General features: G+C 58.7%; 58 protein-coding genes, 1 tRNA gene and 7 pseudogenes (1 of these 66 only partly in view). 35 read left to right on the forward strand and 31 right to left on the reverse strand.

The features are described 5' to 3' along the window. A partial coding sequence (locus JCM12178_RS00005) for an adenine phosphoribosyltransferase (RefSeq protein WP_054647956.1) occupies window positions 1-376 on the reverse strand: 376 nt, incomplete at its 3' end. 18 nt (window positions 377-394) lie between these two features. Between JCM12178_RS00005 and rsmA the strand changes: the two genes are divergently transcribed. The 9 genes and pseudogenes from rsmA (at window position 395) to cbiB (ending at window position 9,635) form a co-directional block, all read left to right on the forward strand. Then, window positions 395-1,273 carry a 16S rRNA (adenine(1518)-N(6)/adenine(1519)-N(6))-dimethyltransferase RsmA gene (gene rsmA, locus JCM12178_RS00010; protein ID WP_369404425.1) on the forward strand — a complete coding sequence of 293 codons (879 nt, stop codon included), beginning with the start codon at window positions 395-397 and terminating at the stop codon, window positions 1,271-1,273. A gap of 258 nt (window positions 1,274-1,531) precedes the next feature. Then, window positions 1,532-1,804 carry an HU family DNA-binding protein gene (locus tag JCM12178_RS00020; protein ID WP_054647958.1) on the forward strand — a complete coding sequence of 91 codons (273 nt, stop codon included), beginning with the start codon at window positions 1,532-1,534 and terminating at the stop codon, window positions 1,802-1,804. A gap of 15 nt (window positions 1,805-1,819) precedes the next feature. Next, a complete protein-coding gene (locus JCM12178_RS18525) occupies window positions 1,820-1,993 on the forward strand; it encodes a hypothetical protein (RefSeq protein ID WP_172677041.1) in 174 nt (57 codons plus the stop codon). 164 nt (window positions 1,994-2,157) lie between these two features. Then, entirely contained in the window at window positions 2,158-2,355 is a 198-nt protein-coding gene (gene rpsU / locus JCM12178_RS00030; protein WP_054648147.1) for a 30S ribosomal protein S21, read from the forward strand. Window positions 2,356-2,419: 64 nt separating this feature from the next. Further along, complete coding sequence (locus JCM12178_RS00035; protein ID WP_157054638.1) at window positions 2,420-2,797, forward strand: GatB/YqeY domain-containing protein; 378 nt, start codon at window positions 2,420-2,422, stop codon at window positions 2,795-2,797. Window positions 2,798-2,818: 21 nt separating this feature from the next. Next, a pseudogene (locus tag JCM12178_RS00040) lies at window positions 2,819-5,127 on the forward strand (endonuclease MutS2). 12 nt (window positions 5,128-5,139) lie between these two features. Then, window positions 5,140-6,891, forward strand: a complete 1,752-nt coding sequence (dnaG, locus tag JCM12178_RS00045; RefSeq protein ID WP_054647960.1) for a DNA primase — start codon at window positions 5,140-5,142, stop codon at window positions 6,889-6,891. Beyond that, window positions 6,884-8,640: pseudogene (gene rpoD, locus JCM12178_RS00050) on the forward strand (RNA polymerase sigma factor RpoD). The gene dnaG and the pseudogene rpoD overlap by 8 nt, the downstream one beginning before the upstream one ends. A 59-nt stretch (window positions 8,641-8,699) precedes the next feature. Then, complete coding sequence (cbiB, locus tag JCM12178_RS00055) at window positions 8,700-9,635, forward strand: adenosylcobinamide-phosphate synthase CbiB (protein WP_054647961.1); 936 nt, start codon at window positions 8,700-8,702, stop codon at window positions 9,633-9,635. A gap of 56 nt (window positions 9,636-9,691) precedes the next feature. Here cbiB and JCM12178_RS00060 read toward each other — a convergent pair whose 3' ends face one another. The 3 genes from JCM12178_RS00060 to hisH form a co-directional block, all read right to left on the reverse strand. Further along, window positions 9,692-9,901, reverse strand: a complete 210-nt coding sequence (locus JCM12178_RS00060) for a TOBE domain-containing protein (RefSeq protein WP_054647962.1) — start codon at window positions 9,899-9,901, stop codon at window positions 9,692-9,694. 144 nt (window positions 9,902-10,045) lie between these two features. Beyond that, the gene (gene hisF / locus JCM12178_RS00065; protein WP_054647963.1) at window positions 10,046-10,825 is read right to left on the reverse strand and encodes an imidazole glycerol phosphate synthase subunit HisF; all 780 of its coding nucleotides are present in this window, start codon (window positions 10,823-10,825) and stop codon (window positions 10,046-10,048) included. After that, entirely contained in the window at window positions 10,815-11,456 is a 642-nt protein-coding gene (hisH, locus tag JCM12178_RS00070) for an imidazole glycerol phosphate synthase subunit HisH (RefSeq protein ID WP_054647964.1), read from the reverse strand. Before hisH ends, hisF begins: the two co-directional genes overlap by 11 nt. Before the next feature lie 227 nt (window positions 11,457-11,683). Here hisH and JCM12178_RS18100 point away from each other — a divergent pair, with 227 nt between their 5' ends. Further along, on the forward strand, window positions 11,684-11,857 hold the full coding sequence (locus JCM12178_RS18100; RefSeq protein WP_157054639.1) for a hypothetical protein: 174 nt from the start codon (window positions 11,684-11,686) through the stop codon (window positions 11,855-11,857). Here JCM12178_RS18100 and JCM12178_RS19030 read toward each other — a convergent pair. Genes JCM12178_RS19030 through JCM12178_RS00085 form a run of 4 tightly spaced genes read right to left on the reverse strand, consistent with a single transcriptional unit; the run spans window position 11,847 to window position 13,558 of the window. After that, on the reverse strand, window positions 11,847-12,107 hold the full coding sequence (locus JCM12178_RS19030; protein ID WP_245628488.1) for a hypothetical protein: 261 nt from the start codon (window positions 12,105-12,107) through the stop codon (window positions 11,847-11,849). The genes JCM12178_RS18100 and JCM12178_RS19030 overlap by 11 nt on opposite strands. Further along, entirely contained in the window at window positions 12,104-12,685 is a 582-nt protein-coding gene (locus JCM12178_RS00075; RefSeq protein WP_245628490.1) for a J domain-containing protein, read from the reverse strand. The genes JCM12178_RS19030 and JCM12178_RS00075 overlap by 4 nt, the downstream gene beginning before the upstream one ends. Before the next feature lie 10 nt (window positions 12,686-12,695). Then, window positions 12,696-13,139 (reverse strand): YkgJ family cysteine cluster protein, encoded by a 444-nt coding sequence (locus tag JCM12178_RS00080; RefSeq protein WP_054647965.1) that lies wholly within the window; start codon window positions 13,137-13,139, stop codon window positions 12,696-12,698. Further along, window positions 13,136-13,558, reverse strand: coding sequence for a CoA-binding protein (locus JCM12178_RS00085; protein WP_054647966.1), 423 nt, complete (start codon window positions 13,556-13,558; stop codon window positions 13,136-13,138). Before JCM12178_RS00085 ends, JCM12178_RS00080 begins: the two co-directional genes overlap by 4 nt. Window positions 13,559-13,636: 78 nt before the next feature. Between JCM12178_RS00085 and JCM12178_RS00090 the strand changes: the two are divergent. Then, window positions 13,637-14,856: pseudogene (locus tag JCM12178_RS00090) on the forward strand (M24 family metallopeptidase). 36 nt (window positions 14,857-14,892) lie between these two features. Here the strand turns inward: JCM12178_RS00090 and JCM12178_RS00095 are convergent. The 3 genes from JCM12178_RS00095 to JCM12178_RS00105 form a co-directional block, all read right to left on the reverse strand. After that, complete coding sequence (locus tag JCM12178_RS00095) at window positions 14,893-15,564, reverse strand: hypothetical protein (RefSeq protein ID WP_054647967.1); 672 nt, start codon at window positions 15,562-15,564, stop codon at window positions 14,893-14,895. Window positions 15,565-15,675: 111 nt separating this feature from the next. Further along, window positions 15,676-16,863: an iron-containing alcohol dehydrogenase gene (locus tag JCM12178_RS00100; RefSeq protein WP_054647968.1), complete on the reverse strand. Its 1,188-nt coding sequence runs from the start codon at window positions 16,861-16,863 to the stop codon at window positions 15,676-15,678. Window positions 16,864-16,878: 15 nt separating this feature from the next. Continuing rightward, window positions 16,879-18,552 (reverse strand): protein-disulfide reductase DsbD family protein, encoded by a 1,674-nt coding sequence (locus tag JCM12178_RS00105; protein ID WP_054647969.1) that lies wholly within the window; start codon window positions 18,550-18,552, stop codon window positions 16,879-16,881. A 216-nt stretch (window positions 18,553-18,768) separates the two neighbouring features. Between JCM12178_RS00105 and JCM12178_RS00110 the strand changes: the two genes are divergently transcribed. Then, window positions 18,769-18,844 (forward strand) — tRNA-Lys (locus tag JCM12178_RS00110). 182 nt (window positions 18,845-19,026) lie between these two features. Here JCM12178_RS00110 and JCM12178_RS00115 read toward each other — a convergent pair. The 3 genes from JCM12178_RS00115 to JCM12178_RS00125 form a co-directional block, all read right to left on the reverse strand. Next, on the reverse strand, window positions 19,027-19,716 hold the full coding sequence (locus tag JCM12178_RS00115) for a putative metalloprotease CJM1_0395 family protein (RefSeq protein ID WP_157054640.1): 690 nt from the start codon (window positions 19,714-19,716) through the stop codon (window positions 19,027-19,029). A gap of 211 nt (window positions 19,717-19,927) precedes the next feature. Then, window positions 19,928-20,359 carry an ACT domain-containing protein gene (locus JCM12178_RS00120; protein WP_054647971.1) on the reverse strand — a complete coding sequence of 144 codons (432 nt, stop codon included), beginning with the start codon at window positions 20,357-20,359 and terminating at the stop codon, window positions 19,928-19,930. Window positions 20,360-20,385: 26 nt separating this feature from the next. Further along, a complete protein-coding gene (locus tag JCM12178_RS00125) occupies window positions 20,386-21,690 on the reverse strand; it encodes a phenylacetate--CoA ligase family protein (protein ID WP_054647972.1) in 1,305 nt (434 codons plus the stop codon). A 289-nt stretch (window positions 21,691-21,979) separates the two neighbouring features. On the opposite strand from JCM12178_RS00125, the gene JCM12178_RS00130 reads away from it, so the two are divergent. From JCM12178_RS00130 to JCM12178_RS00150, 5 genes are all read left to right on the forward strand, one after another. Then, entirely contained in the window at window positions 21,980-22,594 is a 615-nt protein-coding gene (locus JCM12178_RS00130) for a nitroreductase family protein (RefSeq protein WP_054648148.1), read from the forward strand. Window positions 22,595-22,597: 3 nt separating this feature from the next. Next, complete coding sequence (gene rsfS, locus JCM12178_RS00135) at window positions 22,598-22,975, forward strand: ribosome silencing factor (RefSeq protein WP_054647973.1); 378 nt, start codon at window positions 22,598-22,600, stop codon at window positions 22,973-22,975. A 1-nt stretch (window position 22,976) separates the two neighbouring features. Beyond that, window positions 22,977-24,509, forward strand: coding sequence for a 2,3-bisphosphoglycerate-independent phosphoglycerate mutase (gene gpmI, locus JCM12178_RS00140; RefSeq protein WP_054647974.1), 1,533 nt, complete (start codon window positions 22,977-22,979; stop codon window positions 24,507-24,509). Further along, complete coding sequence (locus tag JCM12178_RS00145; RefSeq protein WP_054647975.1) at window positions 24,506-24,748, forward strand: hypothetical protein; 243 nt, start codon at window positions 24,506-24,508, stop codon at window positions 24,746-24,748. The genes gpmI and JCM12178_RS00145 overlap by 4 nt, the downstream gene beginning before the upstream one ends. A 279-nt stretch (window positions 24,749-25,027) precedes the next feature. Then, window positions 25,028-26,542: a methyl-accepting chemotaxis protein gene (locus JCM12178_RS00150; RefSeq protein WP_172677042.1), complete on the forward strand. Its 1,515-nt coding sequence runs from the start codon at window positions 25,028-25,030 to the stop codon at window positions 26,540-26,542. On the opposite strand, the gene JCM12178_RS20535 is transcribed toward JCM12178_RS00150, so the two are convergent. The 3 genes from JCM12178_RS20535 to JCM12178_RS00160 all read right to left on the reverse strand — a co-directional run bounded on the left by JCM12178_RS20535 (window position 26,543) and on the right by JCM12178_RS00160 (window position 28,214). Then, the gene (locus JCM12178_RS20535; RefSeq protein WP_369404427.1) at window positions 26,543-26,761 is read right to left on the reverse strand and encodes a hypothetical protein; all 219 of its coding nucleotides are present in this window, start codon (window positions 26,759-26,761) and stop codon (window positions 26,543-26,545) included. Beyond that, complete coding sequence (locus JCM12178_RS00155; RefSeq protein ID WP_369404428.1) at window positions 26,725-27,432, reverse strand: DMT family transporter; 708 nt, start codon at window positions 27,430-27,432, stop codon at window positions 26,725-26,727. The genes JCM12178_RS20535 and JCM12178_RS00155 overlap by 37 nt, the downstream gene beginning before the upstream one ends. 125 nt (window positions 27,433-27,557) lie before the next feature. Continuing rightward, entirely contained in the window at window positions 27,558-28,214 is a 657-nt protein-coding gene (locus JCM12178_RS00160; RefSeq protein WP_054647977.1) for an LOG family protein, read from the reverse strand. 178 nt (window positions 28,215-28,392) lie between these two features. Between JCM12178_RS00160 and JCM12178_RS00165 the strand changes: the two are divergent. The 4 genes and pseudogenes from JCM12178_RS00165 to miaA all read left to right on the forward strand — a co-directional run bounded on the left by JCM12178_RS00165 (window position 28,393) and on the right by miaA (window position 31,990). Next, window positions 28,393-29,999 (forward strand): annotated as a pseudogene (locus tag JCM12178_RS00165) (MBL fold metallo-hydrolase RNA specificity domain-containing protein). A gap of 133 nt (window positions 30,000-30,132) precedes the next feature. Next, window positions 30,133-30,561, forward strand: a pseudogene (locus JCM12178_RS00170) (RsmD family RNA methyltransferase); the annotation flags it as partial. Next, window positions 30,549-31,061, forward strand: a complete 513-nt coding sequence (coaD, locus tag JCM12178_RS00175; RefSeq protein ID WP_054647979.1) for a pantetheine-phosphate adenylyltransferase — start codon at window positions 30,549-30,551, stop codon at window positions 31,059-31,061. The pseudogene JCM12178_RS00170 and the gene coaD, both read left to right, overlap by 13 nt. Window positions 31,062-31,063: 2 nt before the next feature. Continuing rightward, window positions 31,064-31,990, forward strand: a complete 927-nt coding sequence (miaA, locus tag JCM12178_RS00180; RefSeq protein WP_054647980.1) for a tRNA (adenosine(37)-N6)-dimethylallyltransferase MiaA — start codon at window positions 31,064-31,066, stop codon at window positions 31,988-31,990. Here miaA and JCM12178_RS00185 read toward each other — a convergent pair. Next, the gene (locus JCM12178_RS00185) at window positions 31,987-32,469 is read right to left on the reverse strand and encodes a SixA phosphatase family protein (RefSeq protein WP_054647981.1); all 483 of its coding nucleotides are present in this window, start codon (window positions 32,467-32,469) and stop codon (window positions 31,987-31,989) included. The two genes, miaA and JCM12178_RS00185, sit on opposite strands and share 4 nt — an antisense overlap. 237 nt (window positions 32,470-32,706) lie before the next feature. Between JCM12178_RS00185 and JCM12178_RS00190 the strand changes: the two genes are divergently transcribed. Next, on the forward strand, window positions 32,707-33,582 hold the full coding sequence (locus JCM12178_RS00190; RefSeq protein ID WP_157054641.1) for a TP0624 family protein: 876 nt from the start codon (window positions 32,707-32,709) through the stop codon (window positions 33,580-33,582). Window positions 33,583-33,587: 5 nt separating this feature from the next. After that, window positions 33,588-34,406 (forward strand): hypothetical protein, encoded by an 819-nt coding sequence (locus JCM12178_RS00195; RefSeq protein WP_054647983.1) that lies wholly within the window; start codon window positions 33,588-33,590, stop codon window positions 34,404-34,406. A 127-nt stretch (window positions 34,407-34,533) separates the two neighbouring features. Here JCM12178_RS00195 and JCM12178_RS00200 read toward each other — a convergent pair whose 3' ends face one another. Further along, a complete protein-coding gene (locus JCM12178_RS00200; RefSeq protein ID WP_157054642.1) occupies window positions 34,534-34,725 on the reverse strand; it encodes a twin-arginine translocase TatA/TatE family subunit in 192 nt (63 codons plus the stop codon). A 224-nt stretch (window positions 34,726-34,949) separates the two neighbouring features. Here JCM12178_RS00200 and JCM12178_RS00205 point away from each other — a divergent pair, with 224 nt between their 5' ends. From JCM12178_RS00205 to JCM12178_RS00260, 12 genes are all read left to right on the forward strand, one after another. Then, the gene (locus JCM12178_RS00205; RefSeq protein ID WP_245628492.1) at window positions 34,950-35,291 is read left to right on the forward strand and encodes a hypothetical protein; all 342 of its coding nucleotides are present in this window, start codon (window positions 34,950-34,952) and stop codon (window positions 35,289-35,291) included. 20 nt (window positions 35,292-35,311) lie between these two features. Continuing rightward, a complete protein-coding gene (locus JCM12178_RS00210; RefSeq protein ID WP_054647985.1) occupies window positions 35,312-36,088 on the forward strand; it encodes a hypothetical protein in 777 nt (258 codons plus the stop codon). 30 nt (window positions 36,089-36,118) lie between these two features. Further along, window positions 36,119-36,799, forward strand: coding sequence for an HAD family hydrolase (locus JCM12178_RS00215; RefSeq protein ID WP_054647986.1), 681 nt, complete (start codon window positions 36,119-36,121; stop codon window positions 36,797-36,799). Between the two features lie 71 nt (window positions 36,800-36,870). Beyond that, complete coding sequence (locus JCM12178_RS00220) at window positions 36,871-37,164, forward strand: YggT family protein (RefSeq protein ID WP_054647987.1); 294 nt, start codon at window positions 36,871-36,873, stop codon at window positions 37,162-37,164. 27 nt (window positions 37,165-37,191) lie between these two features. Then, window positions 37,192-37,695 carry a DivIVA domain-containing protein gene (locus JCM12178_RS00225; RefSeq protein ID WP_054647988.1) on the forward strand — a complete coding sequence of 168 codons (504 nt, stop codon included), beginning with the start codon at window positions 37,192-37,194 and terminating at the stop codon, window positions 37,693-37,695. Window positions 37,696-37,727: 32 nt separating this feature from the next. Then, window positions 37,728-38,012 (forward strand): DUF167 domain-containing protein, encoded by a 285-nt coding sequence (locus JCM12178_RS00230; protein WP_245628494.1) that lies wholly within the window; start codon window positions 37,728-37,730, stop codon window positions 38,010-38,012. A gap of 33 nt (window positions 38,013-38,045) precedes the next feature. Beyond that, window positions 38,046-38,276 (forward strand): hypothetical protein, encoded by a 231-nt coding sequence (locus JCM12178_RS00235; RefSeq protein ID WP_054647990.1) that lies wholly within the window; start codon window positions 38,046-38,048, stop codon window positions 38,274-38,276. A gap of 1 nt (window position 38,277) precedes the next feature. Next, a complete protein-coding gene (gene ilvB / locus JCM12178_RS00240; protein WP_054647991.1) occupies window positions 38,278-39,969 on the forward strand; it encodes a biosynthetic-type acetolactate synthase large subunit in 1,692 nt (563 codons plus the stop codon). A gap of 12 nt (window positions 39,970-39,981) precedes the next feature. Further along, entirely contained in the window at window positions 39,982-40,470 is a 489-nt protein-coding gene (gene ilvN, locus JCM12178_RS00245) for an acetolactate synthase small subunit (protein ID WP_054648150.1), read from the forward strand. A 145-nt stretch (window positions 40,471-40,615) separates the two neighbouring features. Then, window positions 40,616-41,605, forward strand: coding sequence for a ketol-acid reductoisomerase (ilvC, locus tag JCM12178_RS00250; protein ID WP_054647992.1), 990 nt, complete (start codon window positions 40,616-40,618; stop codon window positions 41,603-41,605). 291 nt (window positions 41,606-41,896) lie between these two features. Continuing rightward, window positions 41,897-42,373 (forward strand): DUF2179 domain-containing protein, encoded by a 477-nt coding sequence (locus JCM12178_RS00255; RefSeq protein WP_083465648.1) that lies wholly within the window; start codon window positions 41,897-41,899, stop codon window positions 42,371-42,373. 250 nt (window positions 42,374-42,623) lie between these two features. After that, window positions 42,624-42,911 carry a sll1863 family stress response protein gene (locus JCM12178_RS00260; RefSeq protein WP_054647994.1) on the forward strand — a complete coding sequence of 96 codons (288 nt, stop codon included), beginning with the start codon at window positions 42,624-42,626 and terminating at the stop codon, window positions 42,909-42,911. A 131-nt stretch (window positions 42,912-43,042) separates the two neighbouring features. Here JCM12178_RS00260 and JCM12178_RS00265 read toward each other — a convergent pair whose 3' ends face one another. From JCM12178_RS00265 to JCM12178_RS20555, 12 genes and pseudogenes are all read right to left on the reverse strand, one after another. Then, window positions 43,043-43,852, reverse strand: a complete 810-nt coding sequence (locus JCM12178_RS00265; RefSeq protein ID WP_054647995.1) for an alpha/beta fold hydrolase — start codon at window positions 43,850-43,852, stop codon at window positions 43,043-43,045. 2 nt (window positions 43,853-43,854) lie between these two features. Further along, entirely contained in the window at window positions 43,855-44,283 is a 429-nt protein-coding gene (tsaA, locus tag JCM12178_RS00270; protein ID WP_054647996.1) for a tRNA (N6-threonylcarbamoyladenosine(37)-N6)-methyltransferase TrmO, read from the reverse strand. A 13-nt stretch (window positions 44,284-44,296) separates the two neighbouring features. After that, the gene (gene thiL / locus JCM12178_RS00275) at window positions 44,297-45,253 is read right to left on the reverse strand and encodes a thiamine-phosphate kinase (protein WP_245628497.1); all 957 of its coding nucleotides are present in this window, start codon (window positions 45,251-45,253) and stop codon (window positions 44,297-44,299) included. An 11-nt stretch (window positions 45,254-45,264) separates the two neighbouring features. Continuing rightward, on the reverse strand, window positions 45,265-47,397 hold the full coding sequence (locus JCM12178_RS00280; RefSeq protein WP_054647997.1) for an ATP-dependent helicase: 2,133 nt from the start codon (window positions 47,395-47,397) through the stop codon (window positions 45,265-45,267). Beyond that, window positions 47,394-48,695, reverse strand: a complete 1,302-nt coding sequence (locus tag JCM12178_RS00285) for an alkaline phosphatase family protein (RefSeq protein ID WP_054647998.1) — start codon at window positions 48,693-48,695, stop codon at window positions 47,394-47,396. Before JCM12178_RS00285 ends, JCM12178_RS00280 begins: the two co-directional genes overlap by 4 nt. A gap of 20 nt (window positions 48,696-48,715) precedes the next feature. Next, the gene (locus JCM12178_RS00290; RefSeq protein WP_054647999.1) at window positions 48,716-49,597 is read right to left on the reverse strand and encodes a DUF2156 domain-containing protein; all 882 of its coding nucleotides are present in this window, start codon (window positions 49,595-49,597) and stop codon (window positions 48,716-48,718) included. Beyond that, window positions 49,581-50,968: pseudogene (locus tag JCM12178_RS00295) on the reverse strand (MATE family efflux transporter). Before JCM12178_RS00295 ends, JCM12178_RS00290 begins: the two are co-directional and overlap by 17 nt. A gap of 177 nt (window positions 50,969-51,145) precedes the next feature. Next, window positions 51,146-51,865, reverse strand: a complete 720-nt coding sequence (locus JCM12178_RS00300) for an energy-coupling factor ABC transporter ATP-binding protein (protein ID WP_054648000.1) — start codon at window positions 51,863-51,865, stop codon at window positions 51,146-51,148. Beyond that, the gene (locus JCM12178_RS00305; RefSeq protein ID WP_369404431.1) at window positions 51,862-52,320 is read right to left on the reverse strand and encodes an energy-coupling factor transporter transmembrane component T family protein; all 459 of its coding nucleotides are present in this window, start codon (window positions 52,318-52,320) and stop codon (window positions 51,862-51,864) included. Before JCM12178_RS00305 ends, JCM12178_RS00300 begins: the two co-directional genes overlap by 4 nt. Before the next feature lie 374 nt (window positions 52,321-52,694). Beyond that, complete coding sequence (locus tag JCM12178_RS00310; protein ID WP_054648001.1) at window positions 52,695-53,252, reverse strand: HD domain-containing protein; 558 nt, start codon at window positions 53,250-53,252, stop codon at window positions 52,695-52,697. A 24-nt stretch (window positions 53,253-53,276) separates the two neighbouring features. Beyond that, window positions 53,277-54,229 (reverse strand): annotated as a pseudogene (locus JCM12178_RS21165) (ABC transporter ATP-binding protein). After that, window positions 54,226-54,294, reverse strand: the 3' end of a protein-coding gene (locus tag JCM12178_RS20555) for an oligopeptide/dipeptide ABC transporter ATP-binding protein (protein WP_369404437.1). 180 nt of this gene lie beyond the right edge of the window; the window shows 69 of its 249 coding nt (coding positions 181-249); the start codon falls outside the window, past its right edge — the gene reads right to left on this strand; it ends in the stop codon at window positions 54,226-54,228. Before JCM12178_RS20555 ends, JCM12178_RS21165 begins: the two are co-directional and overlap by 4 nt.

The following is a 54,294-nucleotide window of genomic DNA, read 5'->3' on the forward strand; positions in this document are numbered from 1 at the left end:
TGCCGCCGGTGGCCAGCAGGTCGTCGATGACCAGCACCTTTTCGCCTTCTTCAAGGGCGTCGGCGTGCATGCAGAGGGTGTCGGTGCCGTATTCGAGGTCGTAGGTCACACATTTGGTTTCATAGGGCAGCTTGCCCGGCTTACGGACCGGAACGAAGCCGATGCCCATCTTGTAGGCCAGCGGTGCGCCGAAGATGAAGCCGCGCGCTTCTGCGGCAACGATCTTGGTGGCACCGCAGTCCTTGAATTTCTCGGCGAGGCAGTCCACCGTGTGCCGGAAGGCGTTGGGGTCGGAAAGCATCGGCGTTATGTCGAAAAAGACAATTCCTTCTTTGGGATAGTTGGGAATGTCGCGAATATGGGAACGCAGGTCCATTGTGATCCTCCTTGAAATATGATTTCGTTTAAGTACGTTTCCGTAAAGGAAAATGTCAATCGGTTGATCGGCGGTCGTGAATGCGGTATGAGGACCGATTCTGTTAGCGACATTAGCAAAAGGCAAACCATGTCAGGCGAGTATCACAGGGCAAAAAAGAGCCTCGGGCAGAACTTTCTGGTGGACGATAACGTCTGCAGGAGGATAGCCGAGGCCGTTTGCCGTCAGCCGGGCGATCGTTGTATAGAGATCGGCCCGGGTAAGGGTGCGATCACGCGGTTCATAATGGACTGTGTAGACGAGTACCGCGTTATTGAGCGTGACGACGAGCTTGCCGACAGACTGGAGGAGTATCCCGAACTGGACGTGGTTCGCATGGATGCGCTCCGGTACCCGTGGCAGGATTTGGATGACTCGTGGAAAATCGCCGGCAATCTGCCCTATAACATCGGTTCAAAGCTCATATGGGACATTGTGAGCCTTACAGGCTGCCACTGCGTCTTCATGGTTCAGCATGAGGTGGCGTTGCGTTTGACCGCCGACCCCGGTTCGCGTCAGTATGGCGCTTTGACCGCCTGGGTGAACAATTTTGCCACCACAAAGTATCTTTTCAAGGTCCCGCCCACGGTATTTCGGCCAAAACCGAAAGTGGACTCGGCGGTGGTAGAATTTGTCCCGTTGCCGCCGAGGGAGCGCCCGGAAGAGCCGGGAAAGCTGGCAGACCTGCTGCACATGTGTTTCCAGAAGCGGCGCAAGCAGCTTGGTAACATATTGAAATCAAAAATGAATGATCGTGTTTCAGCGTGGTTTCAGGAGGGTGAAGCAAAGGTTACCGATAGGCCGGAAAATCTTACACCAATGATGTTCCGGGAGCTCTCGACCCTTGTTTTTTCTTGATTCTATTCGAAAAAAAGGCGCATTCCCTATTGACGGAACACGGAAAAATCTGTTTTAGATGCGGAGGGAGCTTGCTCGTCTGGCGGATTACCCCGCCATACGGGGCTTAAACGAAAAAAGCTATGCTTTTGACGGTGTGTTCGACAAAGCTCCCAAGTTGCAAACAAGGGTTGGTAGCGAGCCGGATTCAATTAAGGAATTCAATAGGCTGCAAGGTGCCCGCCCAAAGGTATCTGAACCATTAGAGGAGGAAGGACAATGACGAAGGCTGAGTTGGTTGTGAAAATTGCTGAAAAGGCCAATCTTACCAAAGCCAATGCTGAACGTACCCTCAACGCTTTTATGGAAACCGTTGAGTCTACTCTGGTCAGCGAAGGCAAGCTTACCCTGACCGGCTTCGGCACCTTTATGGTCGAAGAACGCAAGGAGCGCGTTGGCCGTAACCCCCGTACCGGTGCTGAAATCAAGATCCCTGCCACCAAGGTCGTGAAGTTCCGCCCCGGCAAGATCCTGAAGGAAGCTGTCAAGTAAGGATTGGAGGACATCATGCTGCACGGTGAAACCGTTCACAGCCCGCTCCCGCAAGACCTTCCTTGGTGGATGCCCGACCATTTCGTGTTCTTCGGCGTTCTGTACGCCGTGCTGGGCATCATCGGTCTGGGTCTGGCCTGGACCGTCTATAAGTCTTGGCAGGATGCGAAGGATCACGCAGAACACTAGGCGTGACTGTTTGAAATCGTAAAAGAAAAGCCCGCTGCCTCTTGGCAGCGGGCTTTTTTATACCTTATCCAGTATTTTCTTGCATTGTCGAAAAACAGCGTGTAATAGGTGTTCTCTTGATTTTGCCGCCGGATGAACCGGTGGCGCAAAGGGAGGTGATTTCCTTGCCCGGTGTTTATCTCGACGATAGTGACAGCTTCGACATTTCCCTGCGTCGGTTTAAGAAGCAGGTGGAAAAGGCCGGAATCCTGTCCGAGCTGAAGAAGCGTCAGCACTACGAGAAGCCGAGCGTGCAGCGTAAGAAAAAGAAAGCTGCCGCCAAGAAGCGTCTCGCCAAGAAGCTCCGTAAGATGAGATCCTAATCATGCTGCAAAGCCGCATAGATAAGGACTACATCCAGCTTACAAGGCCAAGGAAGAAGTCAAGGTGGCCGTCTTGAGACTCCTCAAGGCGGCCATTAAGAACACTTCTGTCGAGTTGGGGCGTGATCCCAATGAGGCGGAGTTGCTTGAGATTATCCTTCGTCAGGCCAAACAGCGCCGTGAGTCCATTGAGCAGTACCGGGCCGGAGGTCGCGACGACCTTGCAGACCGTGAAGCTGCGGAACTCATCGTGCTTGAAGACTATCTGCCCAAGCAGTTGTCCGATGATGAAACGGCTGCCGAGATCGATGCAATCATCGTCGAAGTCGGTGCCGAGAGCATGAAAGACATGGGCCAGGTCATGAAGCTGCTCAACGAGCGCTTCAAGGGTCGCATCGACGGCCGCAAGGCCAGCGAAGCCGTCAAGGCCAAACTTTCCTAATCCCTGCTACAGCGGGTTCTTATGGAATCCAGAACGCTACGACTCCTCGAATTTAATCGTGTCTTGGAGACGCTGGCAGCGCATGCCGTTTCCGAAGCCGGATCAAAGGCATGCCTCGAAGTGCGTCCCCTCAGAGACCGCGACGCCGTTTCCCACGCCGGGGAACTGCTGCGTCAGGCTGCGCACTGGGTCGGCGACGCCCGTATCAAGTTGGTGCCGTTTCCCGATCTATCCGGAATGTTTGCCGCTATTGATGAACAGAAGGCTCCCACCTCGATCAGGACGACCTGTTCGCGCTGCGTGTGGTCTTCGGTCAGGCCGAAACCGTGCGGGAATCGCTTTCCAAATACGAAGAGCGCGGCTGGGACGAGCTCAACGACACGGTCTTCAACACGCCGTGGCCGCAGGCAGCCGCTTCAGGCATCAACCGTTGCCTCGATCCCGAAGGCAGGATCAAGGACGAGAGTACCCCCGAACTTTCCGATGTCCGCCGTGAAATCCGCAATATTCATCAGCGCTGTACCCGTCATGTGAAGGATTACGTCCTGCGCGAGGACCTTTCCCACGCGCTTCAGGACGAGTTCATGACCGTCTCCGCGGACCGCTATGTCCTGCCGCTTAAAGCAAATTTCAAGGGCAGGGTGCAGGGCATCATTCACGACTATTCCCAGTCGGGCGAGACCTGCTACTTCGAGCCCATGTTCCTTGTGGAGACCAACAACCGTCTTCAGGAACTCAAGCGCGAGGAGCGCGAAGAAGAGCTGAAGGTTCTTCGTTATCTGACCGATCTTGTTCGCCGCGAACGCGACGCAGTGCTCGGGGCCTATGAAAGCCTCGTCACTCTGGACGTCCTCATGGCCAAGGTCGCGCTGGGCGACGCGCTTGACGGGACCGTCATCGAGGTGCGCGAGGGCGCGGTCCCCAATCTCAAGCAGGTGCGACATCCGTTGCTGGCTCAGACCGGCAACGTGCAGGCGCTTGACATTTCTCTGGTGGAAGGCGCCCGCTCGCTGGTGGTCAGCGGCGGCAACGCAGGCGGTAAGACTGTCTGCCTGAAGACCCTCGGTCTTGCCGCGCTCATGGCCATGTCCGGGCTTCCGGTCCCGGCTGACGAAGGCAGCGTACTGCCGCCGTGGAAGGACATCTTTGTTGTCATGGGCGACGAGCAGAGTCTGGACGAGCATGTCAGCACGTTCACCGCACAGATTTCCTACATTCGCCGCGTTTGGGATCTGGTAGACGAAAACTCCCTGTTCATTCTCGATGAATTCGGGGCCGGTACCGACCCCACGCAGGGGGCTGCCCTTGCTCAGGCGGTCATCGACAGCCTGCTGGAGCGCCGGGCCATGTCCGTGGTGGCGACCCATTTCCCCGCGCTCAAGGCATACGCCATGGCTACCGAAGGCGTTCGCGCGGCCTGTGTGCTTTTCGATCCGAGCACCAAGCAGCCGCTTTTTCAACTTGCCTACGATCAAGTCGGCGCATCCATCGCGCTTGATGTTGCCCGTGAAAACGGCCTGCCCGAGGATATTCTCGACAAGGCCGAGCGGTATCTGCTCATGGACGGCTCCGACACGTCGGCCGTGCTTGATCGCCTCAACGCTCTGGCTGTCGAGCGTGAAAAGGAAATCCGTGAAGCCGCGGATCAGCGGCGCAGGATGGAGCACAAGCGCGAAACCCTCGAAGCAGATTTTGAGCGCAAGAAGGGAAGGCTTATCAAAGAGATACAGTCTGAAGCCCAGAATGTCGTCCACCAGTGGAAGAAGGATCGCATCAGCCGCAAACAGGCCCAGAAGAAGCTCGCCGACGCTCGTGAAAAGCTGGCAGAAGCCGACAAACCCGCAGTCAAGGCCCAAAAGCCTGTTTTCTCGTTCGAGTCCTTGAAACAGGGCATGAAAGTGACGTATACAGCTTGGAACCGCGAGGGCGAGATTGTCGAGATAAACCAGCGAAAGAAGCAGGCCAAGGTTGATGTCGGCGGCGTGGCCATGTGGGTCAAGGCCGAGCATCTTCAGCCAGCTTCCGGCGGTCAGGCTCCTGCTGCCCCGAAGGGCGGCAAGGTCAAGGGCGATCCTGTCGATTCAATCGTAACGCTTTCTCTTGACCTGCGCGGACGCCGGGCTGATGAAGCGCTGGCCGAGCTGGACCGCTTTCTTGACGAGGCGCTTCTGAAGGGCGCTGGTCGTCTGGAGATCGTCCACGGCAGGGGGACCGGGGCCCTGCGTCGCGAGATACATGAATTTTTGAAGCACTATCCGGCCGTTGCATCGTTCAACCTCGCACCCGAGGACATGGGCGGGGACGGCATGACCGAAGTGTCGCTTACGTAAGCCGGAGGGCTTGTGGATCGCAGCGCCGTCGAGGCCGTGAAAGCTCGCACCAATATTGCGGAGGTGGTCCGCCGTTATGTCGACCTGAAGCCCGTTTCCGGACGGTGGATGGGCGCGTGCCCGTTCCATCAGGAAACCAAGCCGTCCATGAGCGTGAACGAGGACGAAGGGTTTTTCTACTGCTTCGGCTGTCAGGCTTCCGGCGACGTCATAGATTTTTACATGCGCATCAATGGGCTGGAGTTCCGTGATGCGCTTGAACAACTGGCCCTTGAGGCCGGGATCGAGCTGAAGGGGTTCCGCCGTGATCCTCAGGAGCAGGAGCGCAGCAGAAAGAAGAAACTCTACCTCGACATGCACGAGGAGGCACAGCATTTCTTTAGTAACTGCCTCGGCCATGCTGTGGGACAGCCTGCGCGGGACTATCTGCAACGTCGCGGCATGGCGCCTGAAATCATTGAGGCCTTCGGGCTTGGTTTCAGCCCGGACGACTGGCACGGACTCGATAATTATCTGCGGAGCCGAGGAAGAAAATCCGAAGAAGGCGTTGAGGCCGGACTTCTTTCCAAGAATCAAAAAGGCAATATTTACGACCGTTTCCGTGGGAGGCTCATCTTCCCGATTAAAAATCTTTCGGGTAAGGTCATTGCCTTTGGCGGCAGAATAATTACTGATGGAGAACCCAAGTACCTGAACAGCAGTGATTCTCCCATCTACAAGAAGGGTGAACACCTGTACGGCTTGGACGTGGCGAGGAGGCGCATGAATGTATCCCGGCGGGCGCTGCTTACCGAAGGATACATGGATGTCTTGTCGCTGCATCAGTACGGATACACCGATGCCTGCGGGGTATTGGGAACCGCGCTGACGACCGATCAGGTCAAAAGGCTGGCCGGGCTTTGCAACCGCGTTGACCTCGTTTTCGACGGAGACGGGGCAGGGCGCAAGGCGGCCTTGAAGAGCAGCCGCATGATACTTCTGCAGGGCGCAAAGTGTCGTGTGGTCATGTTGCCGGACGGCAAGGACGTTGACGACGTGCTTCAGGAGCACGGGCGGGACGGTTTCGAAGCATGTCTGGAGAGCGCGCGTGACGGGCTGGATTTTTGCCTCAAGACGCTGCGCGACGATTTTTCGCCTCGCGAGATCATGGATTGGGCCGGGAGTTTTCTCTCGGAACTGCGTGATCCTGCGTTGGCGGCGTTCTTTCTTCCGAGGCTGGCCAACGGACTGGGTTTGTCCGAGGCCGAGCTCAGGCGCACGGCGCCTGCGGGAAAAGGTACTCGCAATGACCCGCCTGCCCCAAAGGCTGGCAAGGTCATCCAGATGCCCAAGACGCAGGCGGCCACGGGAAGAGCGAACAAGAACGATAGGATTTATCTGCAGTTTTGCATCAAGTATCCGGATTACATTCCGCATCTTGATCAGCAGCAGATGCATACCGTGTTTTCCACCGACAGGGCGAAGGCATTGTGGGATAAACTCCGAACAGTGCAGCCCGGCGAAGACATTCTTTCGCGGCTGAATGAACAAGAAAAGCGGTTTTACATTCAGTGCCGGAACCAGTTGGCGGAAAACCCCTTGTCCGGGCAGGAGTTGCAGCAGGAGTGGGATTTTATTTGCCACTCGATTTATGAAACCCAGAAGAAGAATTATCTTCGGCAGCTAAGGGAAAACATGCGGCTTGCCCAGGAGCAGGGTGACGGAGTGCTCTTGGAGCAGTACCAGCGGGCATATCAGGACTTTTTGGGGAGGAATAATGAGTAATATCAAAGAAATCCAACAAATTCAGACCCTCATTGCTAAGGGCAAGAAAAAGGGCTTCCTGACGTTTGAGGAAGTCAATGAGGCGCTGCCTTCCGACGCCAGTACGCCCGAGCAGATGGAAGAGGTCATCAGCCTGTTCGAGCAGATGAACATCTCCATCGTGGACAGTCCCCAGAAGCCCAAGGCCGATGGTGACGATGACTCGTCAGATGATTCCTCCAACGTGATTTCCGAGTCCGAAGAGGATCCGGTTGAATTCGCCTCCCGCAGCACCGATCCCGTGCGTATGTATCTGCGCGAAATGGGCGCGGTTCCGCTTCTCGATCGCGAGGGTGAGGTGGTTATCGCCAAGAAGATCGAGTCCGGCGAGCTGGACGTGCTCTATTCCCTCGTGGAAGTGCCCGTGGCTGTTGAGGAGCTCGTCAAGGTGGGCGACGACCTCGACGAGGGCAACATCAAGCTCAAGGACGTCGTCAAGACCATCGAGGAAGACGATCCTTCCGAGGACGAGATGAACCAGCGCCAGCGGGTCATCCATCTTCTCGGGGAAGTGAAGAAGATTTACCGCAAGAAGAATAAGGTCTACGACAAGCTCGACCAGTGCGCCCAGCTTGAGCGTCGCGTTTACGGCGTGCAGAAGGAAATCCTTGCGTACAAGGAAGACATCGTATTCCGGCTGCGCGACATCAAGCTCGAAAAGACCCTCATCGACCGCATCATCGAGACCGTGAACGACTATGTGCGCCAGATGCATAACTGTCAGCGCGACCTCTCGGCGTACGTGCTCTCGGTGGGCAAGACCAGCGCCGAGATCAAGGAAATGTTCAAGCAGGTAGATGACCGCGAGCTCAACCCGGTCAAGGCCGCGGACTCGCTGGGCATGACCGTCGAGGAGTTCTTCTCCTTCAAGGAAATGCTGGCGGGCAAGATCGAGATCATGGATCGTCTGCAGCAGAAGTGCAAACACTCGGTCCACGACCTTGAGGAAGTGCTCTGGCGCATCAAGCACGGCAACCGCACCGCCATGCAGGCCAAGCAGGAACTTATCCGCGCCAACCTGCGCCTTGTCGTGTCCATCGCCAAGAAGTACACCAACCGCGGCCTGCAGTTCCTCGACCTCATTCAGGAGGGCAACATCGGGTTGATGAAGGCCGTTGACAAGTTTGAATACCAGCGCGGCTACAAGTTCTCGACCTACGCGACCTGGTGGATCAGGCAGGCCATCACCCGCGCCATCGCGGATCAGGCCCGCACCATCGTATCCCGGTGCACATGATCGAGACCATCAACAAGCTGATTCGCACCTCCCGCTATCTGGTGCAGGAGCTTGGTCGCGACCCGTCTCCCGAGGAAATCGCGGAGCGTATGGAGTACCCGCTCGACAAGGTCAAGAAGGTGCTCAAGATCGCCAAGGAGCCCATCTCCCTTGAAACGCCCATCGGCGACGAGGAAGATTCCAGCCTCGGCGATTTCATCGAAGACAAGAAGGCCACCGCCCCGGCCGAAGAGGTGGTCTGCACCAAGCTCGGCGAGCAGATCGCCAGCGTGCTTTCCGACCTGACCCCGCGTGAGGAGCAGGTACTTCGCAAGCGTTTCGGCATCGGGGAGAAGTCCGACCACACCCTTGAGGAAGTCGGTAAGCTCTTCAACGTCACCCGTGAACGCATCAGGCAGATCGAGGCCAAGGCGCTTCGCAAGCTGCGCCATCCTGTCCGCAGCCAGATGCTCCGGTCCTACTTCGAAAACTAGCTCCAGCGGCGGGGGAAGCAAGCGCTTCCCCCGCCTTTCTTTTTGCCATAAGCTGAATCATGGACCCGCTTGTCGACTACCGCATAACCATCGTTTTTCTCGCCTTCCTGCTGGACGTCGCGCTTGGTGATCCGACGTGGCTCTATCACCCTGTGCGGGTAATCGGTCACGTGATCGATCTGCTGGAACGTCCCGCGCGGAGATTGTCGCTGATCGGCCTGAAGGCTTCCGGCGCAGTGGCAGTGCTGTTCCTGACGGCTGCCGTCTACACGATAATATCCATGATAATCGGGCTTGATGGAATCGGCATCATTCTGGCCGTGTGGCTTGCCTATTCCGGGCTGGCGCTCAAGTGCCTTCTGGACGAAGGGGAGCGGGTGCGCCGGTTTCTGCAAGCGGGAGATGTTGAAGGCGCGCGGCAACAGCTTGGCTATCTTGTCAGCCGGGATACCTCACAAATGGAGGAGTCCGACATTCGGCGTTCGCTTGCCGAAACCCTTTCCGAAAATTTCAGCGACGGATTCGTGGCACCGTTCTTCTATCTGGTCCTTTTTGGCCCCGCAGCGCAGTGGGCATACAAGGCCGTCAATACGTTCGATTCCATGTGGGGATACAGGAACGAGCGTTTTCGCGAACTCGGCTGGTTTGCCGCGCGGCTGGATGACGTGCTTAATTACGTTCCGGCCCGTCTGAGCGTTTTGCTCCTTATGGCGGCCCGACTCCGTTTCGGCATGAAGCTGTGGCGTGACATCGCTTCGGACGCCCGGACGATGGGGAGCCCCAATGCCGGGTGGCCCATGGCCGCCTGTGCCTACCTTATCGGTTCACGCATGGGCGGCCCTACGGTTTACGACGGCGTGGTCAAGGACAAGCCGGTTCTCGGCAGCGGGGGAGACTGGGGCGACGCGCAGCTTGAGACGCTCAGAGTCACGCTTCTCCGTGCCGGTTGGATTGCACTCGGCTGCGCGCTTCTTTTGCTGACGTTCTTCATCTAGATCAAAAAAAGGCGGCCCTCCGAAGAGGGCCGCCTTGTTCTTCATAGGCCTCAGTGTCAGTCTTTGACGACCATGACGCTGGAAGCTTTTATCATGGCCTTTACCTCATCTCCTTCCTTCAGGCCCATTCGCTCGACAGAGTTCATGGTGATGATGGAGACGACTTCGACCCCCGGGGTCACCTCAATGAGAATCTCGGCATTGACTGCGCCGGGAGTGACCTTTTTCACTTTTCCGGGGATCAGGTTGCGTGCGCTCAGTTTCATGGTGGTATGCTCCTTGTGGTTTTGGGATTGTCTACCATCATGTGTGGGGTGGTGTGGCTCTGCAATTATAATGAGACGGGGTATGCCAAAAAGAAAGGCCCCCGTCCTGAGACGAGGGCCTGATGGGAATTCTTTATGTAATTATTACCATACAGTACGCGTGGGTACGCCCTGTTCGGCTATGTACTTCTTGATGTCCGGTACCGTCCATTCGCCGTAATGGACAATAGAGGCGATGAGCGCTGCGGTGGCCCGGCCCTTGGTTACGGCTTCCACCATGTGCGACGGGTGGCCCGCGCCGCCGGAGGCGATGATGGGGATGTGCACGGATTCAGCAATGAGTTTGGTCAATTCGATGTCGTAGCCGTCCTTGGTGCCGTCGGCATCAATGGAGTTCAGGCAGATTTCACCCGCACCGAGCGCCTCACAGGTCTTGGCCCAGTCGAGGGCGTCGATGCCCATGTGTTTGCGGCCGCCGTGAATGACGATCTCAAAGCCCGAAGGAATGTCTTCGGACACTTCCACGCGCTTGACGTCCATGCCCAGCACAATGCACTGGGAGCCGAACCGGGCTGCGCCTTCGCTGATGATGTCCGGGTTCTTGACCGCCCCGGAGTTCACCGAGACCTTCTCCGCACCGGCCAGCAGCACGTCACGCATGTCATTGACGGTGTTGATTCCGCCGCCAACGGAGAACGGGATGAAGATCTGCTTGGCGACGTTCTCGACAACATCGAGGAAGATACCGCGCCCTTCGGACGAGGCGGTGATGTCGTAGAAGACGATTTCGTCAGCGCCGTCCTCGTAGTACTTGCGCGCTGTCTCCACCGGATCGCCGATGTCCACGTTGTTCTTGAACTTGACGCCCTTGGTCAGGCGTCCGTCACGGACGTCGAGGCAGGGGATGACACGTTTACTCAGCATCGGCGGCCTCCAGACAGTACTTGTGGAAATTCTTGAGCATTTTCAGTCCGGGCCGTCCGCTCTTTTCCGGGTGGAACTGGACCGCCCAGAGGCCAGCACGGCCATGCACCGAGCAGAAATCGCGTCCGTAGCGGGTGACGCCGATTACGAACTCTTGCTTCGGAGCCGGGAAGTAGCTGTGGACGAAATAGAAATTGGCTTCGGGGTCGATCCCGGCAAAGAGTTCACATTCCTGCTGCAGCTCAATGGTGTTCCATCCCATGTGGGGAACGCGGATGGGGTCGCCTTCGTAGTCTTCCCATGAAGGGTTGAAGAGGCGGCATTCTCCGGGGATGACGGCCAGCGCCTTGGTGTCGTTTTCTTCTGAATAGTCCAGAAGAATCTGGCAGCCGACGCAGATGCCGAGCATGGGCTTTTCCTGCCAGATGAGGCTTTTGAGGATTTCATCCTTGCCGCCGCTAAGCAGTTCGTCCATGGCCTGTCCCGCAGCGCCGACGCCGGGAAAGATGATCCCGTCGGCCTTGTCGAGCCGTTCAGGGTCGTTGGTGATTTCGTTTTCGATTCCGAGATGGTCCAATGCGCGCTTCACACTGGTTTGGTTCCCGGCGTTATATTCAAAGATTGCCAGCATATTGGCCTCCAAGAAGTTTCTTTCATTCCAGCGAGTAGTGAAATTCACTGCGGATTGCAAGCCGTTTGCATGATAAATGCGATTTTTGACGTTATTGAATGAGAATGAATCCTGTTTGACAAAAGTGTAGAATTTGCTGGGCTGCTGATTTCGGCTAACGGGTTGAAATGCGATGACTATTCAAATGGCACGCGGATTGAAGAGGAAAGGGCAAAAAGGAGCACACCATGATGACCATCGCCGTTTTGACCACACTGTTTGTTTTGTCCAGCCTGTCCCTGTCTGTCTTCTTCGTGAAGCTGGAGCTTGCGGCGGACGACGCCCTTGAAGTTGAACGTTCCGCAGTCTCTCCGGCCGTTGCCGAAATGCGCAGCAGGGGGAAGGGTCTTGTCATTTGGTAGGACGAGCCTCTTCGGGGAGAACCGTAAGGAGCAGATCTCCCTTCCAGGGGCCGAGGCGCTTGCCCAGCTTTCGCAAGCGAATCGGTCGGCCGGGCTGGAAGTCGGAGGGAAGCGTGACTTCGATCATCTTCGGTCCCTTGGAGAACTTCTGATGCACCGAAATTCGTATCTTGCGACCGGGCATGAGGATGCTGGCAGGAAAATAGACCGTCTGCTCGTCGTCCAGATTGCCGCGCAACCAGCCTTTCACGCCGCCGACCAGCGAGTCCTTGCCGAGGTCGAAATCAAGCGGCGCTTGCCCAGCTTGAAGCTTAGCCTGCGGCTTCGTGACTTGAGCGGCCCGGTGTATCCCGGCGACTTCTTGTCCACGTGCCGGTAGATATCTTCAAAAACCTTCCGGGCGAACGGGTCGTTCATGATGTCCCGGAAAACCTCTTCTTCCTTGTAATAAAATCGCTGATTGCGTGCTCGGGTGGAGTCCGCGCCCGGTTCCCATTTCTTCTTGCCGGTCTGCGTCCATGCCGGTCCGCTCTTTTTCTGCTGGCGACGGTACGCGCGTGCGCCTTCGTCTGGGCGTTTGTAGGACGTCTTTTGTTGATCGCGCTCCGATTCGGCCTTGGTCTTCCGGCTGCCGGAAGGCCGTTCCCCGATGGTCTTCTTGAGGATGACGTATGCCTCGTTGACCTTTCGGAATTCGTCCGCAGCCTTGGGGGAGGGGTTCAGATCCGGGTGGAGCTTGAACGCTTTTTTGCGGAAAGCGGATTTGACCATGTCCATGTCGGCGTCGGTCTTGAGGCCGAGGATTCGGTAGCATTCATGAACGGTCATCCGGTCTTCCTTACTCGTCGGTTATGAGCGCGTTGGCGTCCTGATCGGGGTCATGGCGGGAGAGTCCTTCCGAACGGATGTACTCTTTGCCTTGGCGCACAAACTCTTGGTGCCCCGCGTCCGGGTTCACGCCGGGACAGTAGTCCTGAATCATTTCCCAGCTGTCGGAGTCGATGAGGTTGCCCCGGAAGAAAGGCCATGCCCGGCAGATGTCCGGGCGGCCCGGATGGACGTGGCAGCCCTTGCCTTCCCTGAAAAAGATACAGTAGCCGTCCTCGCCCGTGATAACATGCCACTTGCCGCCACGTTGTTCGGCATAGGCTTCAAGCATTTCCTGTTCGGAAAGATCGAGGTGGTCGGCGAGCCGGGTGCGGTCCTTGGCGGACATGACGATGCCGCCTTCTCCGTGGCAGCAGTGGCCGCACATGCGGCATTCAAAGGCGACGACGCTCATCGGGGGCTGACCCCCAGACGCGCTACTTCGACCTTGAGGCAGCTGTTTTCCACCACGAAGATGCCTTCCGGCTCCAACATGGCCCGCGCCTCGGGGCTGGCGATGCCGGACTGCATCCAGAACGCCTTGGGGCGGTTGGTCATTTTCAGCACTTCGTTGGCGTGCGCCGGGCAAAACTGGGAGGCGCGGAAGAGATTGACCATGTCCACGGGGTGGGGGATGTCGGTAACGGACTTGTATGTCCGAAGGCCCCAGACGTCCTGCCGGACGGGGTGAACGGGGATGATGGTGAATCCGTTGTCGATGAGGGCGCGGCCGACCATGTCCACGGGGCGGCCGGGCTTGTCCACGGCACCGATGATGGCGATGGTCTTGACCTCGCTCAAGAGGGCGATTAGCTCTTTGTCACTATACAGCATTATTGCATCCTTTGTCCGCATTCTGATACCGGAAACGTCCGGGCTTGCATAGCCCCAAACATATGGAGGAGTCCCGGCATGTTTGAAGCACTTGCCACAATTCCGCAGGAAGAACTGGAGCGTCGGCACGAGGCGGTGCGCTCCCATCTGAAGACCGTCGCCCCGGAAGCGGGAGGCTGATGGTCTTCTCCCGTCTTACCATATATTATCTCACCGGTACGCTCGGACAGGGCGTTCTCTGGCTGCCAATGGACGGCGAGCCGGTGTTGATGCTCCGCAAAGGTGTGGAGCGCGCACGGCTCGAAGCCGGGCTTGTTCCGCATCCGTTCAAGTCTTACGGCCAGATTCCCGAAATCTGCGCCGAGGCAGGCTCGCCGCTTTCCAAAACCGTCGGTACCGAGACTTCGGGGCTGACATGGCAGCTCGGCAACCTTCTGACCGCCAAGATGCCCGACGCGACCTTTGTTCCCGCAGACCACGCCATTGCGCTTGCCAAGGCGATGAAGTCCGAATGGGAGCTTCGCATCATGCGCCTTTCCGGGCAGCGTCATCATGAAACCCTGCACACCATCATTCCGCAGCGCATCAGGCCCGGCATGACCGAGCGCGAACTCTCGCACATCGCATGGGAAGTCTTTTTCGAGGCCGGGCATCAGGGCAACATGCGGATGCAGGCCCATGGCGAGGAGTGCTTCCTCGGTCATGTGGCAGCCGGTGATTCCGGCAACTATCCGAGCATTTTCAATGGCCCGCTCGGCCTTCGCGGAGAGCATCCGGCCTCGCCTTACATGGGATATGCGGGCAAGGTCTGGCAGGAAGGAGAACCGCTCGGCATGGACATCGGCTTCGTGCTGGACGGCTATCACACGGACAAGACCCAGACATACTGGGCCGGTCCGGCCTCAACTATTCCCGATGAGGTCCGCCGGGCACAGGATTTCTGCATGGACATGCAGAACTGGGTGGCGGCCAACGCCCGGCCCGGAACCACCCCGGAAGAGCTTTACCTGTACTGCGCGGGTGAGGCGGAAAAACGTGGATTTGCCGAAGGGTTCATGGGACTTGGCGAAAACAAGGTTCCGTTCATCGGCCACGGCATCGGCCTCACCATCGACGAATGGCCGCCGCTGGCAAAGAAGTTCACCCAGCCCTTGCAGGCAGGCATGGTCATCGCGGTGGAGCCGAAGCAGGGCATCCCCGGCGTGGGCATGGTGGGGGTCGAAAACACCTTCGAGATAACGGAGGATGGCGCCCGGTGCCTAACCGGGGACGACTACGACATCGTCTGCGTGGAATAGGATAAGGCGCGGGACCTCGAGTTCCGCGCCTTTTTTTTATCGGATAGTTTCAGCGCTATCCTGCGCAGCGTTCGTTTTTGTGTCCGGGGCGTTCTCCTGTGAGTCTTCCATGTCCAGCTTGATGAAGAGGACAATGGAAAAGACCTTCATGAAGGCGAGTAGAAAAACGCTCAGCAGGCTGAAAACGATGGTCAGCAAGTAGGGAAGATAGGTGATCGTCGTGGCGTTTATGGCTGTCAGGGAAACGAGCGCAGCCGTGACGCAGAGGATGACCGGGCGCTGGTTGGCTTTGGCGAGTTCCATGGCCTGCATCATCCCGTCGAGCCATGGACGCGATGCCATGCAGGCGATGACAGCGCCGAGCGCGACCACCAGAACGGCTTGCACGAAAAATCCAAGCACGGGGAAGGCCGGGGAGATGAGAGAAGCCGGAAAGCTGAGCGCAAAAGCCAGCACCCCGAGAACAAAGGTGACGCCGAGGACGGAAAACACCGTTCCCACATACCCTTGTCTGACCGGGGTGCCGGTCAGCTTTCTGTGCCCGAGGACCTGCGTGGCAGCGAAAACGAGAGACGAAATGACGATGAGCAGTAATTTTACTGCGATATTGTCAGGAAAGAGCGGGCGCATCAGTTCGATGAATGCGAGAATGAAGGTGGCAGGCAGCAGAATCCACCATGTCTGCTTAAGTGCGTGGGAAATCGGCATATATTGGCTCCCGGATATTGATTTTGTGCATTCAAGCAGAAACGCCCTTGCTCGGCAATGAAAAAAGCCCGCCGGAATGGCGGGCTTTTTCGTAGTGTCTGTCTGGCTGACTTAAGCGTAGGCGTCTTCGTATATCCGGATAACGTCCTCGCGGGTCATCTCGTAGGGCGTGATCTCAAAGAGCCCGCCCATGGTGGCGATGGCGTTTTCGGCCAGCGCCGGGATTTCCTCGCGCTTCACGCCGAAGTCGGAGAGCTTCATGTCGCCCATGCCGATGTTGTCGATCAGTTCGCCGAGCATCTCCACAAAACACATGGGGCCCTCGTTCTGCGGTTCCATTCCCATGGAGTCCGCCATGGTCAGGCCGAGGTCTTCCAGTCTGTCGTTGTCCTTTTCGGCGAGGAAGCCGAAGTAGGCTTTGGAGAGCAGGATAAGCCCGGCACCGTGCGGCAGTTCGGGATGGAAGCCTGAGAGTGCATGCTCAAGGCTGTGGTGCGAGATGCAGCTGGACAGGGATTCGCACATCCCGGCTGCGGTGCTGGCCCATGCAAGGGCGGTGCGGGCTTCGATGTCTTTTCCTTCCTCAACGGCAAGCGGCAGGTAGTGGGTGATGAGATGCACCGCTTCGAGCGCCAGCAGGTCGCTGGTGGGCTGATGGACCGTGGCGAGGTAGCATTCCACGGCGTGGAAGAACGCGTCCATGCCTGTGAAGGCGGTCTGGTTTTGCGGCACGGAGAGCATCAGCTCCGGGTCGACGATGGAAAGCTTGGGAAAGGTGGACTGGTTGCCCCAGCCGATCTTCTCGTCGCTGCCGGACTTGGTGATGACGGTCCATGGGTCGGCCTCGGTGCCGGTCCCGGCGGTGGTGGGGATGGCCACGATGGGCAGCGCCGCTTTTTCCGGAGTTTTTACCTTGCCGGTGCCGCCGTGCATGTAGTCCCAATACTCGCCTTCATTGGCGGCCATGAGTGCGATGGATTTGGATGCGTCGATGGTGGAGCCGCCGCCGAGGCCGACAACGAAATCCACGGCCTCCTCGCGGCAGATGGCTGCGGCTTCGGCCACATGGTCGGAAACCGGGTTCGGTTGAATCTTGTCGTAGACGATGCTCGCCACGCCGTGCTTGGAAAGAAGTCCCTGCACGCGGGAGAGGTAGCCCATCTTGAGCATGACACCGGATTCGCCGATGACGATCATGGCTTTCTTGCCTTCCGGCAGATGCTCGGTGGTGCCGAGTTCCTCAAGCTTGCCGGGGCCGAACTCGATGCGGGTGGGAATATTGAAAGTAAACTGCATCATTGTCTCCATTTTCTTTTAGTTGTCGTGCGCTTGTAGCACATCTTCAATTTGGCTGCCGGTAAAGAGGTCCCGCAGGATGACCGGCCGCTTCCAGTCGTCGCCCGCCGGGAAATAAGCCGCGACGGGGATGCTTCTGCTGCCGAGGGAGAAAAGAAGCTCCTGTCCGGCAGGGTTTTCTTCCGAGAGGTCCACCTTCACGAAGCGGACCCGATGTTCGCTCGACCATTCCTCAAGAGCGGAAGGAGTGAGGACGGTGGCTTCTATGACCTTGCAGGTCGGGCACCAGTCTGCGGTGAAGTCCACAAACATCGCTTCGCGTCCGAGGCGTTCTTCGAACGTGACCGGATTGTAGGTTTCCCACTGGAATTTTTCGGTTTCCGGACCGAAAACCCAGAAAAGAGACACTGCCAGAATCGCGACTCCGGCAAGCCTGAGTCCCCAGCGTGCAGGTGCGCTCAGGCCGGGACCTGCAAGTCCCCACAGCCAACCGGCCGGAACGGCTATCCACATGATGGCAAGAACCGGCATAAGCTCTGTCGGCGGGAGGATGTTTAACAGGTAAAGTACCGTTCCGGCGAGGAAAAATCCTACCACCTGTTCGACGTGGCGGCTCCAGCCTCCCGGCTTGGGGAGCTTCTCGGCAATGCCCGGGAACAGGGCCATGCCGAGATAGGGCAGGCTCATGCCGAGGCCGACGGCAAGGAAGACCGCAGCAATGTGCGGCGGTGGCTGTTGCAGCGCCCACGCGAGCACACCCCCAAGAAACGGTCCGCTGCATGGCGTGGCGAGCAGGGTCGCCAGCAGCCCGGTGAAATACGCCTGCGCCTTATGGGAGCGTGCCTGCCTGTCGAATTTGAGGTCGATGACCGGGAGGTCGAAGAGGCCGAAAAGGCTCAGGCTCATGATGAACACGAATATGGCAAGCGTGGCGACCACTTCCGGGCGCTGGAAAATACCGCCCCACGCTATACCCGTTTCCCAGAGGATTACGGCCAGCGCGCAAAACCATGTCATCACACCCGCAGCAAAGAAGATGCCGTGAGTCCGAATGGATTTTCGTTGTTCTTCGGCGTTTTCATGTTGTTCGCCGAGGAGTGCGGATACTTTCAGGCTGATGACGGGCAGCACGCAGGGCATGAGATTCAAGAGTAGCCCGGCAAGAATGCCGAACAGGAGCGCAGTGCCGAGGCCGGTCACTTCAAGCGAGGCGGTGTACGGCTGGGGGGTGAATCCCCATTTGCCGCCTGCTTCGACAGGTTCCTCGCCCAGCGCGTCAAGGAACTCGGGCCACCATGGCTGAAGCTCGGCTTTCTTGAGCCCTTCGGGGCTGAACGAACGGGGCCGGAAGGGCACGTCCATACGCGCCGGGAGACATTTGGTGTCCGAACAGAAAAGCAGATCCACCTGCGCCTTGATGGTGCCGCTCTTTGGTGCGTCGGGCGGCATCGGCAGAAAGACGTGCATCTGTCCTTCATAAATGTTGGCTGTCTGGGCAGGGTCGAAGGCGTCCGGCTTGCTCTCACCGCGCGGGAATATTGCGGCAAGCTCCACCTCTCCGGGCATGATGACCGCGTTCATGGATGTGGGTTTGCCCACACCTGTCGGCTTGGCTGAGTAGGTATGCCAGCCATCCTCGAAGGTCATGGTCATGACGGCCATGGACTGATCGCCGCCGGGCAGGGCATACATGCCCCAACTGACTTTGGCTGGGAGGTCCTGTCCGTGAAAGCCTGTTTGCGCAAAAACGGACGAAGATATAAATATTAAAATAAAACAGAGTGATATGAGATGTAGGCTGCGTTTCACGAAAAAACCTCAAAAAAAATGCAGGTTAGTTGTTGACTTCCGTTCGTCAGGTGGATAGATATCTCTCCGCGTTGAGGGCAAACGCCCCACACGCCGAGCGGGTCACTAGCTCAATTGGCAGAGCAGCGGACTCTTAATCCGGAGGTTCAAGGTTCGATTCCTTGGTGACCCACCACTCGAAAATTCACCCGGCAGCGAAGGCTGTCGGGTTTTTTTGTGCGCTGAAATCCTGCAAATCACCATGGCAACTCCTCCAGTGGAATCTATCATTCCAAACGGTCAGCATTAAAAATATCTGCCGTATCCGAGGGAGTCAACGGGAAACGGGAATTTAGAAGGGTTGTTGGTGTTTTCAGGCTAGATAGCCGTACTGAACGCGGTGCCCGGAGTCGGGTTTTCGTAGGGTGAGGAGGCCTTGTCGTAGGCGTCGAGGCTGCGGCGGACATGCATGGTTCCGGGGCCGGAGTCTTCCTTTTCCGCAGACTCTTCCTGCTCCTGCCTGCGCATCTCGATGCGGGCCTCGTTGGCCAGCTGGGTGGCCTTGGCCGCGACCTTCATGTCCTGCGCGGAAGGATTGGCCGGTGCCGTGGCTGCCTTGCGGACCTGTCGGGCCTTTTCCTCGGTGGCTTCGGGGTCGCCCGGAACCTTGGAAACGTCGATGCTGACATTGCCGCCAACGGCGTACTGCTTGCCGTCCGGGCCTGTCTGGTAAGAGTAGGAAGGGCCGCCGTGAACGTGTGCGCCGCCTGCGGCCTTGTGCGCCTGTTCGTGGCTTCGGACTTCACGGTCGCGCTGCTTGAGCTGCTCAAGCGTCTTTCGTTCCGCATCGGAGAGTTCCGATTCCGACTTGGCCACGGTCTGCGCCTTCTGCATTTCTGCGGCGCGTCCACTGCCGCTTCTGTCCACCTTCTGCTGGCTGGTGTCGTCCTGCTGCTGCATCTGCGCAGCTTCGACAGGCACCATCCTCGGCGTGCTGTGCATCTGCTGCAAGCCGCCGTAGAGGGTGCCCACCAGTGAGGCCGTGAAATGATTTGCGGATGTGACCATGCTCATAATCGTCTCCGAACAATTTAGTCCGTTACGATCGTTTTATCGGACGTCAATGGGCAGATCTTTAGGGTCGGAAGTGGTTTTTTTAAGAAAAAGAGATTTTTCTTTCTAGTGCGCTGTAATGCTGTTCTTTTTTTGGAGTGTAATGAACCATAAAGAAAGCCCCCGCAAATGCGGGGGCTTTCTATTCATAGTATGTGTCAGCAGGCTAGAGGCTGTAGAGCTTTTCGCCCGGTATGACGGTGATGTTGTTTTTCTGGAGCACCTCGATGCCCTGATCGGTTCGGTCGAAGCGGAAGATCAGCACGGCTGAGTTGCCGCTCTGCTGCACGAAGGCGTACATGTATTCCACGTTGATGCCGGATTCCTGCAGCAGGGTAAGGATGTTGTTCAGGCCGCCGGGCTCGTCGCTGACTTCCACGGCGACGACGTTGGTGCGGCCTACGGTGAAGCCGTTTTCCTTCAGGGCGTTGCGGGCCTTCTCGAAATCGCTCACGATGAGCCGCAGGATGCCGAAGTCCGAGGTGTCGGCCAGCGACAGGGCGCGGATGTTGATGCCGTTGTCTTCCAGAATCTTGGTGACTTCCGCCAGACGTCCGGCACGGTTTTCGAGAAATATGGAGAGTTGGTCGACTTTCATAGCGTCCTCTCAGAGTCTTGCTGTGGTTAGGATTCGTTCCTTTTGTCGATGATGCGCTTGGCCTTGCCGACCGATCGCTCGATGCCCTTGGGCTCCACCAGCTTGCACCGGACGGATACGCCGAGGAATTCCTTGATGTTCTTTTGTACCTTGGATTCAAGGCGTTGTAAATTCTTGATCTCGTCGGAGAACACGGACTCGTTGACCTCCACGTTGACCGTGAGGATGTCGAGGTTACCGTGGCGTTCCACGATGAGCTGGTAGTGCGGGGTCAGGCCGTCGGTTTCGATGAGGATGGATTCGATCTGGGACGGGAACACGTTGACGCCGCGAATGATGAGCATGTCGTCGCTGCGGCCGGTGACGCGCTGCATCCGGGCTGTGGTGCGGCCGCATTTGCAGGGTGCGACGTTCAGCGAGGTCAGGTCGCGTGTGCGGTAGCGGATCAGGGGGATGGCTTCCTTGGTCAGCGTGGTGATGACCAGTTCGCCGGTTTCGCCCGGGGGCAGCGGCTCGCCGGTTTCGGGGTCGATGATTTCCACGAGGAAGTGGTCTTCCATCATGTGCAGGCCGTCCTGCGCCTCATGGCACTCGATGCCCACGCCCGGTCCCATGATCTCGGAGAGCCCGTAGATGTCGATGGCGGTGATGGCGAGGCGGTTCTCGATGTCGCGACGCATCTCTTCGGTCCACGGTTCGGCTCCGAAGATGCCGATACGAAGGGGAAGTTTCTTTACGTCGATGCCCATTTCCTCTGCGGTTTCCGCGAGGAACAGGCTGTAGGAGGGCGTGCAGCAGATCACATCGGGCTGGAAGTCGCGCAACAGCATGGCCTGCCTTCGGGTGCCGCCGCCGGAGATGGGGACCACGGCGCCGCCGAGCTCCTCGGCACCGTAGTGCGCGCCGAGACCGCCGGTGAACAGGCCGTAGCCGTAGGCGTTGTGGATCATGTCCTGCGGCGTGGCACCAGCGGCCATGAAGCTGCGGGCCATGAGCCGGGCCCAGTTCTTGATGTCGCGCTTGGTGTAGCCGACCACGGTGGCCTTGCCCGTCGTGCCCGAGGAGGAGTGAATGCGCACGATGTTGTCGCGGCTGACCGCGAACATGCCGAAGGGGTAGTGATTGCGGAGGTCCTGCTTTTCGGTGAAGGGCAGGTGCCTGATGTCTTCGAGGCTCTTGATATCGGCCGGGGTGATGTTTCGCTCTTCGAAGCGTTTCTTGTAGAACGGCACGTTGTGATACACGCGTTCACAGAGCGATTTGAGCCGGGTGAGCTGGAGCTCCCGCAGTTCTTCCCTTGGCAGGGTCTCAAGGTCTTGGTCCAGAATCATCTCTCCTCCTTCGGTTTATGAAAAAGAAAAAGGCCGCGGGTCGGAACCCGTGGCCTTTGAAGTCGATGCAGTCCGTCTTCCCGCTCCACGAGTTCCCTCATGTCAGGCTCATAAAGAAGAAAAAGACGGTAAAAAACTGTTTGAGCATGAGAAGGTTCATGCAACAATCGGTGCTGCCGTGTCAAGAAGGAATTGCCCTGACTGCGGGCAAAGCGGCTTGTTTCATTCATGAAAGCCGCGTGCGGTTGCAGGAGTCGGCGCAATTCATTACAGTCGCGCAGGTTTGTTTATGCTTGAAGATTTCATTGCAAAAGTACGCTCCAGCCGTTCGGTCAGGCGTTTCGACGAGTCCGAAAGGATCGGCGCGGATAGTCTGCGCGGTCTTGCCGAGGCCGCCCGGCAGACGCCTTCGGCCGGAAACCTCCAGCCCTTGCGGTATGTGCTTGTGTCTTCGGCCAATGCCTGTGAGCGGGTTTTTCCGTGCCTCGGCTGGGCCGCGTATCTCAAGGATTGGAAAGGCCCGGAACCGGGCGAGCGGCCCACCGGGTACTTCATTATCTGTTCGGAAAAAGACGCAGCGGGCATGCCGCAGGTGGATGCCGGGATCGTGGCCCAGACGGTCATGCTCGGGGCCTCGGCAGCAGGGCTCGGAGCCTGCATCCTCGGCAGCGTGAACAGGGAAAAACTCGGAGAGGCACTTGACCTTCCCGATGGAATGGACATTCTCTTCGTTGTCGCGCTCGGCAGACCGGCCGAGGAAGTCCGGCTCGAAGAGCTTTCCAAGGACGGCGATGTCAGGTATTGGCGCGATGCGCAGGGCGTCCACCACGTACCCAAGCGAACGTACGACGATGTGGTCGTCGGCGAATATTTTGATGAACAGGAAAAGGAAAACACCGGATAACCGATGAACAAAAAAAAGAAATTCAATGAAATTCCCGGCCCGGAAAAGGCCGCCCTGACCGCGCAGTGGCTGGTGGACAAGCAGGCTTCGCGCATTGTCCTTCTGGACGTGCAGGGGCTTTGCTCCATCACGGACCACATCGTGGTTTGCTCCGCCCGCAGCGTGAAGCACGCCCAGTCGCTGGCCGACCATCTGCTTGAGAAATGCAACGAGGAAAATATAGAGTTTCTCGGCATGGAAGGACGATCCACTGGCGAATGGGTGCTCGTGGACATGAACGACGTCATCGTCCATATCTTCCAAAACGATCTGCGTGACCACTACAATATCGAAGGCATGTGGTCCGAGGCCGAGCGCACCGATATCGCCGAGGAGGACTGATATGCCCGCTCCCGTGAAGACCCTTCTGCTCATTCTTGACGGCTGGGGCATCGCCCCGGACTCTGAAGGCAACTGCGTGACCTGCGCCTGCACGCCGACCCTCGACGAGCTGGCGAAAACGTATCCCTCGACCGAGCTGGCCTGTTCCGGCCGCGCGGTGGGTCTTCCGGACGGATTCATGGGCAACTCCGAAGTCGGCCACATGAACATCGGCGCGGGCCGCGTCGTCTATCAGGACATGACCCGCATCGACATGTCCATCGATGACGGCAGCCTCTTTCGCAATCAGGTTCTCGTGGATCTCGCGGCCAAGGTCAGCGCCCGTTCCGGGCGGCTGCACCTCATGGGCCTCGTGTCCGATGGCGGCGTTCACAGCCACCAGAACCACATCTACGCCTTGCTTGATTTTGCCCGGCAGCAGGGGATCAGAGAAGTGCTCGTCCATGCGTTCATGGACGGCCGCGACACCCCTCCCACCAGCGGGGCAGGGTACCTTGAACAGCTTGCGGACTTCATGAACGAGCACGAAACCGGGGTCATCGCCTCGGTGACGGGCCGTTACTGGGCCATGGACCGCGACAAGCGTTACGAGCGCGTGGAGCAGGCCTGGAAGATGCTCGTGGACGGCGACGGCATGATCGTGGACGATCCTGTCAAGGCGGTACGCGACGCGTATGAGGAAGGGAAAACCGACGAGTTCATCAAGCCGCGTCAGGTGGCTGGTGTGGACCATACGGTCCGGGACGGTGACGGCATCTTCTTCTTCAACTTCCGTGCTGACCGCGCCCGTGAGATTTGCACCGCGTTTTTCAGCAACTCTTTCGACGAGTTCGAGCGCAAGTCCAGACCGGAGCTTGCAGGTTTCGCCACCATGACCCGTTACGAGTCGAGTTTTCCCATGCCCGTGGCGTTCCCGCCGGATTCCTACGAGCAGACGCTCGGCGAGGTGATTTCCAGCCTCGGCTGGAAGCAGCTTCGCATCGCGGAGACCGAGAAATACGCGCATGTTACCTATTTCCTGAACTGCGGCCGCGAGGAACCCTTTGACGGCGAAGACCGTGAGATGGTTCCCTCGCCGCGCGAAGTGGACACCTATGACCAGAAGCCGCAGATGAGCGCCGAGGAAGTGACCGAAAAGCTCGTGGCCCGTCTCCCGGAATACGACCTGTGCGTCTGCAACCTCGCAAACCTCGACATGGTCGGCCACACGGGCATCATCCCGGCAGCCACGCAAGCCTGTGAAGTGGTGGACGGATGCGTGGGCCGCATCGTCAAGGCCATGCTGGATCTGGGCGGGCAGGTGCTTCTGACCGCTGACCACGGCAACGCAGAGGAAATGATTGACCAGAATGGCGGTCCGCAGACAGCCCATAGCACCAACCCGGTGCCGCTGCTCTTTATTTCCGGGACTCCCGATGCCTACACGCTCTCGCCGGGCAAGCTCGGCGACATTGCTCCCACCATTCTCGACCTGCTCGGCGTGGACAAGCCGCAGGCCATGACCGGAAACAGCCTTATCACGGAGAAACAATGAGCCAGAACAGTAAGCCCCTGACTCCGGTCAAGCCCCGGAGCATGGAGATCATATATCTTTACCCTTGCCCCCACTGTGGCCGCGAGGTCCCGCTGATCGCGCCAACGCGCCCGGCCATGGCCCAATGCGACGCTTGCCGCAAGAGTTTTCCCATCGTCCCGGTGGACGAAAAGGCCATCCGGTTTATCAAGATCATGCACGACGGCGGCAAGGCGGGTATCGACCCCGATTTCATGTAGCGCCGTTCAGTGATGAATGACACAGGCACCCGCAAGGGTGCCTTTTTTTGGTCCGCTCCTTGCTCAATCGGGACAATCGACTGAGATACCCCGGAGGATAGCATGGTCGGAAGTAAAGGAACTGTTCCTGTAATTGCAGCAAGTTGTGTCTTTTTGGGTGCCGGATTGGCCTTCCTTTTCCTCTTCTTTTTGGTTTCTGATGAATCGACGTTTTTGTCATCGCCGTTTGTGTTGGGTGGGGCGGGGATTGTAATCATCGCCTCGTTTGGGGGCTTTGTAATGACGTATTTACGGAGCAGGCGAGGTGAGCGTCGCCTTGTCGCTTCGTTGGTTCGGCTGTCTGAAGGGTCGGAAAATCGCGGTGGCGGTCTTGGCTCTGATGACGAACTTGTTCAGTTGATTGACGAAGTTGTCAACAAACTTGAGAAGCTGAATGGGAGATGCAAATCCGCAGAGCACGAACTGCGCGAGTCCCGTGCCGGTGAACGTCAGGCCCGTGAACAGGTTCGGACCACCCGCGATCAGGCCGAAGCAGCACGGTGTCGTGGTCTGCTCTCTGCTTCGGAGACCATGGACCGCGCCCTGAACGGAATCCGTAATGAATCTTCGTCCTTGGAGTCCTCTATGGGCATGGCGGCTGACGGGGCTGCGAGCCAGCAGGAATATCTCGCGTCTGCGGCATCGGCCATGGAGGAGATGAACGCTTCCATCGGTGAAACCAGTGCGGCGGCTGAATCAGCAGCCCGTTCCGCTGAATCCGCGCGCGAGTGCGCGGAAAACGGTGCAGGACTGGTAGAGGAGACGCTCGGCGTTATCGACTCGCTGGCTTCGGACACGCGTGATCTGGCCGGGCGCGTGGAACGTCTCGGAACGCAGGCCGTGGGCGTTGGGAGCATCATCGACGTCATCACCGACATTGCGGACCAGACCAACCTTCTGGCGCTCAACGCGGCCATCGAGGCTGCGCGGGCCGGGGAGGCCGGGCGCGGGTTCGCGGTGGTGGCCGACGAGGTGCGTAAGCTTGCGGAAAAAACCATGCAGGCCACCAAGGATGTCGGGGTCGAGATCGGCGGGATTCAGGAAGAGGTCAAGGCCACGGTCAGTGGCGTGGAATCTGCGCTTTCACGTGCGGAAAAAGCTGCGGACGTGGCCGGACGTTCCGGGGACGCCCTGCGCGAGATCGTGGAGCTTTCCACCGAGAGCTCCGGCCGGATCCGGGAGATCGCCGCTGCGTCCGTGCAGCAGAATAACGCCAGCGAAGAGCTCTCCAGAACCGTGACCGATGTTTCCGGTCTTTCCGAAAAGACCGCGGAAGCCATGGAAGGCTCGGCCTCTGCGCTCGGTTCGCTTGGCGAGCGCGTGGAGGACCTTTCGGGGCTCGTGGAAGCGTTCAGGCTCGTGGGCAACGGCAAGGCCGGAGCCGTGGTCAACGGGCTTGCCATGGACCGGGGTATTCGTTCCGGCATTCGTGAAAACATGGAGGAATCGTTGGTTCGCGCCGCCAGGCAGAACGCGTTCGTGGAGCTTCTCTACGTCACGGACATGAAGGGCAGGCAGGTGGTCAGCAACATTGGTGGGGCGGACAGCGGTTTCAGCGTGGATACTTCCGCCATGGGCCGGGACTGGTCGGGCAAGCCGTGGTTTACGGGAGTGCTTGAAGACATGGCCATGTTCGTGTCCGACGTCTATGTGTCGGATGCATCCGGCGAGCGGTGCATTACCGTTTCAGCGCCGTATTATGCGGACTCGGGCGAACCCACCGGGGTCATCGCCGCCGATATCCGGCTCGGATGATTATTGTTTCCCGGTCTGCATCACCGCATTGCCCGCGATGATGAGGCCAAGCCCCGCGATGGTGGAAAGGAGGATTTCCTCGCCGACGATGAAGTGGATGAGCACCAGCGAGAGGAACGGCGAGAGGAAGATAAGGTTTGCCACTCGCGCGTTGCCGCCGCCGTCGGGCAGGGAGGCGTGTTTCAGGGCCGCCAGCCAGAGGGCGAAGGTGATGCCCATTTCGAAGAATCCCACGTAGCGGAACCCAGCAGGGCGGGCCCGGTGAAGTCCGGAAGCCCGTCCGTCAGCAGGCAGGCCGCCAGAATCAGCGGAAACCCGGCAAGAAAATTGACCAGCAATCCGGCCACCGGGTCGCATTTGCTGTTGGTGTTGAATATCCAGTAGAGCGCCCATATCACGGTACTGAACAAAGCCAGCCCCACGCCGAGCGGGTCGGAGAATCGCATGCCCAGCAGATCGCCGTGGGTGGAGATCACGACCACGCCAAGATAGCTTATGAGGATGGCGGCCAGTTGGCGAAGAGTCATCTTTTGGCCGAGCAGCGGTATGGAGAGCAGGCTCAGGGTAACGGCCCATGTGTAGTTGAGCGGCTGGGCTTCCTGCGCGGGCAGCAGGTCGTACGCTTTGAATAGTATGAGGTAGTAGAGGAACGGATTCAGGATGCCCAGCAGGGCGGCCCGGAGCAGTTCGCGGCTGGACATTTTAAGAGTGTGCAGGCGCTTCTGGAAAGCGAGCACCCCGAAGAGTGCGACAATGGATGCGGCGCAGCCTGCGAGCAGAAGCTGCGCGGGCGTGAGGTGTCTGAGGGAAATCTTGAAGGCCGAGGCCACGGTGGACCAGATGAGGACCGTGGACAGGCCGAAGGCCATGGCTTTGCCGCGATTGGTCATGGACGCTCCGTGCGGTTTACAGGAATCCGTAATCGATAGCTTTTTTTTATTCGGTCACGCAAGAAACAAAAAACCGCCCGGAGACTGGCATCTCCGGGCGGTGGACAGTGTTGTTTCAGGTCGGCCTAGAGCACCACGTGCCGTTTGATGTGGCCCACGGCTTCCTTGATGTCGTCGGTGACGATGAACAGGTCGAGGTCGTCCTTATGGCAGAATCCGTCCTTGACCAGTTTTTCCTTGAACCAGTCCACGAGCGGCCCCCAGAAGTCCGTGCCCATGAGCACGATGGGGAAGGGGCGGATGCGCTTGGTCTGGATAAGCACGAGCGCTTCGGAAAGCTCGTCGAGCGTGCCGTAGCCGCCGGGCATGGCCACGTAGGCCATGGCGTACTTGATGAACATGAGCTTGCGGATGAAGAAGTAGCGGAAGGCGCACATGACATCCAGATACTCGTTGAAGTCCTGCTCCAGCGGCAAATGGATGTGCAGGCCGATGGACTCGCCCCCGGCTTCCTTGCAGCCCTTGTTGCCCGCCTCCATGAGGCCCGGGCCGCCGCCGGTGATGACCGAGAATCCTGCCTTGGCCAGCTCTGCCGAGAGTTCTTCGGTCTGCTTGTAGATTTCTTCCTCGGGACCGACGCGAGCCGAGCCGAAGACCGAGACGGCCGGGCCCACATCGTTCAGGGTGTCGAATCCGTCGACCACTTCCGACATGATTTTGAAAAGCCGCCATGACTCCTTCATGGACAGGTCGTCAATGAGATACTGTTTTGACCTCGGCATGGTTTCTCCTTGGAATGTCTATCGTTACTGTATTTGTAATGGATGGTTGCCTGATTTGCCGTTATGGTGCATGAACGGGAGCGCAATCGGCGCTGCACGGTTGCAGGAGTAGCATTTAGCACTGAATTCCACAATCCGGAAGGGCGTTCTGACCCTTCCCGCGCGAGCGGAGATGACTATGAAGATTACGTTTATGGGGGCTGCACGTGAGGTCACCGGGTCCTGTTACATCCTTGAGAAAGAGGGTGTTCGATTTGCCATCGACTGTGGCCTGCATCAGGGCAACAGGGAGATCGAGAAACGCAACAGGAATCTTGAGAGCTATGATTTCGAATCCCTTGATTTCATTCTCGTGACACACGCCCATATCGACCACAGCGGCCTGCTTCCCGCCGCCGTTGCCAAGGGGTACAAGGGCCCCATCTACATGACCGAGCCCACCAGCGACCTGTTGGACATCATGTTGCTCGACTCAGCGCATATTCAGGAGATGGAAGCGGAGTGGGCCAACCGCAAGCGGTCCCGAAAGGGCGAACCTGATGTGATCCCGCTCTACACCACCGCCGATGCCGAACTGACCGTGCCGCTCTTCAAGCCCGTCAAATACGGGCAGGCCATCGAACCGGCCGAGGGCATCTCCGTCACGTTCAAGAACGCCGGGCACATCCTCGGTTCGGCCTTCATCGAGGTCGAATACGAAGACGAGGGCAAGAGCACCAAGCTGGTCTTCTCCGGCGATCTCGGCCGCCCGGAACAACTCATTGTGCAGGACCCGAGCCTCGTGGACTGTGCGGACTATCTTTTCCTCGAATCCACTTACGGAAACCGCGTCCACAAGGACGAACAGAATACCCTCGACGAGCTGGCCGAGGCCATCGCCTACAGCTACTCCAAGGGCGAAAAGGTCGTTATCCCGGCGTTTGCCGTGGAGCGTTCCCAGCAGATCATCTATTCCCTGTTCCTGCTCTACAAGAGCGGGCGTCTGCCCAAGGACATGCCGGTATATCTCGACAGCCCGCTGGCGATCCGCGCCACCGAGGTCTTCCGCAAGCATCCGGAGTTCTTTGACGAACAGACTATCGGGTACATCAACAACGGCGAGCATCCGCTGGACCTGCCCAACCTGAAGTTCACGCTCTCCACCGACGAGTCCATCGCCATCAACAACACCCCCGGACCGGCCGTGGTCATTTCCGCAAGCGGCATGGCCAACGCGGGCCGCATCAAGCACCACCTGCGCCACAACCTCTGGCGTCCGGGTGCCAGTGTGATTTTCGTGGGGTACCAGGGTGTTGGTACGCTGGGTCGAAAAATCGTCAACGGTGCGGAAAAGATCAGGATTTTCAACGAAGAAGTGGCGGTGAACGCCAAGGTCTTCACCATCAACGGGTTCTCCGGACACGCCGGGCAGGACGAGCTGCTTGAGTGGTTGGAGGGCATCCGCGACAAGCCGGTGAAAATCATCCTTGTGCATGGTGAGGAAAAGGCGCAGGATGCGCTCGCCGAACTGATCCGCGAGCGATTCGGGTTCGAGATTCATGTTCCCGAATACATGGAGGAATTGACCCTCGAACCGGTCGGGAGATGGCTCCGGTGGTGGATGTCGCGGTTGCGCGCCCTCGTGTGGACTGGGATTTCCTGGTGGGCGATGCCGAGAACCTCTTCGCCGAATTCCGCAAGCGGCTTGAAGACGTCAAGGACCGCCCTTGGACCGAGCAGACCGAAGTGCGCGACCGGCTCATGGACATCAACCGCTCCATGGTGGAACTCATTTCGGAGATGTAGGCCGTGCGCGTTATCGGCGGAAAATTCAAGGGACGCAGGCTCAAGACCTGCGAGGGACCGGGCTACCGGCGCCACGGGGCGGGTGCGCGAGTCCGTGTTCTCCATGCTCCAGTCCCGCGGCATCGACTGGCACGGCCTGCGCGTGGTAGACATGTTTGCGGGCAGCGGCAGCCTCGGCATCGAATGCCTGAGCCGGGGCGTCGAGTTTGCCTGTTTCGTGGAAAAGAGCCGCAAGGCGGCCAGCCTGATTCGTCGTAACCTCGACGACCTGAAGGTCCCACGCGAATCGGGCAACGTGCTGTGCAGAGACCTTTTCGCCGTGTTGGCAAAACCGCCGCGCCAGCCGTTCGGGCTCGGATTCATTGATCCGCCGTACGGTAAGGATCTTATGGTTCCGGCGCTTGAAAAGGCATTGGAAAACGGCTGGTTTGCAGAGGGCGCGCTCATTCTGGCCGAAGTGGAAATCCGGGTGACGGCCCCCGTAGAGGGGCGGCTCGGGCAGTTGGAACTTGTAGCCGACCGTGAATACGGTCAAACCAGGATACTCATATGGCGGACCTGAATCCGAGGCTGGCGATCTATCCCGGAACCTTTGACCCCGTGACCAAGGGCCACGTGTCCTTAATCAGGCGGGGGCTGAAGATATTCGACCAGATAGTCTTTGCCGTGGCCCGGAGTACGCCCAAGAAAACGCTTTTCACCATTGATGAGCGCGTAGACATGGCCAACGAAGTGTTTGCCGAAGACGAAGGCATCATTGTGGAACCTTTTGACGGACTGCTCATCGACTACGCCCGCCGTCGCGGCGCTGGTGCCATACTCAGGGGGCTGCGCGCGGTCTCGGACTTCGAATACGAGTTCCAGATGGCGCTCATGAACCGCAAGCTCGACCGCGATGTGCAGACCGCCTTTCTCATGACCGACTTCAAGTGGATGTACCTCAGCTCGACCATAGTGAAGGAAGTGGCCAGCCATGGCGGCAACGTCAAGGGCCTCGTTCCGGATATCGTGGTGCCGAAACTGTACCGGAAATACGCGACACCGCCGAATCTGGAAGGGTAGCCATGGGCCGCGGCAAGCATGTCGTCTGCCTTGTGGGCCCCACCGGCGCGGGCAAGACAGCGTCCGCGCTGGCCATAGCGGCCGATCGTCCCGTGTCCGTGGTCAATTTCGACTCGCGGCAGGTGTATCGCGAGTTTCCCGTTATCACTGCCCAGCCGGACCCGGAAGAGCGCGCGGTCTGTCCGCATCTTCTGTACGGCTTTCTGGACACGGATCAGGCGATCAATGCGGCCGCCTTCACGGACATGGCCCGCGAGACCATTGCCGAAGTGCACGCGCAGGGGCGGCTGCCCATTCTGGTCGGCGGCACCGGCATGTACCTGAAAACACTGCTTTTCGGCATCGCCCCGATTCCGCCCATCCCGGAGGACGTGCGCGAAGCCGTGCTGGAACGGGTACGGCTTGAAGGGCCGCAGAGGCTGCATCGGGAGCTTGAGGAAATTGATCCCGCCTATGCCGGAAAGATCCACCCCAACGATTCACAGCGCAACGCCCGGGCCATGGAAGTGTGGCTCGGCACGGGCCGGACCCTGAGCGACTGGCATGGCGAGCAGCACAACGAGTCCGAGTACGACTACCTCAAGGTTGGCCTCAAGGTGGCGCTTGATGACCTGACTCCGCATCTGGACCGTCGCATCGACATCATGCTTGAGCGCGGAGCCGTGGAAGAAGCGCGAGCGGCGTGGGAGAATTGTCCCGACCCGGAGGCTCCCGGCTGGTCCGGCATCGGCTGCGCGGAACTGCTCCAGCATATTCGCGGGGCCATGAGTCTGGACGAAGCCCGCCAGAAATGGCTGCACAACACCCGGCAGTACGCCAAGCGCCAGTTGACGTGGTTCAACAGGGAAAAGGACATCGAGTGGTTTGATCCGGGCGAGGCGGAGGCCGTGGCCCGGCGCGTGAGCGATTGGCTGTCCGGTTCGGATTAGCCGCTCATGAGGGAGAGATGCTTTGGCTGCAGGTGCCAGAGCAGGGTGGCCTGCGACAGTGTAGGGCTGGCCTCGATGCTGGTCAGGCCGCCGTTGCTGAAGTGCAGTTGAACGCCATCGCTGTGCCCGAGCAAGCGTGAGGCGAGCCTCGGCAGTGAGGGCAGATGGCCGACCACGAGAATCAACTCCCGGTTACATTCTTCAATATAACTGAGAGCTTTTTCCGGCTGCGCCGAGGGCTTGAAAACGTCGCTGGTGTCGATTGCCCGTGTGGGGTAGCCGATTGTGTCCGCGATGATTTCCGCCGTTTGAACGGCCCGCAGCTTGGTGCTGGCGACAATGAGATCGAACTCCAGCCCAAGGGAACGCATGGCCTTGGCGCTGCGGGTGATCTGGTCGATGCCCACCGGACTGATAGGCTGTGCGGGATCGGCTTCCTTGGGCAGGCATGCCCCATGTTGCATGAGGTGGATGAGCATCGCGTTTCTCCCTTTGACGAAAGCCTAGCCCATGCGGACGGTTGCCGCAAGCCGGAGCATGGCCGGGAAGATTCGGGTTGCGATCTCCGGCCGGGAACGGTACATGCTGACTGACCCGAAAAACGGTTATGCCAAGGATTTCTTGCATGGATATACGAAAGATTTGTGTCACCGCGCTACTGGTCGTCCTGTTCGGAGCCATGGGCGCGCAGGCTTTTCGTGGATACGTCGTCCAGCATGGCGACGCGTCCGTTCAGTGGGGGTAACGGCGAGGCCGTTGCCACGGTTGCAGTCCAGCCCGTGGGCGACGTGCTCGACCCGGTGCAGGCCCGCTCGTTGGCCGTTCGCGCTGCGGTAGTCTCCGCACGGCGGCAGCTTCTTGAAGCTGTCGAGTCCATTCGGATAGATGCCGGTCAGACCGTTGGCTACCACATGGCCGAAGATCTGGACGCAGCGGAAAACGTCCGCATGCTGTTGCAGAACTCGCGCCTGAGTCTGCCGCTCGCCAATCCGGAAGACAAACCGGACATGATGGGCAGCGTCACCGCATCCATTTCCCTTTACGGCCAGCTTGCCGAACATATGCTTCCGTCGACAATCCAGTTTCTGAGTGGCATCCCGCCGAAGCTCGCCGGGGCCTCGCAGCCTGTCGAGGAAGAGCAGGACCCGATGGCGCTCGGCATGACGCCGGGTGCAGGGTACTCCGGCGTAGTGATCGATGCCCGCGGTCTTGATATTGAACCGGCGCTTTGCCCGGTGGTTTTTGATGCTGGCGGAGTGGGCGTATATGGTCCGTTCATGGTCAGCCGGACACTCGCCGTGTCTCAGGGTGTTGCCGCCTATTCGCGCACCGATGAGTGGGTGGTGGTCCGCAGCCGGGTTGGTGAAAGTCCGCTGGTGGTCAAGGCCGTGTCCAAGGCCCGTCCCACCGATCCCGTCATTTCGGCCAACGATGCCCGCCTTGCCCGCGCTGTTCTTTCTCGCCCCGGCATCGGAGACAAGGGGCGCGTTGTCATCGTTCTTGATGACGCAGGAACGACTGAAGCTGATTCTGAATCTGCCGCCGTTACCGCTGAAGCCGAACCTTTCGTAAGCACCGATCTGGAGGAATAGCGGATATGCGTTCCGTAATCATTGCCGTTTTGGCCTGTCTTGTTTTGAGCGCGCCCGCGATGGCCCGCAATGTGGAAGTGACACTGCCCAAGGAAGAGGGCAGCTCCTCCATGGAGTTTCGCGCAAAGGCGCTTGATGAAGCCTTTGTGGAGGCCGTGTTGCAGGAGAGCCGCACTCTGCTGCCCGCAACCCTGAGCCAGTCCCGTGAAGCGCTCTTTCGTGAGGCGCTTGAGAGAAAGGCCGGATATTATGTCCTCGGCTATGACTCCGTCAAAGTGACTCCCTCTGAAGAAGGCATCAGCCTTACGGCAAACGTGAACGTGAACCGCACCGCGCTCCGTGAAGGGCTTAAGTCCATGGGGCTTTTTGCCACGGCCACCAAGCCCATCCCGGTTTCCTTTGCCGTCGGCGAGCTTTCCGCAGAGGACACCTCACAGCTTGCCGGGCTCATGGAGCTTACCGGTGTTGAGAGCGCGTCCAGCGGAGTTGCCAAGTTCGGGCTGGATAAGAATGAAAAGGGTATTTTTGAAGCGCACCTCAAGGCACCGGGGGCCATGTGGCAGGCACGCGGCAAGGACCTGCCGGTGGTCTGGGATCAGGTCTGGAGCAAGTATTTTGAACGCAAGTTGCTGCCCAGCCCAAGACCGGTGCCGCCACGCTTCGCATTGCCGGTTGGTTCACCCCGGACGGAGCACGCGAGTTCGACCGGGTTCTTCGCAAGTGGGATGGTGCGGTTTCGGATGTACGCCTCGTTGAGCTGGACATGCTGGCTTCCGGCGTCTCAGGCATGTGGGAGATTCGTATCCGCAACCGGGCGCTTCTGACGGGGCGCTTGGACGCCTTCCTGCCAGACAGGGGACTTTCCTATACGCTCTCTGCCGACGATGAATAGGCAGAAAAAAAGCGGCGACCCGAGGGTCGCCGCTTTTTTTGTTCGTTGAAATATGTTGGTTAGGCCTTCTTGTCTTCGTCTTCCTTGTTCGGAGTGACGTCGATTTCATCCGGCTCGTTGGTGGCCTTCTTGAAGTTGCTGATGGCCTTCCCGATGCCGCCGCCGATTTCCGGAAGCTTCTTGGCGCCGAAGATGACGAGTACGATGAGAAGAATGATGAGGAGTTCCCAGATTCCGAATCCGCCGATCATATATGTCCTCCGATGTTGGTGTCCTTACTGACAAGGCTGAATGGCATATACACCCCGCGCGAACACAGGTCAAGAAGCCGGGGCTCTTTCCGCGATTGTGCACCATGATTCCCATGCTTTACATTTGCCTACCACGAACGTACACCATCTGCGTGTGCGCGCGATGCGCCGGGAGATGTATGGCGGATGTGAAGAAAATGCCAGCCGGGACGTGTCGGCATTACGTGAAGGGCCGATGCCTCTACGAGGAGCTGCTCAACCCCGGCTACCAGCAGGACTGGCGCTGTGTGGTCATGCTGCGCTGGGAAGAGGCCTTCGACGAGTTTCTGCACCGTGCCGAAGCATTCGGCGTGGAGCATGACCGTGTGGCCCGTCTTTGGGAAGCCCGCTTCAAGCGGTTGGCCGGGGACCGCCCCAAATGCGAGCGGTTCAGGCCCGCCCCGGACGTTGATCCGCCATGCTGCCTGCATCACCACGAAGCGCTCTGTCTGCTCGGTCTGCCCGAGTGCGAGGGGCGCTGCCGCCATTACAGGGCCAAAGACGTGAAAACCGAGACCGAACCATAACCGTCAAACCGGAGAATGCCATGCTGATAAACTTTCCTGCCATGCATTCGGAGCTGATCCCCGAGGGTGCCGAAGAGGGCGTCCTGCTTTTTGATCCCGGCCTTGCTGCCGACGAGGACGGCCGCTTCAGGCCCGAGTCGCTGCCCATTGACAAGCGAACGGCCATGGCGCTGCTCAGGGATTCCATCAGCTTTGGCGAACAGTTCAAGGACCCTGCGGAGATGGCGTTTTTCGGGGCGCACACGCCGGAAGACTATTTCGAGGAGTCCACCGGGACTATCAAGAACCAGCTGCTCGCCAGTATCGGCGCGGGCAAGGCTCCCGGCGGCAAGGTTGATCCCGAAGCTCCGAGTCGGCGCGCGCAGTTTGTTCTGCTTCTTGCCTGGGCGACCGAAGAGGGCATCGTGGAATCCCTCGGGCTGGAGCAGGGCGTGCAGGCCTCGTGGGGCCGTATGTCCGAGGCGCTCGGCATTGACGGCGAGGACCGCGAAAGCGAGATCGGCCGCATTGTCAGCAGCACCAACGCCACGAGTCCCGAAGGCATCCGTATCGCATGGCCGCGTGTTCTTGAGGGCATGGCCGCGTTTATGCCTGAAGAGGCCGCGCTGTTCTGCTCGGACAAGGACATCATCGAGGCATGGGAGGACGCGGGATTTGATTTTGCTCCCGCGCACTCCGAGTATCCAGCCGGAACGCAGACCGTTACCGCGCCCGCCTGGCGGCTCTCCGGACGCTCCGCTTGTCCGGAGGAGTTGCCGTTCACGGACCGCGAGATAACCGTTGTCTGTAGGAAATAATAACCAGCGAAACGCAAACGGAGTGATTTCGTGATTTATCTCAACGACCTGATGAAGACGGACGTTTTCGACAACATCGGGTGCATCGTATTCGATTGTGACGGCGTCCTCATCGACTCCATCGAGGCCAATACCGTATACTACAATCTCGTGAAGGAGTATTTCGACCTTCCGCCCATGGATGAGGCCGAAACGAAATACGTTCACAGCGCCACCATGGCCGACGCCGTGCGGCACATCCTTCCCGAAAAGCTTTGGGATCGGGCCTTCGAGTACCAGCAGTCCTTCGACTATTCGCGTGTGATGCCGCACATCAAGCGCATGGAAGGCGTGTTCGAGCTGATCTGGTGGCTGCGCGCCGCCGGATGTCTTCTGGCCATTAACACCAGCCGCAAGGACACTATGGACATGGTGCTGGATTTCATCGACCTTGAAGACACGTTCTTCCCGGTGATCACCGTCAACGAGGTGCGCAAGCCCAAGCCGCATCCCGAAGGCATGTACCAGATTCTTTCCAAGCTGAACGTGCGGCCCGAAGAGACCGTTTTCATCGGCGATTCGCTGGTGGACCAGCAGGCTGCCCGAAACGCCGGGACCCGTTTCTGGTCCTACGGCAACGAAAGCCTCGATGCCGACCTGTTCATTGATGATTACTGGACCCTCAAGCGTGTGCTTATGCGTACGTACGAGGGCCCTGTCATGGGATATTAGGGCTTGATAATTCAAGGTCCATGTGACAGGGTAACATCATTGTGGGTACTGCCCGCTAATTTGGAGGATTCATGTCCCATCTTGTTCTCGCCATTGCAAAAATTCTGAGTATCGTTCTCAATGGATATATGTGGATCGTCATTATTTCGGCCCTGCTTTCCTGGGTCAATCCCGATCCGTACAACCCCATCGTCCGCTTTTTGCGTGGCCTGACCGAACCCGTGTTTTACAAGGTGCGCCAGTGGATTCCCTTTGCCGTTGTCGGAGGGATCGACCTGTCGCCCATTGTCGTGATTCTGGCCATTCAGGTCCTTGATATCGCCCTTGTCGGCAATCTCATGGATTTGGCCATCACCCTGCGCTAGGCGCAGTGATCCCAGGGAGGTGTCGCGGTGTCCGTTACAAAGATCGACCTTCTCAACAAACGCTTTTCGCGTTCCGTGATCGGGTATTCCCGTTCGGAAGTGGATCAGTTTCTGCTTGAAGTGGCGGAAACCGTGGGCGGCCTTGTGGACGTTGGCAAGGAGATGCGCAAGAAGATCAAGCAGATGGAAGCTATGATCAAAGAGTATCGCCAGCGTGACGAGACACTTCGCGACACGCTCATGAATACGCAGAAAGTGGTGGACGACATCAAGGCGTCTGCCCATCGCGAGGCCAAGCTCATCAAGGATGAGGCCGTGGCCAAGGCCGAGGACACCGTCCGCAAGGGACATGAGCGTCTGGCCAGTATTCATGAGGACATCGAGGGCCTGAAACGTCAGCGCACCCAGTTCGAGGCTCAGCTACGAAGCCTATTGGACGCACACTACAGGATGCTTGAGCATTCCGACCCGGATGTGGAGCGTATTGAAGAACTGGAAGCCAAACTGACGTTTTTGAAAAAGGCCGAATGACCGAGACACAGAGAGAAATCACACTACCTTTCATGCGCCCTTCGCGAGACGGAGGGTGGCATCTCTCGATTTGGGCACAGCCCGGTGCAAAGCGAAGCGAGCTTGCCGGACTGTATCAGGATTGCCTGAAGATTCGCCTTGCGGCTCCCGCAGTGGACAACAAGGCGAACAAGGCGCTTGTTGCCTTTGTGGCAAAAACGTTGGGACTCAAGGCCCGCCATGTTCGACTTGAGGCGGGGCAGACCAATAGAAAAAAGGTGCTGGCCGTCGAGGCCGGCTGCGACCCCGATTTTGCGCGGCTTCAGAGCTCGTCGTAAGGTCGGATTCAACCACCAGAAAAGGAGTGGTCCATGGAAGCACGTGACATTGAACTCGTCGAGAAGCTGCAGGAAGAAGATGGTGAAGTGAAGGCTCTCTATGATCAGCATCTTCAATACGAACAACTGTTGAACCAGCTCGAGAGCAAGTCTTACCTGAGCTCGGCCGAGGAACAGGAAGTCAAGGAAATCAAGAAGAAGAAGCTCGCGGGCAAGACCAAGCTGCAGGCTATCCTGGAAAAGTATCGCGAGTCGGAGGCATAAAATGGAGATGACCGGGGCGCAGATTCTGCTGAAGTGCTTGGAGAAGGAAGGTGTTGACGTCATGTTCGGGTTCCCTGGCGGAGCCGTGATCGACATTTATGACGAAATTCCCAACTTTTCCGTAGAGCATATCCTAGTACGCCACGAACAGGGTGCGATTCATGCCGCTGACGGCTATGCGCGCGCAACGGGCGAGACAGGGGTGTGCCTAGTCACTTCGGGCCCCGGTGCGACCAATACCGTCACCGGAATCGCCACGGCTTACATGGACTCGATTCCGGTGGTCATCTTCACCGGCCAGGTGCCCACGCCGCTGATAGGCAACGACGCCTTTCAGGAAGTGGACATCGTCGGCATCACGCGGCCGTGCACCAAGCACAATTATCTGGTCAAGGACATCAAGGATCTGGCCCGGACCGTCCGGCAGGCGTTTTATCTCGCCCGTTCCGGACGGCCCGGTCCGGTCCTCGTCGACCTGCCCAAGGACATCGTCAACCAGAAGTGCGACTTCGAGTGGCCGGAAGACGTGACCATGCGGAGCTATAACCCCACGGTCAAGCCGCATGTGGGGCAGGTTCGCAAGGTCGCCAAGCTTATCCGCAACGCCCAGCGCCCGCTCATCTATTCGGGTGGCGGGGTTGTGCTTTCCAAGAGTCACGAAGAACTCCGCTGGCTTGCCGACAACCTCGACATCCCAGTGACATCCACGCTCATGGGCCTCGGGGCGTACCCCGGAAATGGCAAGCACTGGCTTGGAATGCTCGGCATGCACGGCACTTACAGCGCCAACATGGCGGTAAATAACTGTGATCTGCTGCTCGCCGTGGGTGCGCGGTTCGACGACCGCGTTACCGGAAAGGTCAGCACGTTCGCGCCGCACGCCACTATCGTGCATATCGATGTGGACCCCACGAGCATCCAGAAGAACGTCTCGGTGCATGTCCCTCTTGTCGCCGACTGCAAGAGCGCGCTCGGCTCCCTGAAGAAGGAGATGGAAGCGCTTGTCAGCGAAGAGGACTGGGAACGCAAGCATGAAGAGTGGAATAGCCAGCTTGAGGAATGGGACCGGCTGCATCCGCTGACCTACAATGACGTGGATGACGCCATCAAGCCGCAGTACGTCGTTGAGCAGATTCAGGAAATCACCAAGGGCGACGCAATCATCGCGACCGAGGTGGGGCAGAACCAGATGTGGGCGGCGCAGTTCCTCAAGATCAATGAGCCGAACCGCTTCCTGACCTCCGGCGGACTGGGCACCATGGGGTACGGTTTTCCGGCCGCCATGGGAGCGCAGCGCGCCTTCCCGGACAAGCTGGTCATCGACGTGGCCGGAGACGGCTCCATCCAGATGAACATTCAGGAAATGATGACCGTGGTCTGCAACAAGCTGCCCGTGAAGATCGTGATCCTGAACAACGGCTACCTTGGCATGGTCCGGCAGTGGCAGGAGCTCTTCTACAAGAAGAACTACTGCGAGACCTGCATGGACGCGCAGCCCGATTTCGTGAAGCTCGCCGAAGCCTACGGCGCCGAAGGGTACCGCATCACCGAGAAGAAGGACGTGAACAAGGTGCTCAAAAAGGCGTTTGCCACGGACAAGCCCGCCATCATCGATGTGCGCGTGACCAAGGAAGAGAACGTTTACCCCATGGTCCCGGCCGGTGCGTCGCTGACCGAAATGCTGCTGGTGTAGGAGGAGATGAGCATGCGACATACGCTTTCCGTCATGGTGGAGAACGAGCCCGGTGTGCTTTCCCGCGTCGCGGGTCTCTTCAGCGGCAGAGGCTTCAACATCGAATCACTGAACGTCGCTCCGACTCTGGAGAAGGGCGTTTCCCTCATGACCGTCGTTGCCGAGGGCGACGACGCCATCATCGAACAGATCGTCAAACAGCTCAGAAAGCTCGTCCCCATCGTCCGGGTGGTGGACATGACCGAACTGCAGTCCGTCGACCGCGAGATGATCCTCATCAAGGTCAACGCCGAAGACTCCAAGCGCGCGGAGATTCTTCGAATTACGGATATTTTCCGCTGCAAGGTCGTCGACGTGAGCATGGACGAACTGACCATCGAGTGTACCGGCGACCGTGGTAAGATTTCCGCCATCCTGAATCTTCTATCCAGATTCGGCATCAAGGAAATCGCCCGTACCGGCAACGTGGCCATGCGCCGCGCCATGCAGGTTACCGAGTAGACCGACCCCGTATTTCCCTCTGGACATTCTTCATCCCGGTCGGTAATTGGCCGGGAGGAGTTGCGTTGTCCGGAAAAGACGGGGGAATATTTCGTTACCCGTCCGCCACTGTTTGTGCGGAGAAAACCCCTCAGGAGAGAAAGCAATGAAGGTGTATTACGAGAAGGATGCGGACCTGAAGTTCCTCAAGGACAAAACTGTTGCCATCATCGGCTACGGGTCTCAGGGACACGCTCACGCCCAGAACCTGCGTGACTCCGGCGTGAACGTCGTGGTCGGTCAGCGTCCCGGCGGTCCCAACTACGATCTGGCCAAGGAACACGGTTTTGAGCCGGTCAGCGCAGCCGAAGCTGCAAAGCAGGCCGACCTGATCATGATCCTGCTTCCGGACCAGGTCCAGAAGACCGTCTTCGACAATGACATTGCCCCCAACCTTGTGGAAGGCAACGTCATCGCCTTCGGTCACGGCTTCAACGTGCACTTTCAGCAGATCGTTCCGCCCAAGGGCATCGACTGCATGCTGATCGCCCCCAAGGGTCCGGGCCACATGGTCCGTCGCACCTTTGCCGAGGGCGGCGCCGTTCCCGCACTGGTGGCCATCGAGCAGGACGCCTCCGGCAAGGCCCTTGACATCGCGCTGGCGTACGCCAAAGGCATCGGCGCAACCCGCTCCGGCGTCATCGAAACCACCTTCCGCGAAGAGACCGAAACCGACCTCTTCGGTGAACAGGCTGTTCTTTGCGGCGGCCTGACCGAGCTGTGCAAGGCTGGTTTCGAAACCCTCGTTGAAGCAGGCTATCAGCCTGAAGTGGCGTACTTCGAGTGCCTGCACGAGCTCAAGCTGATCATCGACCTCATGTACGAGGGCGGCATGGCAGCCATGCGCTACTCCATCTCCGACACTGCCGAGTTCGGCGATTACGTCACCGGCCCCCGCGTCATCAGCGACGAATCCCGCGCTGCAATGAAGCAGGTCCTTGCCGAAATCCAGAACGGCAAATTCGCCCGCGACTTCATTCTCGACAATCAGGCCGGTCAGCCCATGCTGCGCGCCCAGCGCCGCCGCGGTGCCGAGCATCAGATCGAGGAAGTGGGACAGCGCCTGCGCGAAATGATGAGCTGGCTGCAGAAGTAGCAACACAAGCTTCATAGACATCATCGAAGCGGCTCCCCTCAGGGGGGGCCGCTTTTTTACGTAAAATGCAATTACAAATCGCATGATTGATATTGTCACGGATTGAAACAAAGATTTTCGTGACAATCACAATTCCTCCCCATTTAACGCTTGACCCATGGACCAGATATCCCTATTCAGTCTGCTCTTCACAATTCAGAGAGGTGCAGTATGGCAGAAAATACAATTATTTTAGGTATTTTAATATTTCTCGCAGAGGTTGTGGTTTTGACCATCGGGACGGTCAGGACCATGATGACTGTGCAAGGTGAAACCAAAATGGCGTTTTGGCTCGGGGCGCTTGAAATGACGGTCTGGGTCATGGGCACGTCGGCGGTGATCGCCAAGGTGGGCGAGGTGCCGTTTCTCGGCGTGTGCTATGCGCTCGGCTTTGCCGTGGGGAACGTGACCGGCATTTGGGTGGAGCGCAAGATCGCGCTCGGCCACGTGGTTGTGCGGTTCATCAGTCCGGTGAACGGCCGGGTCATCTCCTCGGCCATGCGAAATGCCGGGTTCGGCACCACGGTGGTCGCCGGGGAAGGCTCCGAAGGGCCGGTGACGGTCCAGTTCGTGGTCTGCCGCCGTAAGGACCTCAAACAGGTCATCTCCATTGCGAGAACCATTGACCCTGACGTGTTCTATACCTACGAGAACGCTGGTGTAGCTCACTGTCACAGGCCGTCCCCGCAGCAGTGTCCGGCGGAGCAGACCGCTTCGGATTTCGCCTAGTCTCATTGTAACCGCATTTTTCCAGAAGACCCCAGCCTCATGAGGCTGGGGTCTTTTTGTGTGCTGACATGTCGGCTATCAAAGCATGCGCTGCTGCCCATATCGAGAGAAGTCTTACGAATCGGCGGCTTGTCGAAAAAAGGACTCTCTCTTTGACCATAAGTTCCTTTCATGTATGCTTGGATTAAGTATCTGCGATGTACGCAGTGAAATGATGCTCGTTAATCAAGCATGAAAGGAGAATTTAATCATGCCGAATCGTGAAGAATATGTTCAGAAAATGAAAGCCAAGCTCGACGAGCTTAATGCGGAAGTGGATCGCCTTCAGGCTAAAGCCAGAAGCGCGGAAGCTGATTGGCGTATCAAGTATGACAAGGAAATTCAGGAGCTCAAGGAGCGTCGCGAAGAGGCCAAAGCGAGGCTCGCCGAGTTTCAGGAAGCCGGTGAAAGCGCTTGGCAGGACATGAAGATCGGTCTTCAGGGAGCTTGGGACATCCTTGACGAGGCTATCAAGTCCGCAAGTGCCCGTTTCAAGTAAAATAGATACAGGGGCGGCTGCCGCCCCTGTTTTTCGTGATGTTGGTCAGTGCATCTCCATTGGCGCTCTCATTGAGCTAGGATGCTTATCTCCATATGAATAAGCCGTGGGTTCGCCGCGGCTTATTTGTTTCATGAAATGCGTGATGCAAGTCTTCGCAGTTCGGCATTGAAAGACTCGGCCTCTTCGAAAAACGGCATGTGTCCGCTGTTGTCAAAGAGTTTCAGTTCACAGCCGGGAATGCTTTCGGTCACATGCTGCCCTGTTTTGTGGCCGAAGTGGACACTTCCCCCGGTCCCGTATGCTGCCAGCGTTGGAATCGACACGGTAGGCAGAACGTCGCGCAGGTCGCACAAGGCATAGTCGCGATACAGTCGCGCCGTGCTTTGGGTGTGCGCCTTGCGGTATTCTTCCATCATCCAGTCGAGCGTTTCAGCCTGAGGATGGGCGGCAAACATGCCTTTGATGAAGGACCTGCCGAATCCTTCGCGATCACCCGTAAAAGCGTTCAGGGAGATGTCCAGAGCGGTCTCGTCCCTGCCTTGCAGACGATGGGTGTTCCACTCATCCGGGGCCATGGGGTAGGGCGTGCCCTCGACAATGGCCAATGCGCCGATGAGATCGTCGGCGAACTGCCGCCAGTAGTCCAGCACCACGGAGCAGCCGAGCGACCATCCTGCCAGCACGCAGTTGCGAAGCTCGAGGGATTCGATCACTTCCCGCAGGTCCTGTGCTGAGCGCGCAATAGTGTTGCCCGTGCGTGAGTTGCCGGACTCGCCGTGGCCGCGTAGGTCGAAGGAGACGACGCGGAAGCTGTCGGCAAGGCCGGAAAACTGCCGCTCAAAGAAGCGGCTGCTCATGGTCCAGCCATGCACCAGCACCAGCGGCCTGCCGCGTCCTTCTGAACGAACATGAAGTTTGAGGCCGTCGCTTGTCTGCATGGCTATTCGTTAAGATCCTTCAGCTTCCCCTTGAATTTCTTGGGAAAGGGCTTGATGTCCACAACCGGGGTGCCGTCAATGGCCTCCAGCGGCTCCACTTCGAGCCTGTTGCCCTCGATGGCGACGATCTGCACCCGGTGCAATCCCACCGGGTTGGGCCGGAACGGGGAGCGGGTGGAGAAGACCCCCCGCTGCGGCAACTCTTTCTTGCCTCTGGGGTGAACCTTCAGGGTGTCGCGCTTTGATTCGTGGAACCAGGTGATAAGTTCGATCCAGTCACCTTCTTTCAGGCCGTCCAGTCCTTCGGATACGTCGGCGTTGATGGTGATGACCGCCCGAACCGCCCCGTTTTCGTCTTCCATCTTCGGGGCTGTCTCGCGGTCCTTGATGCTGGATGATATGTAGCCGATCGGATTAATAGTGTAGTCCATCGTAGCTCCTGATTTAGCTGGAGAAGTGATCGAAACCTTGCACGGAAAACGGCTCGTTGTTCACGGTCAGGCCCGGAATGTCGGTGACGGAGCCGATGACTGCGGTACCGGGGACGGACTTGATGCGTCCGCCAGCCTCGATGCCTGCCGTGCCGAGCAGGGCATAGTCCTCGCCGCCAAGCACAACTGTCTCGACTGGATCGAGGTTCTTGGCTTTGCAGTACCGTATCACTTCATCAGGGATCATGTCTTCCGTAATGCGCAGGGAAACGCCGCGTTCCGGGCCAACGAGTCTCGGCAAGTCGCGGGCGAGGCCATCGGAGACGTCCATGAGAGAGGAAACGCCCGCAGCCGTGAGCAGGGAGGCGATCATGAGCTTCATTTTCGGCCTGAGGTGCGCGCGGCAGGCAACAGGATACTCTTCCTTGGCCGCCTCGCCCATCTCCTCAAGAGCAAGCATGCCCACGCGGGCAAGCCCGAGGTCGCCGCACACGAAAACCGAATCGTGCGGCTGTGCATTACGGCGTTGGATGAATTTCCCGTTTGCGCCGCCGTTGCCAAGGATGGTGATGCTGATGCCGAGCTTGTCCGAGCGGCTCAAGTCGCCGCCTGAGAGGACGAGGTCGCTCTGCCGGGCCAGCGAGGCCATGCTGGAGAAGAACTCGTCCCAAAACTCGGTAGGAAGCCCATCCGGAACCATGAGGTCCATGTTGAACGCCACCGGCTTTGCGCCCATCCCCGCGATGTCCGAGATGTTTACGGCCAGCGCCTTGTACCCGATGTCTCCCGGCGAGAAATAGGAACGCCTGAAGTGAAAATCTTCGAGAAAGAGGTCGGAGCTGACGCAGAGATCGGCCCCCCCGGCAATGATCGCGCCGTCATCGCCCCGGCCGAGCTTAACGAAATCGTTTTTAACGGTGAAATGTTTGTCTATGAGCGCCAGAAAGGCTTCTTCACTGGTCAGGTTCATGGTCGTCTCCATTATAATAACTCAACGTAATCCTTGATGATCACTTTCAAACCGAAGCCCGGGAAATTAATGCGGTACTTGTCGGGTCCGATTTCGGCAATGATCTTGCCCTTGCCGAAAATCTTGTGGTTGCAGTAGCCGAGTTTGGTGGCTGGCTTTCCGCTGGGCTGCTTTGGTTCTGCCGAGGCCGCTGCACGGGACGGTGATTTGGCATGCACGCTTGCACTTTTCCGCTGCTCGATTCCGCCGGAGTAGGACTCGTGAAAGCGCTCAAAGCAATCGTTCGGCAGTTCCATGACGAACGGCGAGGGCATGGCAGGCTCGGAGCTTCCATTATAGCGGTTGTAGATGGTTTTCGGAACGAAAAGCGAGAGGTGTTCCTTGGCGCGGGTGCAGGCCACGTACATGAGGCGGCGTTCCTCTTCGAGGTCTTCGGGACGCTGCACGGCCCGCCGGGACGGGAAACGGTCTTCCACGAGATCGATGAGGATGACGGCCTTCCATTCCAGTCCCTTGGCCGAGTGGACCGTAGACAGTACCACGGATTCCTCATCCACTTCCTTGTCGTCCGGGTCGCCTTCAAGTGAAAGGTCGGCCAGCATCTGGTCCATGTCCTGATAGCTGGTGGCTATCTGTGCGAGCTGGTCCAGTCCCTGCTGTCGTTTCGGGTAGTCGTCCGGGAATTTCTCAGTGAGGATGGGCTGATAGAAGCTGATGAGCCTGTCCAGCGTTCCGGCAGGAGTGAGCGGGGACTTGCGGATGACGTCCAGCTCGTTGAGCAGGTCGTTAAGCGCCTCATGCTTCTTACGCATTTTCGTCAGGTATTTCCCGCCGCTGTCAGTGTGAAGCGCTTCGTAAATCTTGGCAACGGTCTTGGGGCCCACGCCCTTGACGTGATCCAGCGCGCGCTGCCACGCGATGAGGTCGTTGGTGTTCACGCACAGGCGCAGCAGGGACATGACGTCCTTGACGTGCGCTGCCTCGTTGAAGCGGATTCCCCCGAACTTTCTGTACTCCACGCCGAGCCGGGCAAGGGATGTTTCCAGATGAAAGGACTGGTAGCCAGCACGAAAAAGAACCGCGATCTCGTTCAGCGGATATTTCTTTGAGAGCTTGAGGATACGGTCAAGAACGAGCTTGGCCTGCGTCTGGTCGCTGATGGGGTAGACGACCTCCGGAACGGAGTTGCCCGGAATGTCGGAGTAAAGCTCCTTGTCGAACTTGGTCCGGGCGTTGTCCAGAATGTGGTTCGTGAGGTCGAGAATCTGCTGCACGCTACGGTAGTTTCGCTCCAGCCGGACGATCTTGGTGCCGCTGAATATCTCGGGAAATTTGAGGATGTTGTCAACATTTGCGCCACGGAAAGCGTAGATGGACTGAGCATCGTCGCCCACGGCCATGACGTTTCCGGACTCGCCCACGAGGTGCTTGACGATACGCGCCTGCACGAGGTTGGTGTCCTGATATTCGTCAACCATGATATAGCGGTAGCGCGTGGAAAGCTGATTGCGAAGCGGTTCGTTTTTGGTCAGCAGCTTGTCGAGCTCGAAGAGCAGGTCGTCGTAATCCAGCAGGGCGTGTTTTTTCTTGAAGATGGCGTAGGCGCGGGCAATGGCCTCAAGGTCTTCCACGTAGGGCGAGAGGTGGTAGGCTTCGCGCTGCACCACCGCGTCCATGGGTTCTTCCTTGTTCCGGGACTTGGTAATCAGGTCCAGCACCGTGTTTTTCTTGGGGAACGACTTGTCACCCTTGCCGAGCTCCAGTTCTGCGCGAACGTCCCGCACGGCGTTTTCCTGATCCGCGCGGTCCATGAGCGTGAAGCCGGACTCAAACCCGAGGTCCATGGCGTTTCGGCGCAGGGTGGCAAAGGCAAAGGAGTGGAAGGTGCCGCCGCTGGTGCCGTCCAGCGGTCGTCCGAGGATTTCAGCGGCGCGGGTCAGCATCTCCTGCGAGGCCTTTCGGGTGAAGGTCAGCAGGAGAATCTGGGCCGGGTCCACGCCTTGCTCCACGAGGTGGGCAAGTCTGTAGACGATGGTCCTCGTCTTGCCGGAGCCTGCCCCGGCAATGACCAGCACCGGGCCTTCGGTGGTGGTGACGGCTTCATATTGCGCTTTGTTCAGTTCGTTCTTCAGGTCTATGCTCATTCCGTTCCCAGATTGAAATGCTTGAGTATTTCCTTGCCCACGTCGCGCATACGCGCCGGACGGGAGCCGTGTGAGTCGTACCAGATGGCCCCGCGCATGGTGTGGGCACCGGTCCTGCCGTGAAAGCCGAACACCTCGGTTCTGCCGAACTTGGCCTTGAGGTCGTATCCGGGCCGGGCAAGGCAGACAAGGTCAGGCGCTCGCTTTCGCATGGGACCCGTATACAGTTCAGCGCCCGTAAAGACCCTTTCCATTACGCGTTCGCCTTCATGGGTCAAGCCCTCAAGCCCGGTCTTGATTTCAAGGGCGAGGCGGTCCGCGTCCGTATCCCGCAGGCTCCCGCGTGAAAACCGTGAGCGGCGGTGCAGGTATATCCGCCCCGGGTCAAGTGCGAACGCCTTGCTCTGACTGGATATTTTGCTGGAATCCCATTCTGATTCCGGCGGGAAATCGAGGGACATGAGGCCGTGTTTGCTGAGCCACGTATTCAGGCAGACCTCGGTTTTGAGTTCGGTGAAGCCGTGATCCGCGAGGACCATAAGCCGTTTCGGGCCGGGCAGGGCCTCGAAGCGGTCGAGGAAATCGCCAAGCAGGTCATCCCAGTCGCGCAGGAAGTCCATGCACTGATTATGCAGTGGGTGCAGCTCGTCCGTAACCGCCGTGAAGAGGAAGTGGAAGAGACGGTCCGTTTCGGTCAGGACAAAGACGAACAAATCCCAGCCGAGGTCGGGCCAGAGCATGTCCAGCGCGGTCTTGCGGTGCCGTAGCGAGCGGTGCAGACGCTTGAGCAGTGCGCCGGGGTTCCGGGTCGCGTCCGAAGTCTCCGGTTCTATCTCGTACCCGGCCTCGTGGAGCTTCGCAGCCAGAAACGGTGGATGTACGGCCCGCTGCAGTTCCTCCGCGACAAACCCCGCCACGAGCATTCCACGCACCGGGCGGGCCGGGAAGGTGTTCGGCAGGTTTATTACCCGCGACACCAGACCGGACTCGCCCAGCCTGTCGAAGATGGTGGGGCAGGTCACGGCCTCGACGTTCACCGGCACCGACTCGTAGGTGTCCGGGTCGAAGCGGGCAAAGCCGAAAACGCCGTGTCCTTCAGGACCTTCGCCAGTGAACATGGAGGTCCAGTTGACCGGCGAAAGCTCGGGGATTTCAGCGTCCACGCTGGTCGCCTCGGCCACGATGCGGCCGAGGTTGGGCAGCGTTTTCCCGAGGCGCACCGCGAGGTCCAGCGGCAGACCGTCCAGACCGAGGACCGCCAGCCGGTTCCACGAACGGTCTTTGAGGACGATACTCATGGTTCGGCAGCCCCGACTGGCTAGGTCAGTGATGCTTCGTACTTCTTGAGCAGGAAGGCCGGGTTGTAGGAGAGTTTGGCCTTGCGAAGCCCCTCGTCGCCAAGGTCCTGCTCGCGGTTCACGTACTTGAAGTCCTGTGCGCCGTGCTTCAGGAACATCTGGTTGATGGCCTGATAGACGCCCTTGAAGTGGATGTTTCCTTTTTCAAAGTGGATGACCACGGTCTCGTCATCGAGGGCTTCGGCCACGGTGTATGCCACTACGCGGCCGTCGATGCGGATGGCACCGCCCAGAAGTCCGCCGATGCGGTCAAAATCGTGCAGCACCCGCTGAATGGCCTTGTTTTCCGCCACCAGCGCTTCGGAAGGGTTGTTTTCTTCGTACCACGCAATCCAGTCGGCCTGCATGGCCAGCACTTCCTCAACGCACTCCGGCTCAAGGTGGTGGTAGTCGGATTCGTACTTTTTCACGAACTGGTTCAACAGGTTCTTTTTCTTGTGGAACTTGTTGCCCTTGAGGTTGGTGAGATCTTCCACGGAGTACACGTAGTCGAAGTGACCGCGATTCTCCGTCAGCTCAATGCGTTCGCCGTACTGTTCTTTCCAGAGGTTGGCCAGATATTCGGGGACGCGGGTGAACTTTCCGGCCTCGACCATGGCCTTGCATCCTTTCCAGTCGTAGTCGTTCCACGGCCCAACCGGGGCCCAGCAGACGACTTCCGGCTTGGTCTGGCGCAGGAAGACAAGATTATGGTGAAAAGCCCATTCCATGCCGTAATGTTCGGCCCAGCCCCATATGTTGGCAAAGGCGTAGTCTGAGCTGGCCCTGTCCGGGCAGCTGAAGAGAGCGGTGTGATATTCGTCCTGACGGGCGAGCGAGATCGGTTCAAATTCGAGCGCCATTGAAGTTTCCTTTCGTCACGGTTTTGCGTTCCTTGATCATGGCGAATTTCTGCCAGTCGCGGAAGTGATAGGTATAGAGGAGCAGGGCGGACTGGATGACCTGCGAACAGAGCATGGCAATCCAGATGCCTTCGGCGTCCTGCAAGATTTCATGTCCGAGCAGCCATGCCAGCGGCAGGCGGATGAACCACGTGGCCGACCCCATGATTATCATGTTGTACATGGTGGCCCCGGCGCCGTTCATGCAGCCGGCCATGATCATGCTGATGAGCGTGAAGGGGATGGCCAGAATGTTCCACTTGAGATAGCTGACCGCCTGTGCGGCGACCGGGCCTTCCTGCGTGAGCAGGTCCACCCACGGCTCCACCAGCGGCCATATGGCGAACGTGGCGATACTGATCGTCACCACGCCGATGCCGAGAATCTTGTACCCGAACGCCTTGGCGGTTTTCGGTCCCGCGCGCCGAGATAATGGCCGATGAGGATGCTCGCGGTCATGTTCAGGGCAAAGGCAGGCAGGAAAAGCAGGGACTCGATGCGCAGGCCGATGGACATGCCCGCAAGGGCGTCCACCGCGCCAACGGTGAGACTTGCGGTGATGGCGTACAGAACCAGATATCCCGAGTGCCAGACGATCTGCATGAGGCCGGAAGGCCACGCAACCTTGGCGAGGTAGGCGATGGCCACGCGGATCCACTTGAGCGGCGGGAAACTGGACGGATCGAGCGCGCCCTGCTTGATGAGGACGAACAGGTTCGACATGGCCCCGGCCGTGACCGAGCCGAAGGTCGCCCATGCAAGGCCCTTGTAGCCAAGGTTCGGCATGCCCCACATGCCGAGGCCGAGGCCTACGTCCAGAAATGCGTTCACCGTGGTGACGATCATCATGGAATAGAGCGGTATCTTGACCTGCTTGCGGGCGCGGAAGATCGCGTTGGTGGAGATGAGCAGGTAGTACGAGGGCAGGATAAGCAGGTAGACGTTCAGGAAATAGCTGGTGACGTAGCGCATCTCGCCGGGAACCTGAAGCGCGTCCTGCAGGAGTTCGCGGCAGGGAAAGCCGATGAGCAGGAATGCACCGCTCAGGGCCACGGCGCAGGCCACAACGAGGCTTACGTAGCGTTTGACGCGCTTGTGCAGCCCGGCACCTTCGGACTGGCTGATGGCGGCTACCGCGCCGTTTGCAACAGCGATGGCAACGACCAGCAGAAAGAAGAGCGACTGGGTGATGATGCCGAGCGAGGCCTGCACTTCACGGTTTATTTTGCCCGCAACCCATACGTCCGCCATTCCGATGAAGAAATGAAAGATCATCATCAGCACCTGAGGCCACGCAAGGCCCCAGATGGTGCGGTACGGGGAACGCGACATGCGTTCTGAAAGGTCGGAATTGTTCAACTGGTTCTCCTCGATGAAACGGCGTCCGACAAACATAGGCATTTTGCGGCAAAAGCCAAGGGCCGAAAGGGAGATAAATCGTGATGCCGTCGTGTCGGAGCGGCTGCTATGTCGTCGAGCTGTTCGCTAATGCTGCGCCGTTGCGGGCGATCAGTCGTGACGGTGCGGGACGTCGCCTTCCTCGTGCACGTGCGTATGCGTGTGCGGAACAAGCTCAGCGTCAAGCAGGCGACCGTCTTTCATGCCCCGGATGGTGTCCGTGGTGGCCGAGAGGAAATCCGCTTCGTGCGAGACAATGATTCTCGGGATGTCCAGCCCGTCGAGCGTCTTGACCAGCTTGTCGCGCGCCTCGGGAGACAGGCCCGTGGTCGGCTCGTCCAGCACCAGCAGCTTCGGGCGCATGGCAAGCACCGTGGCCAGCGCCACCAGCCGTTTTTCCCCGCCGGAAAGCCGGTATGGAACGCGGTCCTCGAAACCGCTCAGGCCGAGCGATTCCAGCGTATCGATCGCCACTTGGCGGGCCTCGGCCTTGGAGAGGCCCTGATTGAGCGGTCCGAAAGCTACGTCATCAAGCACCGAAGGGCAGAAGAGCTGGTCGTCGGCGTTCTGGAACATGAAACCGATTTGAAGGCGGGCTTTTTCAAACTCTTTGTCGCTTGAGAGTGTGTGACCGAACAGGCTGACGCTACCTCGTTCCGGCCGGATGAGGCCCATGAGGACGTGCAGCAGGGTGGTCTTGCCCGCGCCGTTGGGCCCCATGAGGCCGAGGCGTTCACCCTCGTGAAGGGAGAGGTCCAATCCTTTCAGCGCCTTCCCGCCGCCGGGCCATGAGTAGTGAATGTCTCTCAACTCGATGAGGTGGTTGCTCATGTGAGCCTCCAGATGACTTCCAGATAGATGATAAAGATTGCAGCCGCGATACTGCAAAGCAGGAAAGCTGTATCGATGCCGGAGCGCCTGAACTCGGCCAGTGTGTGGAAACGGCCGGAAAAACCCCGGCAGAGCATGGCGTCGCGCACCCGTTCTGCGCGGTCCCAGCTTCTGACCAGGAGCATACCCGCGACCCATGCATACGTGCGGTAGGTGTGCAGGGTGGTGCGTGGCCTGAATCCACGGGCACGGGCGGCCTGAAGCATGTGGGTCAGTTCCTGACGGATGAGCACGGCGTAGCGATGGGTGAAGACCAGCATGTGGCAGAGCTTGTCCGGCACTTTGAGCGCCTGCATGGCCGGACCGAGGTCGCGCACGGGGATGGTGCCCATGAGGGAGGTGAGGGCCAACACGATGGCGTTTGTCTTGATCGTGATGATCGCGGCCAGACGCACGCCTGATACGTTCCCGTAAGCCCCATGAAGGTGAAAAAAGGCTCGCCGGGCGTGGTGAACGGCAGAAAGGGCCAGAGGAAGACCGTAAACACATTGACCGCGAGAAGTCGCTTGAAGAGCTTCCCCGGAGCTAGGCGGGCGGCCATGACAAGCAGCAGCCCGAGCGTCAATACAACACCCGCCGCCTCGAAGCTCTGGCAGACCGCCGCAGGAACGGTGAGTACCACCGCTGCGACAAGCCGAAAGCGTGGATCAAGGGCGTGTATGAGGGATTGGCCGTGGGCGAACGGCTCTGTTTTGGATGGCAAAAACGGCTCCGGGGTGGTGTGTTACGTGCCTAGTTGAGGTAACACACCGACCCTTCACCCGCAAGCTCAGGCAAGGCCGACCTCGGGAGCCACACCGTCAATGGCGGCAATGGAAAGTTGCAGGAATTCGCCAAGTTCCATGCCGATTTTGTCGCATTCCCTGATGCAGTCGCGGTTGACGCTGGCAGCGAACGCCTTGTCCTTCATCTTTTTCTTGAGGCTCTTGGGCTTCATGCCGTCCATCCTGGTGGGCCTGACCAGTGCGGCCGCATGAATGAGGCCTGTAACTGTCTCGCCACAGCGCAGGGCGTAATCGAACTCGGTCTCCGGTCCTTCCGCGCCGTTCATCTCACAGGCGTGGCGGCGGATGGCGTTCCGCGCTTCTTCAGGCAGCGCATCGCCGAGCATGTCCACGGTATCCAGCCCGTGGCGCTCGCCGTTGTCTTTGGTCGAGGCATAATCAAGGTCATGCAGCAACCCGGTGATCCCCCATAGTTCCTCGTCCTTGCCGAGTTTGGCGGCGAGTGCGCGCATTACGGCTTCTGATTCAAGGGCGTGGTTGATGAGGTTGTCTTCGTTGTTGTGTTTCTTCAGTAATTCGTAAGCGTTGTCTCTGGTAAGCATCGGTTTCCTAAAGTTTTGGTTTAACTAATAGAGCCAGCACGCGGCGTACATTCCATTGCGGATTTCCCGCAGTTCAGGGCGTTCGGACGAGCACTTGGCAAAGGCCTCCGGGCACCGGGGATGGAATGGACAGCCGGAGGGCGGCGCAGCCGGATTCGGGGGATCGCCCTTGAGGGCCACGGCCTGTTTTTTTACAGCCGGGTCGGGAATCGGAATGGCCGCGATGAGAGCCTGTGTGTATGGGTGCAGCGCCCCTGCAAAAAGGGATTGCGAATCGGCCACCTCCACGATTCGGCCGAGGTACATGACCGCGACCCTGTCGCAGAGATTGCTGATCACCGAGAGATCATGGGAGATGAACAGGTAGGTCAGTCCGAAATCGGTCTGCAATTCGCGCAGCAGTGAGAGAACCTGCGCCTGCACGCAGACGTCGAGTGCCGACACGGGCTCGTCGCAGACAATCAGCTCGGGCCGCAGGGCGAGGGCGCGGGCAATGGCGATGCGCTGTCGCTGCCCTCCGGAAAATTCGTGCGGATACCGTGAGGCGGTCTCCCCATCAAGGCCGACCTGCTCCAGCAGACGAAGCATCTCGCGTTTCGTTCCGCACGGGAACCAAGGCCATGAATGTCCAGCGGCTCGCGCACGGCAGAGCCGATGGTCTGGCGCGGATTGAGCGAGGAATACGGGTCCTGAAAGACGATCTGCACCATTCGACGGAACTCTTTGTCATTCCAGTCGGCTATGGGGCGGTCGCGGTACGTTATGGTGCCGGAATCAGGTTTTTCCAGTCCGGTGATGAGTCTGCCGAGCGTGGACTTTCCACACCCTGACTCGCCCACCAGCCCAAGGGTCTCGCCTTCGTTCATGAACAGCGTTACGTGATCCACGGCCGTGAGCCGGGATGCTTCAAGCCCGAGCAGGCCGCCCTTGATGCGGTAGGTCTTGGTCAGTTCTGTCATTTCCAACAGTCTGGTCATGCTGCGCCTCCGCGTTCATGGAGCCAGCAGCAGACGCTGCGACCGTTTTGTTGGAACGTGCCGGG

The organism is Salidesulfovibrio brasiliensis JCM 12178, from assembly GCF_001311825.1.
GTDB lineage: Bacteria > Desulfobacterota > Desulfovibrionia > Desulfovibrionales > Desulfovibrionaceae > Pseudodesulfovibrio > Pseudodesulfovibrio brasiliensis.

What these genes read in the sequence shown, in the direction of transcription:
- JCM12178_RS00300 (WP_054648000.1), bottom strand. Translation starts at nt 51,865, where the DNA reads ATGAGCAACCACCTCATCGAGTTGAGAGACATTCACTACTCATGGCCC.
- JCM12178_RS00075 (WP_245628490.1), bottom strand. Translation starts at nt 12,685, where the DNA reads ATGACCGTTCATGAATGCTACCGAATCCTCGGCCTCAAGACCGACGCC.
- JCM12178_RS00230 (WP_245628494.1), top strand. Translation starts at nt 37,728, where the DNA reads ATGCGCCCTTCGCGAGACGGAGGGTGGCATCTCTCGATTTGGGCACAG.
- JCM12178_RS00125 (WP_054647972.1), bottom strand. Translation starts at nt 21,690, where the DNA reads ATGATTCTGGACCAAGACCTTGAGACCCTGCCAAGGGAAGAACTGCGG.
- JCM12178_RS00265 (WP_054647995.1), bottom strand. Translation starts at nt 43,852, where the DNA reads ATGCAGACAAGCGACGGCCTCAAACTTCATGTTCGTTCAGAAGGACGC.
- thiL (WP_245628497.1), bottom strand. Translation starts at nt 45,253, where the DNA reads ATGAACCTGACCAGTGAAGAAGCCTTTCTGGCGCTCATAGACAAACAT.
- JCM12178_RS00080 (WP_054647965.1), bottom strand. Translation starts at nt 13,139, where the DNA reads ATGAGCGTCGTCGCCTTTGAATGCCGCATGTGCGGCCACTGCTGCCAC.
- ilvC (WP_054647992.1), top strand. Translation starts at nt 40,616, where the DNA reads ATGAAGGTGTATTACGAGAAGGATGCGGACCTGAAGTTCCTCAAGGAC.
- JCM12178_RS00160 (WP_054647977.1), bottom strand. Translation starts at nt 28,214, where the DNA reads ATGCCGAGGTCAAAACAGTATCTCATTGACGACCTGTCCATGAAGGAG.
- JCM12178_RS00060 (WP_054647962.1), bottom strand. Translation starts at nt 9,901, where the DNA reads ATGAAACTGAGCGCACGCAACCTGATCCCCGGAAAAGTGAAAAAGGTC.
- JCM12178_RS00085 (WP_054647966.1), bottom strand. Translation starts at nt 13,558, where the DNA reads ATGCTGTATAGTGACAAAGAGCTAATCGCCCTCTTGAGCGAGGTCAAG.
- JCM12178_RS20535 (WP_369404427.1), bottom strand. Translation starts at nt 26,761, where the DNA reads ATGGGCATCACCTTCGCCCTCTGGCTGGCGGCCCTGAAACACGCCTCC.
- JCM12178_RS00120 (WP_054647971.1), bottom strand. Translation starts at nt 20,359, where the DNA reads ATGAAAGTCGACCAACTCTCCATATTTCTCGAAAACCGTGCCGGACGT.
- JCM12178_RS00020 (WP_054647958.1), top strand. Translation starts at nt 1,532, where the DNA reads ATGACGAAGGCTGAGTTGGTTGTGAAAATTGCTGAAAAGGCCAATCTT.
- JCM12178_RS00260 (WP_054647994.1), top strand. Translation starts at nt 42,624, where the DNA reads ATGCCGAATCGTGAAGAATATGTTCAGAAAATGAAAGCCAAGCTCGAC.
- hisH (WP_054647964.1), bottom strand. Translation starts at nt 11,456, where the DNA reads ATGCTGGCAATCTTTGAATATAACGCCGGGAACCAAACCAGTGTGAAG.
- JCM12178_RS00210 (WP_054647985.1), top strand. Translation starts at nt 35,312, where the DNA reads ATGCTGATAAACTTTCCTGCCATGCATTCGGAGCTGATCCCCGAGGGT.
- JCM12178_RS00290 (WP_054647999.1), bottom strand. Translation starts at nt 49,597, where the DNA reads ATGGCGCTCGAATTTGAACCGATCTCGCTCGCCCGTCAGGACGAATAT.
- JCM12178_RS00150 (WP_172677042.1), top strand. Translation starts at nt 25,028, where the DNA reads ATGACGTATTTACGGAGCAGGCGAGGTGAGCGTCGCCTTGTCGCTTCG.
- hisF (WP_054647963.1), bottom strand. Translation starts at nt 10,825, where the DNA reads ATGCTGAGTAAACGTGTCATCCCCTGCCTCGACGTCCGTGACGGACGC.
- JCM12178_RS18100 (WP_157054639.1), top strand. Translation starts at nt 11,684, where the DNA reads ATGATGACCATCGCCGTTTTGACCACACTGTTTGTTTTGTCCAGCCTG.
- ilvB (WP_054647991.1), top strand. Translation starts at nt 38,278, where the DNA reads ATGGAGATGACCGGGGCGCAGATTCTGCTGAAGTGCTTGGAGAAGGAA.
- JCM12178_RS00095 (WP_054647967.1), bottom strand. Translation starts at nt 15,564, where the DNA reads ATGCCGATTTCCCACGCACTTAAGCAGACATGGTGGATTCTGCTGCCT.
- JCM12178_RS00130 (WP_054648148.1), top strand. Translation starts at nt 21,980, where the DNA reads ATGCTTGAAGATTTCATTGCAAAAGTACGCTCCAGCCGTTCGGTCAGG.
- JCM12178_RS00155 (WP_369404428.1), bottom strand. Translation starts at nt 27,432, where the DNA reads ATGACCAATCGCGGCAAAGCCATGGCCTTCGGCCTGTCCACGGTCCTC.
- JCM12178_RS00100 (WP_054647968.1), bottom strand. Translation starts at nt 16,863, where the DNA reads ATGATGCAGTTTACTTTCAATATTCCCACCCGCATCGAGTTCGGCCCC.
- coaD (WP_054647979.1), top strand. Translation starts at nt 30,549, where the DNA reads ATGGCGGACCTGAATCCGAGGCTGGCGATCTATCCCGGAACCTTTGAC.
- JCM12178_RS00115 (WP_157054640.1), bottom strand. Translation starts at nt 19,716, where the DNA reads ATGGTCACATCCGCAAATCATTTCACGGCCTCACTGGTGGGCACCCTC.
- JCM12178_RS00185 (WP_054647981.1), bottom strand. Translation starts at nt 32,469, where the DNA reads ATGCTCATCCACCTCATGCAACATGGGGCATGCCTGCCCAAGGAAGCC.
- JCM12178_RS00280 (WP_054647997.1), bottom strand. Translation starts at nt 47,397, where the DNA reads ATGAGCATAGACCTGAAGAACGAACTGAACAAAGCGCAATATGAAGCC.
- JCM12178_RS00220 (WP_054647987.1), top strand. Translation starts at nt 36,871, where the DNA reads ATGTCCCATCTTGTTCTCGCCATTGCAAAAATTCTGAGTATCGTTCTC.
- rsfS (WP_054647973.1), top strand. Translation starts at nt 22,598, where the DNA reads ATGAACAAAAAAAAGAAATTCAATGAAATTCCCGGCCCGGAAAAGGCC.
- gpmI (WP_054647974.1), top strand. Translation starts at nt 22,977, where the DNA reads ATGCCCGCTCCCGTGAAGACCCTTCTGCTCATTCTTGACGGCTGGGGC.
- JCM12178_RS00310 (WP_054648001.1), bottom strand. Translation starts at nt 53,252, where the DNA reads ATGCTTACCAGAGACAACGCTTACGAATTACTGAAGAAACACAACAAC.
- JCM12178_RS00285 (WP_054647998.1), bottom strand. Translation starts at nt 48,695, where the DNA reads ATGAGTATCGTCCTCAAAGACCGTTCGTGGAACCGGCTGGCGGTCCTC.
- JCM12178_RS00105 (WP_054647969.1), bottom strand. Translation starts at nt 18,552, where the DNA reads ATGTATGCCCTGCCCGGCGGCGATCAGTCCATGGCCGTCATGACCATG.
- JCM12178_RS00145 (WP_054647975.1), top strand. Translation starts at nt 24,506, where the DNA reads ATGAGCCAGAACAGTAAGCCCCTGACTCCGGTCAAGCCCCGGAGCATG.
- JCM12178_RS00190 (WP_157054641.1), top strand. Translation starts at nt 32,707, where the DNA reads ATGGCGACGCGTCCGTTCAGTGGGGGTAACGGCGAGGCCGTTGCCACG.
- JCM12178_RS00200 (WP_157054642.1), bottom strand. Translation starts at nt 34,725, where the DNA reads ATGATCGGCGGATTCGGAATCTGGGAACTCCTCATCATTCTTCTCATC.
- JCM12178_RS00255 (WP_083465648.1), top strand. Translation starts at nt 41,897, where the DNA reads ATGATGACTGTGCAAGGTGAAACCAAAATGGCGTTTTGGCTCGGGGCG.
- tsaA (WP_054647996.1), bottom strand. Translation starts at nt 44,283, where the DNA reads ATGGACTACACTATTAATCCGATCGGCTACATATCATCCAGCATCAAG.
- rsmA (WP_369404425.1), top strand. Translation starts at nt 395, where the DNA reads ATGATTTCGTTTAAGTACGTTTCCGTAAAGGAAAATGTCAATCGGTTG.
- cbiB (WP_054647961.1), top strand. Translation starts at nt 8,700, where the DNA reads ATGGACCCGCTTGTCGACTACCGCATAACCATCGTTTTTCTCGCCTTC.
- JCM12178_RS00235 (WP_054647990.1), top strand. Translation starts at nt 38,046, where the DNA reads ATGGAAGCACGTGACATTGAACTCGTCGAGAAGCTGCAGGAAGAAGAT.
- JCM12178_RS00195 (WP_054647983.1), top strand. Translation starts at nt 33,588, where the DNA reads ATGCGTTCCGTAATCATTGCCGTTTTGGCCTGTCTTGTTTTGAGCGCG.
- ilvN (WP_054648150.1), top strand. Translation starts at nt 39,982, where the DNA reads ATGCGACATACGCTTTCCGTCATGGTGGAGAACGAGCCCGGTGTGCTT.
- JCM12178_RS18525 (WP_172677041.1), top strand. Translation starts at nt 1,820, where the DNA reads ATGCTGCACGGTGAAACCGTTCACAGCCCGCTCCCGCAAGACCTTCCT.
- miaA (WP_054647980.1), top strand. Translation starts at nt 31,064, where the DNA reads ATGGGCCGCGGCAAGCATGTCGTCTGCCTTGTGGGCCCCACCGGCGCG.